This window comes from Xanthomonas sp. D-99 (genome assembly GCF_017746145.1).
Lineage (GTDB): Bacteria > Pseudomonadota > Gammaproteobacteria > Xanthomonadales > Xanthomonadaceae > Xanthomonas > Xanthomonas cissicola.
In genome coordinates this window covers 1-49,569 of sequence record NZ_JAGHWU010000034.1, presented here as the reverse complement: position 1 = coordinate 49,569, position 49,569 = coordinate 1, and the positions used below count along the sequence as shown (strand labels likewise).

Below are 49,569 nucleotides of genomic sequence, written 5' to 3'. Positions count from 1 at the left end.
CGTTGTTCAGACCTTCCTTAGACGTGACACCTCGTCCGTTAAGTTGTTTGGTGCACGGCGCGCCGTGCTAGACCTCGTTGCCACCGCTTGGGACGGCGGCCTGGTCGCTTCCGCTCAGCGCTTTTCCAACGTGGCGCGATAGCGCAGCAAGGCTTCCGGCGCATCGGTCTGGATGATCGACACACCGTCGCGGTACATCCGGCCCCAGACCTTGTCGGGATCGCGCTCGGCGTCCGCATCGCCGCCATAGCCGGCAATGAAGCCGTCCCACAACGAATTGACCATCAGCCGCACGTTATGCGCCTTGCTCACCGCTGCCAGTGCCGGCAATTGCGCGGCGGTCATCTTCGGCAACTCGAATGCCATCGGGCGTGCATTGCGCGTCTGTGCCGTTGCAATGGCGGCAAGATCGGCCTTGCCATGCGCGTTGATCAGGATCGGGAAGAAGTACACCGTATCGAACGGCGGCATCGCAGCCAGTGGTGCGGTGAAGATGCCGGCTTCGGCCTTGACGATCACCTGATGCTGCATGCCGGCGCGTGCGACTGCGTCGATCACCTGCACGTAGATCGCGTCCTTGACATCCAGGTTGAGCAGGATGTGCCCCTTGGCCTTGGCCAGCATCTGCTCGAGCGTGACCACGCGCTGGTCGGTCAGCGGTGCCTGTGCACCGCCTTCGTCGCTGCGCAGGCGCAGTGTCTGCAGATCGGCCAGGGTCAACTCGGACAGCTTGCCGGTGCCATCGGTGGTGCGGTCCACGGTGGCGTCATGCAGCATCACCAGACTGCCATCGGCGGCACGCCGCACATCGGTTTCCATCACATCGGCGCCGATGGCGATGCAGCGCTCCAACGCCGCCAGCGAGTTTTCCGGCGCGGTCTCGATGAAGCCGTGCTGTGGCGCGGCAGCATGACACCCGCGGTGCGCCACCACCACGATGCCGCCCTGCGGATTGGTCAGGCGCGCCTGGATCGCGGCCACGCCTGTCGGTGCGGCGCTCGCCGCAGTGGCCACAACCGCGCGCAGCACGACGGCGAGGACGGCAATAGGGCGTGATGTCATCGAACGGCTCCAATCAGATGTGTGCAATACGGTAGCGCGGCAGACGGGCGTTGCCGCGCTTCACACGCGCTGGTGAAATCAAGCGGGTAAACGGCAGGCATCGATCTCAGGCTGGTACGCATTGCCCACCCGTTGCCCGGGCCGCGCTCACAGCGTCGGCGTGAACCGCAGACCCACCCAATAGGTGGTGGGCACCGAATAACTGTCCTTGAGCAGATTCTGCCCGGGGCCGGTCACGCTGGTGATGCGGCTATGGGTGATATTGCTGACCTGGCCGATCACGCTCAACTGCTTGCTCACCGCATAGGTGGCGGTGAAATCCAGTTGCGAACGCGGCGACCAATACAGGTCCTGCCAATCGATGTTGCTGACGATGGAACGCAGCGCCTTGCCTTGCCGGTTGTAGGCCGCACGCAGTTCCAGCCCGCCGGCGTTGTAGAACAGCGTTGCGTTGGCGGTGTAATCGGGCTGACCCACCAGATTGTCGAGCTTGCGCTCGCGCTGGGTCAGGCTGCTGCCGCTGCCGACGCTGTAAGGCACGTCCAGACTGCCATCCAGCAATGCGAGGTTTGCGCTGAAACCGACGCCACTCAACCACGGCGCGATCGGCCCCAATGTGTTGACGATGCCGTTGAACTCCACGCCGCGGATACGCGCCTTGGCGGCATTGGCCGGTGTGCTGATTAACGCATTCGCATACGTGGTGCCGTCGAAGGTGAAGCTGTCGGTGCGCGAGAGCGTAAAAATCTCGTCCTGGATATGTTTGTCGAAGACGGCAGCCGACGCAAACGCATCGAAATCGCCGGGAAGGCGCCATTCCAGCGATAGATCCAGGTTGTTGGACACACGCGGCTTGATGTCGGGGTTGCCGATGGTGACGGTGACGCCCTGCGCGTTCGGGTTGCCGGCGTCTGTCGTATTGACGAAGCCGATGGAGGTACGCGCCGCATAGGCATCGTACGGCGGGCGGCCCAACGTGCGGCTTGCACCGGCACGCAGATCCAGCGCATCGGTCAGGTGATAGGTCATCACCGCCGACGGCAGCAGATAGTCGTAGTCCGCACTGGTCGGGTTATCGACGTACACGTAATGATTGGTTGCCGCATCCAGCTGCCGCTGGCGGCCCACCGTGTCGAGCTTGGTGCTGTCGAAATGCACACCGGCCTGCACATTCAAACGATCGCTGCGATAGCTGATCAAGCCATAGCTGCCGAAGGTCTTTTCGGTATGCGTGAAATTATCCTGATTGCTGAAGGCTTGCTGGTCGGTGCTGTTGAACGCGCTCAATGGCGTGGCCGCCAGCACGTGATTGGCCTTGTCCGGATCGATGCTCAGCAGGTTCAAACCGGCATAGCGCATCGGCGCCCTACCGGTGCCCACCACGTCGGCCAGGCCGAACGCCGGCGCCGTCGTATTGGGCTGATACTCGACGCGATAGATCTCGTAGGACGGCTTGTCGGTGGTATACGACACGCCTGCCGCAAAACCGATGCCCTGATCGCTTTCGCCTTGGTTGAAACCGTAATCGAGCCGACCGGTCAGGATGCGATCGGACGCGGTGCGCTTATAGTCTGGGCGCCAGTACGACAGGCTGTAATTGTCGAGATTGTTGTATGCCTGCGGCGACACGCCGAACCGTTGATCGAAGCCGGAGGTGTCGTAATTGAACGCATAGTTGGGCGTGGCATTGACGGTCACGCCACTGCCGGTCTGGCCCACCGGCACCGGTGCCGGGCGCGTGATGCCGGTGGCGTACTTGATCATGCGAATCGGCTCGTCGTAGGTCGCATCCGACCACGCACCGCGCGCGGAAAACTGTTGGCGATCGGTGGGCCGCCAGATCGTTCCCAGCTGCGCAACCTTGGTACGCGTGGTGACGATCTGGTTTGAATAGCCCACCTCGATGTCGCCGCCGGGATAACTGCCGGACGTTGCGGTCTGATTGAAGACCCGACCACGGTTGCGCGGATCGATGATGACCTCGTTGCGCTCCATGTCGTCCTTGAAATAGTAGTAGCCGGCCATCGCGTAGGCTTCGAGCGCCGCGCTGGGCCGCATCTCGAACTTGCCGGTGAGGCCATAACGGTCGCGCTGATCCTGCACGTACCAGTATTTATCCTGCTGCGGTACCGCCCAGCCATTGCCGAGACTGTCGCCGGTCTGCAAGACACCGCTGTTGTCGTAGAACCCGTAGTGCACCGTGTCGGTGGTCATATGGGTTTCGGTGTAGCTGCTCAGCGTTTGATAGTTGGCAGACACGGTGACACCGTACTGCTGCTCGCTACCGAAGGTGCGGCTACCGGTGGCGTTGACGCGATAGCCCGGATCGTCCTGATCGCGCGGCTTGCCGACATCGTTGGCGTGGCCGAGTGCGGCTTCGGCGCTGAAGAACGGTTTACCGCCATTTTCGAACGCGCTGCGGGTTTTCAGGTTGATCGCACCGCCGGTGGCGTTGGGATCCAGGTCGGGGGTGAAGGTCTTGACCACCTGCAATTCGCTGACCATCGAGGCCGGCAACAGGTCCAGGCGCACGCCGCGCGTGATCGAACCGAGCGTGCCGTTCGGTGTGCCGGGCGAGGCGATGGTGAGCCCGTCGATGGTGACGTTGTTGTACGAGGGCCCCAGGCCACGCAATACCGGCGTGGCTGCTTCATCGCGCGGATGCTCGTTATCGGTGGCAGGCAAGACGGACAAGCCAGGCACGCGCCGCAATGCCTCGACGATGGTGCTGTCGGGCAAGGCACGCACGTCGGTGGCGCTGATCACATCGGTGATATTGGTCGCCGCACGCTTGCTTTCCACCGCAGCCGCGTTGGCGCGGCGCACGCCGGTGACCTGCATGGCATCAAGGGTCTTGACGCCGCTTTCAGGCCCGGCCGCGGCGGGCGCCTCGCGGCCGGCTGCATCGTTGCGCGAGGTTGTGGAGGCGGTGTCCGAGGGATGCTCTGCCACCGACGCCGTCTCTGTGGGACGCTGCCCCTCATTGGATGACGCCGTGTCCGGGCGTATTGGTGACGCAAGACCCACGGCGTCGGATGACACGCCGACGGTTTGCGCCTGCACTGCAGGCGAGCATGCGGCAATGGCCACGGCAAGAACGGACAGGTGCATACGGTACGGATCGAAGCGCTGCATGGAATCCCGTGAGTTGCGCAGCACTGACGCCGCGCCGATGAGAAAGCACGCCACCGTAGAGCGTAAAAATGACCTTCGCGTGTCGCCTGCGTCGCAGCGAAAAGACAATGCGCAGCGATGGCGCGGCATACGAAGCTGGGACGGCGCAGGAGCGCGCTTGCGCGCGACGGGACTCCTCCCGTAACGCCTCATCGCGCGCAAGCGCGCGCGCTCCTGCATTGATCTCCTAAGGCTGCACCACCGTCATCGTGGCTGGCGTGCTGCGGCCCACTCCGCGCAGCTCGGGGCGGTACATGTCTTCCACCAGGGATGGCGGCACCGTGTAGGTCCCCGGGGTGACGGCACGCACCAGGTAATACACCTGCGCCTTGCTGCCAGACGACAGCGCCAGCGCGGCCACATAGCGGTCGTCGCGGAACTCTTCGTGCTTGACGTCGGCGGCGCTGGACCGCTCGCTGATGCCGATGCCGTCCACCACTACATCGGCCCATTGCTTGGCATCGCCGAGATTGAAATTCTCGATCTCCAGGCCGGCCGGCAACAGGTCGGTGAGCAAGGCGTCGGGCATGCTGCTGTTGGCAGTGATGCTGACGCGCACGATCAACGCTTCGCCTTCCTTGAGTGGGCGCGGGGTCCACGGCTTGCCGTCGGTGGTGTACCAGCTGCGCTCCACGCTGAGATTGCGCGTGTCCGGTTCCGGTGCGCTGCGCGGAATGCCGGCCACTTCCAGGCTGGCGTACATCGGCGCCTCGCCTTGTGGTGCGAACTGCACACCGCGCGCCAGGGCGGCACTGTCGAAGCTACGCCCGAACACACGTGCGGGTGCGATCTGCTGCACCTGGTCGCCCACCGTCAAGGTACCGGACACCTGCTTGCCCTGCCCGACCATCAAGGCCTTGCCCAACCGCGCAAGCGCCACTTGCTCCTGCGTGCTCAGCCATAGCCAGCCGGTAGCGCGACGCGCATCCAGGGCGCGGCCCAGGGCCACCGCGCGGGTGTCGTACTCGGGCTTGGACAAACCGCGTTCGTGCAGCAACGCCATCATCAAGGCATCGTCCCGGATCGCGCTGCCGTAATCGCCGAAGTACGGCGGACGCTCGCTGCTGTCCTTGGCAAACCCGGCCTTGATCGCCGCTTCGCCACGCTTGGTATCGCCCTGCAGCGACAAGGCGATGCCCAGATGGACCAACGACAGGCCCGTCAGTGCCTTGTCGCGCTGATTGTCGTACAGCGCGCGCAGCGTGCCCAGCGGCGCACGGTTGACGCGTGCCAGTACGTACCCGGACCAGGCCTGATTGGCGAACTTCAGGTTGTCGCGACGGTCCTGCCCGTAGAACTCGTTGCCACCGGACAACAGATCTTCGCTCAGGCGGTTGAGCGCCTTTTGCAACACGTTGTCGGGCACCGCAAAACCGGCGTCCTTGGCATCGAGCAGGAACTCGGCGATATAAGGCGTGAGCCCTGGGTTGACGTAGCCATCGTCGCCCCACATCGAAAAATGCCCGCTGGCGATCTGCATCGACGCCAGACGCCCGAACGCACCTTCCATGCGCTCGCGGCGCTTGGCCGGCTCCAGCCCCTTGGTGCCGAGCGCCCTGGCGGTGGCATCGTCGAGCAGCAGCGCTGCATAACCCTTGCTGGTGGTCTGCTCGGCGCAACCATACGGATACTCCAACGCGCCCTGCAATGCGCTGGCGAACGGAATGGGCGGCAACGCGCTGACCACCATGCGTGCGGTCACCGAGCCGGCCATCAGGCCATCGGCAAATCCGCTGTCCAGGGTGATCGGCGCCAGCGGATCGAGCACGCGGGTCTGCGCACGCAACACCTGCGGCCAGCCGGCGCGCACCGGCAACTCGTAGCTGCGGTCGGCCTTGAATCCGTTGCCGTCCACGCGCACGCGCACCTTGGCCACGCTATAGCCTTCGGTGGCGCTCAGCGGGAAGCTCAGCGTCTGCTTGGCGTCCACGCCGAGCTTGACGCTGCGCGACGCTTCGCCGAGGGCGAGCGGGCCAATGCCCTCCACACGCACGTTGAACTCGCCCGGCTTGCCGGTGAAATTCTGCACGTCCAGCGTCACCGTACTGCGGTCGCCCGGGGCCATCACGCGTGGCATGCTGGCTTCGGCCAGGATCGGCGCACGCACGACGGTTTCCATGTCGCGATTGCCGTAACGCGTGTCCGAGTACACCAGCGCCGACACCCGCAAGGTGCCGTTGAAATCCGGCACCGGCAGTTGCACGCGCGCGTTGCCGCGGGCGTCGAGTTTCACCGAGCCGGAAAACAGGTCAACGGTCTGCACGCGCGCGGTCGGGCGCTTGGCCTGCGGCAGGGCTTCCAGCGCCATGTCGCCACCGAACTTGAGCTTGCCGCTGGCGCCTTCGAAACTCTCGATCACCCGCCCATAGATGTCGTACGCATCGGTCCCCAGACGACGCTGCGCGAAGAACTGCGCGTTGGCATCGGGCACCGGGAAACGGGTGATGTTGAGGATGCCCACATCCACTGCCGAAATGGTCACGTGCGCGGCCTTGCCTGCCAACTCGGGCACGCTCACCGTCACCGGCAGGGGCTGCTCGGGGCGCATCTGCTTGGGTGCGGACAAGCCCACCGCCACCCGCCGCGCCTTGCGGTCCATCGGCACATAGGCCACGCCCACCGCACGTGCCGGAGTGATCTTGCTGGGCGCACTGCCGCCGCGGAAGACCAGTGCGGTGACATACACATCGTGGCGCTCCCACGCCTCGGTCACCGGAATCTCGAAGCTGCTGCCCGGCTTGACGTCGATGTCCTGCACGTACAGCAGCTTGTCGCTTTCCACCAGCAGCACCCCCTTGCCGGCATGCGGCGGGGTCAGCGTGACCTTGAGCGTATCGCCGGCGCGGTAGCCGGTCTTGTCCAGCGCCAGCTTGACCTTGTCCGGGCGCGCATCCAGGCCACGGTTTTCATCGTTCCAGCTCCAGCCGGCGCGGAACGGGTAACGCGTGGTCAGCCCGCTCGCCGGGTCGAAGACGTCCAGGCGGTACTCGCCCCATTCCACCGGAAAATCGATCTTGGCATTGACGCTGCCCACATCGAGCGTGCGCGTGTCCTTGTTTTCGAAGCGACGGGTGAAGTCGTAATCCCAGTGGTTGTCGGTGTAGTTCCAGTGGTAGTCGCGCAGCTCGCGCACCAACGTGACCTTCAGGCCCTTGGCCGGCTGCGGCTTGCCATCGGCATCCACGCGGGTCACTTCGAAGCGCGCCGTCCCATTGGCATCGGCGCCGTCTTCGTCGTCGAACAATGGCCGCACGCCGACCAGGGCCTTGGCCGGCCACAGCACGCGCTTGAGGGTGCGGGTGACCGTGCGCCCGCCAGTTTCGTACACGCTGCCGGAGACGACCGCGGCAATCGTGCTGATCGGCTTGGCCTCGTCCGGCAATGCGATGTCTTCGCGCAGGATGCCGTCGTCACCGAACTCGGTGTCGATCACGTCCTTGGCTTCGCGCGGCAGCTCCAGCGTGGGGTCGCCGAAGAACCAGCCGGGCAGCGCTTCGAGCGGATGCTGCTCGACGCTGACTGCCAGCTTGGCGGTGAAACGGTTGCCAGCGGCCGGCGCGCCGTACAGATACGCGGCATTGGCCACCAGCTTGAACGGCTGGCCGGCGCTCAAGATCTGTTGCGTGCTGTCCAGGTCCAGCTTCATGCGCTCGGGCAGGAACTCTTCCACGCGCACGGTCATGCCCTGCACGGCGTCCTTGCTGGCCGGATCGGTGCGGAATTCCACCTGCCAGCGGCCGGTCGGCGCATCGGCCGGAATCTGCTGGGCAAATTCGAAATAGCCCTGCTCGCCCGGCAACAGCTTGGTCTCGCGGAAGGTCTTGCCGTCCGGCTGCTTCAGGCGCAAAAACACCGGCTGCGGCTTGGTGGGCTTGCCGTCGTTGTCGCGCAGGATCGCCGAGACCCGCATGGTTTCGCCGGGGCGGTACAGATCGCGACCGGCCCAGGCGAACACATCGAACCACGCGCCCTGGCGGCCGGCCACGGCGAACTCGCTCAGATCCAATGCCGGCTGGTTGAACGGCAGCAGCGAAATGTCGGTCTTGCTGCGTGCGGTCAGCACATGGCCGGCGTCGAGCGTGTAGTTGAGCAGCGCATTGCCGTTGCCATCGGTTGCACCTCTCAGGAACAACTCGCCCTTGGCGTCGAGGATGCGTAGCTCCACGTTCTTGATCGGCTCGCCGCTCTGCAACGAGGCGGTGTGGACGAACAACTTGTCCTTGTAGGCGCGCGTATGCAGGCCAATGTCGCTGACGGTAAAGAACGCTGTGTCGAATTCGTTTTCGAAACTGCCGGCGCGCTTCATCACCGCGAAATACAGACCCGGTTCCTGCAGCTCCTTGATGTCCTGCGTCGGCAGGTAGGTCAGCACGCGTTCGTTCTGCTTGCCGCCAAGAATGAAGCGATTGACGTACACCGGGTCGGCCAGTTGGGACAACGGCTGGTTACCGCTGTATTCGCTCTCCAGATCCCAACTGCCACGGCGCCCGCCACGCTGGAACTGCTGGAAGAATGCCGGCAGCGATTTTTCGCGCACGCGCAGGAACTCGACATCCACCTCCGGCACGTTCACCGACACCACCGGCAGACCACGGCTCTCACGCGCCGGCAGCACGCTGCCCTGCGAAGCGAACCCGGCCACCGGCTTGAGTTCGCCGGTGTAGACCTTTTGCTTGAGCGGCTTGCCCAGGCGGCTGCCGTCGGCGGCCAGCAGGTTGGCGTCGACCAGCACGGTGTAGTCCTTGGCCGCTTCGACGTACGGGTAGCGCAGCGTCTTGCCGTCCTCGGACAGCGTCCAGCTGCTGTCGCCCGTGCCGACCTTTTCTTCGAAGCGCACCAGCGCATCGAAATCCTGCGTGCCGACCAGCGGCCGCGAGAATTCCAGTGCCAGCGACAGGCCGTCGCTGGTCTGGTCGGGATAGGCACGCGCCAGCGCGAAACCGGTGATGGCCTGCTTGTCGGCCTTGATCGCCTCGCCGCTTGCCGCGGGCAGCTGACCGCTTTCGTTGCGCTTGCACGCCACCGCGCCGATCGCCACGGCCAGCAACACCGCCCACAGCAACATCCGCGGTGTGCCCGACCGCATCATCCGTGATCCCTGGCTGTCCATTCGTGCTACTCGCGATGTGAGAACGCAAGTATAGCGACGGCGCGCATCTGGCTGCTGGCGCCAAAGCGACGACGTGGCTGCTTGCCGATGGGCGGCAAGCGTGCGCTGCTGGCGAGCGTTGCGATGGCAAACTGGCGGTGAGCGCATGGTTTGGTAACCGCGCCTGGAGCGAGTGCCGGACCACGTCATGCCGCCTAGCGCAGGCAGCTGGGCTATGACTTGGCTGCAGGGCCCTTGCCCGCCCGCCATCGCAGGACATGCAGCGAGTACCTCCCTGTAAGCTCCGTGGCGGCATCCAGGCCGCCCAGGGTCCCGCGACGGCGAGCGGGCAAGGACCAATTACGATTGGCCGGTGTCTCTGAGAGCAGTGCTCAAAGCGCCTTTTTGATCGCCCCTCGCTCGTTCTGTCGTCGCGTCCATCGAATGCCAAACAATCGATCCGCGACAGCACGCCAACCGAGTCGAAATGAGCCGCTTTCAGTTGGTCGCCAGCCAACTGTCTGGGCGCGCCGCCCTCGCCGCTTGCGGGACCGTTGGCGGCATGGATGCCGCCATCGAGCCTCCAAGGATGGATTCACGGCGTGTCCCGCGAGCGGTGAGGGCACTGCGCTGTCGACCAACCAGGCTCTTGACTAGCTCACAAAGAGCTGCAAAAAAGCACTCGCCGCGGGGCACGGGCATTGACGACATTTGTTCCCCGCTATCAGGGCAACTCCAGCAACGAACGCATGTACAGTTCGATCAGCGCCGGCTTGTCCACGCGCAGACAGGCCTGCACATTGGGCGCACCAGCACCTTCGCGGGTATAGCCTTGCGCATCCACGTCCAGATGCAGCGGCGTGGTCGGGCATAGCGCCGGGCGTAGCAGCCAGGCCACCGGTACTACATCAAACAACGTGGGCGTGGCACTGGCCCAGGGCTGGTCGGTGTTGCGCCACTGGTAGTACAGCTGCGTCAGCGCATCGGTCAGTCCGTCACCGTGCGCGAACAGGGCCACGCGCTCGGGCTCTTCCAGCGTGACCTGCGTGGCATCCAGCGGCAACAACACGATTGGCACACCAGATGAGAACACGCGCTGCGCTGCCGGCACGTCGGCCAGGATGTTGTACTCCGGCGCCGGCGCACTGGCCGGACGATACGCAGACTTGCCATAGCCCACCCGCACCGATCCGCCCATCGCCACCACACGCTTGAGCTTGGCAAAGCCGGCCGGGTCGCGTTGTTGCGCCAGCGCCGCATCGGTCATCGGCCCCAGCACCAGCAAGGTGACCTCGCCCGGATGCTGGCGCGCCTGCTGCAGGATCATCGCGGCCGCATCAGGCAGTGCCGCCGGCACCTGTCCCTTGGCCGCCCAGCGTGCCTGGCTAAACGCAATGCTGCTGGTGGTACGTGCGCCCACCGCCAGCGGGATCTCGCTGCGCCCGGCCTGCTGCAACAACCGCTGCAGTAACTGCACACGCAACGTCGTGTCGCCCCATGCCGATGCGATGCCCAGTACCCGCAACTGCGGGCGACGCAGCAGCAACCCCAACGCGAACGCATCGTCGATATCGTCGCCGATGTCGGTGGAGACCACCACTTTCTCGCTCTGCACAGATGCCGGTGTGGATTGCACAGCTGCGGCGGACTGCTGCGCCCACGCGGCTGTCGACACGCACCACATCGCCACCAATCCCCACGCGCGTTGCCAGGTCCGCTGCATCTGCCCACTCCTGCTGCCATAAAAAAAACCGCCGGCATGATAGCCGGCGGTTTGATAGTGCTACACCAAAGCGCCGATCAGAAGTTGGCGCGGAACTGCGCACCCACGATGCGCGGGTCGTTGATGAAGCCGGTGAGGTTGTTGAAGTCGATCGCGCCGGTCACGCGGATCTGGTTGGTGCAATTGCGGCAGAACACCGACAACTCGTACGCACCCGCGCCCCAGTTGTAGCCGATCTTGGCGCCACCTTCGACCAGCGGCTGGCCGGTGAATTCCTTGGAGTCGTACAGGAAGAAGTTCACCTCGCTGCGGTACGACCAGTCCGTGTAGAAGAACAGCTCGCCGTCGTTGCCCATCGGAATGCCGTAACGCAGGGTGGCATTGGCCATCCACTTCGCCGCCTGCGGCAAATCGTTGCCGTCGATCACTGCGCGGCCGGCCGCATTGATCGGGTCGGTGACGGTGCAGGTGCGGCAGATGCCCACCGACAGGTTCGGGTCGTCGATGCGGGTCCAGTTGTAGGCGCCGCCGGCGGTAACGCGCAGGTTCTGGGTCAGCAAGGCTTCGAAATCGAACTCCGCACCGCGGGCCTTGGTCTTGTCGGCGTTGAGCAGACGCACGTCGTTGGACGCACCACCCACCGCCGTGAGCTGCTGGTTCTTCACCCGGAAATCGTAGATATCGAAGCTCAGGCGCGCGCGGTTGTCGAACAAGTCCGACTTGATGCCGAGCTCGAACGAATCCACCGTCTCCGGCTCGGCCACGGTCAGCGGCGCAGTGCCCGACGGCACGCCGAAGCTGGCGCCACGAAAACCGCGTGCCGCACGTGCGTACACATTGACGTCGTCATTGATGGAGAAGGTGGCCGCCAGATCGCCGGTGACCTTGGAGTTGTCGGTCTCGCCGCTGGACGGTTCGACCAGGGTGACGCGATCCAGCGCCAGTACGTCGAAGGTCTTCTTGTCGTAGGTGTAGCGGATGCCGGCGCGCAGGTTCAAACGGTCGGTGGCCGCGTAGTTCAACGAGCCGAACGCCGCCCAGGAGGTATTGCGCTGGCGGGTCAGCTGATAGCTGGCCAGATCACCGCCGCTGAGGGTGTTGTAGGTGTAGTTTTCGCCTTCCACATCGTCGTGGAAGTAGTACAGGCCGGCCTGCCAGTTGAGCGGGCCGTCATACTGCGATTCGGCGCGCACTTCCTGGCTGTACTGATCCAGGCTCTTGATGCCGCCGGCGGTTTCCACCGGGAACGGAATCACGCCCGGGCCCGACGGCGGTGCGAACACCGCACCGAAGCCACCGTCGATGTCGCCACGGCTGTAGTACTTGCCGATGCCTTCGTATGCGGTGATCGAGTGCAGCGCGATGTCGCCCAGATCCCAGGTCAGGCTGGCGCTGCCGCCGTAGGTCTGCAGTTCCTGGCGGTTGGCACCGTCGATGAAGGATTTTTCCGCATCGAAGCCATCCACCAGCTGATTGGTACCGGGCTGGATGATGTTGGCGCGGAACAGGCGCGCGGTGCCGTCCAGATGGCGCGCATGCGCATTGAACAACGCGCTGAAGTCGTCGCTGGCCTGGTACAGCAGCTGCAGGCGCACGGCCGAATCGGTATAGCCTTCCAGATCGCGGCCGTCGCGGTTTTCCACCCAGTCGTCGCGGCGCTGGCCCAGCGTGGACAGACGCGCCGCCCAATGGTCGCCCATCGCGATGCTCAGGCCGCTTTCCAGGGTCGTGGTGCCGTAGGTGCCGTAGGACAGGCTGGCGTAGCCGTCATTGGCGCCGATGGTCGGCTTGACCGAATTGAACTTGACCACGCCTGCCGGCGTGTTGCGGCCGAACAGCGTGCCTTGCGGGCCGCGCAGCACTTCCAGGCCTTCCAGATCGAAGATCGGGAAGCCCTTCAGGAACGCGTTTTCCTGCACCACGTCGTCATAGATCAACGACACCGGCTGCGAGGCGTAGGTGTTGAAGTCGGTATTGCCGTAGCCGCGGATGTACACGCGCGGGAACACACGGCCGTTGGACGATTCGATGTTCAGGCTGGGCGCCTTACCCGCCAGCACGCGGATGTCCGAACCGCTGGTGGAGATGGCATCCAGGAATTCCGGGCGCAACACCGATGCGGAAACCGGCACGTCCTTGGAGTCTTCCGAACGCCGCTCGACCGTGACCTTGACCGCATCCAGACGCACGACGCCGTCGTCGCTGGGCGTCTGCTGGGCAACGGCATGAAGCGGAAGAAGGGAAACGACGGCAACGGCAAGCGCGCTGATCTTGAGCGACCGGCTGGCGGACATGGGAGGAACTCCGGATTCTGGTGGCGGGGCGGCCCGGCCTGCGTGCCGCGGTGCAACAGAATTAACACGATTTACACAAATATGGCAGAGCGCGTGCGAAAAAGTTTTCGGAATTTGAAAACTTGTTCGAATTAATGCAACGCAGCCTTGCCATTTATACGACAGCGTGTGGGAAGCGCGGTTAGTGGCGCTGGCCATTGCTCCTGTACTTGATTACCCAACCTCGGCAACAGGCGCCGGCACCCTGACCCACCCCTCCATCAGCACCCGCGCACTGCGGCTCATCAGCGCCTTGGTCACCTGCCACTGGCCGTCGACCAGCTGCGCCTGCGCACCGACCCGCAAGATGCCGGACGGATGCCCGAATCGCACCGCCGAGCGCGCCGCGCCGCCGGCAGCCAGATTGACCAGCGTGCCCGGCACGGCCGCAGCGGTGCCGATCGCAACTGCTGCAGTGCCCATCATCGCGTGATGCAATTTGCCCATCGACATCGCACGCACTAGCAGATCGATTTCTGCCGCGTGCACCGGCTTGCCGCTGGACGCGGTGTAGTCGGCCGGCGGTGCCACGAAGGCGACCTTGGGCGTGTGTTGCCGCGTCGCGGCGTCTTCCACCTTCGCAATCAGACCCATCCGCACCGCAGCGTGCGCGCGCAACGTCTCGAACATGGTCAAGGCGCGCGGGTCACCATTGATGGCGTCCTGCAGCTCGGTCCCGGTGTAACCCAGGTCGCGCGCGTTGACGAAGATGGTGGGAATGCCCGCGTTGATCAGCGTGGCATCGAGCGTGCCCAGCCCGGGAATCTCCAGTTGATCGATGACGTGGCCGGTGGGAAACATTGCCCCGCCGTCGCCTTCGGCGTCGTCGGCCGGGTCGAGAAATTCCAGCTGCACTTCCGCCGCCGGAAAGGTCACCCCATCCAGTTCAAAGTCGCCGGTTTCCTGCACCAATCCATCGGTCATCGGCACATGCGCCACGATGGTCTTGCCGATATTGGCCTGCCAGATCCGCACCGTGGCCGCACCATCGCGTGGCACGCGTGCCGGATCGATCAAGCCGCTGGCGATGGCGAATGGCCCCACCGCCGCCGACAGATTGCCGCAGTTGCCGCTCCAATCCACGAACGCGCTATCGATGGACACCTGCCCGAACAGATAGTCCACATCGTGCCCATCGCGCGTGCTGGCCGACACGATCACGCTCTTGCTGGTGCTCGATGTGGCCCCGCCCATGCCGTCGATCTGCTTGGCATACGGATCCGGGCTGCCGATCACCCGCAACAACAACGCATCGCGTGCAGCCCCCGGTTGCTGCGCGGCGGTCGGCAGATCCTGCAGACGGAAAAACACGCCTTTGCTGGTGCCCCCGCGCATGTAGGTGGCGGGGATGCGGAGTTGGGGAGCGAATGCCATGAACGTTCCTTTGAAACGACGTGCAGAAGTGATGCAAAAAATTTTGCGTAACGCGTCGGTAAGACCATGCGAGGCATCACCATGAGGATCTCAAGCACGCCCTCCTACTCAGGTCATAGCGGCAGTTGCGCCTGCTCCGGCAGGAGGCCCTCGGGTCGCAATGGCCAAGATCCGAGGGTTACATAGCGATACGGTCGCCCACCGCCTTCGACCAATAGCACCTCAGTGGCGTGCCAAGTGATGGGCACGATGGGATGGTTGAGCTTACCGGGCGCTGCATAGCTAATCGTTACGTGCGGCGTATGTCCACCCGCAACGCGTAGGCCTTCCGCACGCAGCGCTGCTGCGATGGCAGCCTGCAATGCAATGAAGGCAAATGGGTTTCCCTCTGCCCGGAATGCCCAATGTACCGGGTCTGTTCCGCGACTGGTAATCCGGTTCAAGCAGAACGTAATCGCCTGAGCATCGAGGCGATCGCCCGCGCGCAGCATTGCGGCACGCGCAACAGACCCTTCGAACCGATCCGATACCGACTGGTGCCAGTTGCCTGGATAGAAGTAGGCGTCACCAAGCATTGCATCGAGGCCGTGTACGGCCACAGCACCGACCATGACTTCAAGCACCTGCGGTGGCGGCTTGAGCATGAAGATCAATCGCGAAGAATCGACCACGATGCTGCCCTATGCGGCCTTGTTTGCATCAAGAAAATCCTGCGCAAACCGCTGCAACACGCCGCCTGCTTCGTAAATCGACACTTCCTCCGCGGTATCCAGACGGCAGGTCACCGGCACCTGCAGCTGTTCGCCATCACGCCGGTGGATCGACAACGTCAGCGTGGCGCCAGGCGTGCGCTCACCCACCACGTCGAAGGTTTCGCTGCCGTCGATGCCCAAGGTCTTGCGGTCGGTGCCAGGCTTGAACTCCAGCGGCAGCACGCCCATGCCGATCAAATTGGTACGGTGAATGCGCTCGAAGCCTTCGGCGACAATCACTTCCACACCGGCAAGCCGCACGCCCTTGGCTGCCCAGTCGCGCGACGAGCCCTGCCCGTAATCGGCGCCGGCAATGATGATCAGCGGCTGCATGCGCGTCATATAGGTTTCGATCGCCTCCCACATGCGCAGCACCTGGCCCTCCGGCTCCAGCCGGGCCAGCGAGCCAGCCTTGACCTGCCCATCGACCACCGCCATTTCGTTGATCAATTTGGGGTTGGCGAACGTGGCGCGCTGTGCGGTGAGATGGTCGCCGCGATGGGTGGCGTAGGAATTGAAGTCTTCCTCCGGCACGCCCATGTGCGCCAGATATTGCCCGGCCGCACTGCCGGCCATGATCGCGTTCGACGGCGACAAATGGTCGGTGGTGATGTTGTCGCCCAGCACGGCCAACGGGCGCATACCGCGCAGCGTGCGCGCGCCGGCCAACGCGCCTTCCCAATACGGCGGGCGCCGAATATACGTGCTGGCCGGGCGCCACTCGTACAACGGGTTCACGCTGATCCCCCGCCCCGCGCTGCGCTTGAACATCGGGTCGTAGACGCTGCGGAAGTGTTCGGGCTTGACGCTGCGCGCCACCACCGCGTCGATCTCGGCATCGCTCGGCCACAGGTCCTTGAGCGTGACCGGCACGCCGGCGGCATCGATGCCCAACACATCCTTCTCGATATCGAAGCGCACGGTGCCGGCAATGGCATAGGCAATCACCAGCGGCGGCGAAGCGAGAAACGCCTGCTTGGCATATGGATGGATACGCCCGTCGAAATTGCGGTTACCCGACAACACCGCCGTGGCATACAGGTCGCGATCGATGACTTCCTGCTGGATCGCAGGATCCAGCGCCCCGCTCATGCCGTTGCAGGTGGTGCACGCAAACGCCACGATGCCGAAGCCCAATTGTTCCAGCTCGCTCAGTAACCCGGCTTCTTCCAGATACAGTTGCACCGCCTTGGATCCCGGCGCCAGCGAGCTTTTCACCCAGGGCTTGCGGGTCAATCCACGCGCATTGGCATTGCGCGCCAGCAAACCGGCAGCGATGACATTGCGCGGGTTTGAGGTATTGGTACACGAGGTGATCGCGGCGATGATCACGGCGCCATCGGGCATCTGGCCCGGTACGTCTTCCCATGTACCGGCAATCCCACGATCCGCCAGTTCGGTGGTGGCCACGCGTTTGTGCGGATTGGACGGCCCGGCCATGTTGCGCACCACGCTCGCCAGATCGAAGTGCAGCACGCGCTCGTACTGTGCGGTGGCCAGATCGTCTGCCCATAGGCCGGTATGCCGCGCATAGGTCTCCACCAATGCGACCTGCGCATCGTCGCGACCAGTGAGCCGCAGGTAGTCGATGGTCTGCTGGTCGATATAGAACATCGCCGCCGTCGCACCGAATTCCGGCGTCATGTTGGAAATGGTCGCGCGGTCGCCGATGGTCAGCGCCCGCGCACCATCCCCGTAAAACTCGAGATACGCCCCAACCACGCGTTGCGCGCGCAGGAATTCGGTCAATGCCAGCACGATGTCGGTGGCGGTGATGCCAGGCGCAGGCCGGCCGGTCAATTCCACACCGATGATGTCCGGCAGGCGCATCCACGAGGCGCGCCCCAGCATCACGTTCTCCGCTTCCAACCCGCCGACGCCCACCGCGATCACGCCCAGCGCATCCACATGCGGCGTGTGGCTGTCGGTGCCCACACAGGTATCCGGGAACGCCACGCCATCGAGCGTGTAGATCACCGGCGACATCTTCTCCAGATTGATCTGATGCATGATCCCGTTGCCTGGCGGAATCACTTCCATGTTCTCGAACGCACGCTTGGTCCATTCGATGAAGTGGAAGCGATCGGCGTTGCGGCGATCTTCCACGCTGCGATTCTTGGCAAACGCCTGCTTGTCGAAGCCGGCGTATTCCACTGCCAGCGAGTGGTCCACGATCAACTGCACCGGCACCACCGGATTGACCTGCGCCGGGTCGCCGCCCTGCTCGGCAATGGCATCGCGCAGGCCGGCAAGATCGACCAATGCGGTCTGGCCCAGGATGTCGTGACACACCACACGTGCCGGGAACCACGGAAAATCCAGCTCGCGCTTGCGCTCGATCAACTGCCGCAGGTACGCCTCCAGCAGTTGCGGCTCTGCGCGCCGCACCAGGTTCTCGGCATGCACGCGTGCGGTGTACGGCAAGGTCGCATACGCACCGGGCTGCAGCGCATCGACGGCGGCGCGTGCATCGAAGTAATCCAATGAGGTGCCCGGCAAGGGCTTGCGGTACTGGCTATTCATGGCGGGCGATATCGGAGCGGGCGGGGGAATCGGGAATCGGGAATCAGGAATCAGGAATCAGGAATCAGGAATCGAACTTAGCGTTTCAGAGGTCTGCAGGTCTTGCTGCCGCTGATCTGGCTTGCGAGATCCAATCGCCTTCGTTGAAGAAGGCGACCGAGACGCACAAGTCAGCGACTGTGCACAGCGTCCTCAGCTGCGCTGATCCAGCGGCACGAACACCTGATCTTCCGGCCCGGTGTAATTGGCCGAGGGGCGAATGATCTTGCCGTCCATGCGCTGCTCGATGATGTGCGCGCTCCAGCCGGCTGTGCGCGCCAGCACGAACAAGGGGGTGAACATCGCTGTCGGCACGCCCATCATGTGGTAGCTCACCGCACTGAACCAATCCAGGTTCGGGAACATCTTCTTGATGTCCCACATCACGCTCTCCAGACGCTCGGCGATGTCGTACATCTTGCGGCTGCCCTGTTCATCGGACAGCTCGCGCGCCACGTCCTTGATCACCTTGTTGCGCGGATCCGATACCGTGTACACCGGGTGCCCGAAGCCGATCACCACTTCCTTGCGTTCCACACGCGCCTTGATATCGGCTTCTGCCTCATCCGGCGTGTCGTAGCGCTTCTGCACCTCGAATGCCACTTCGTTGGCACCGCCATGCTTGGGCCCACGCAACGCACCGATGCCACCGGCGATGGCGCTGTACATATCGCTGCCGGTCCCGGCGATCACGCGGCTGGCAAAGGTGGACGCATTGAATTCGTGCTCGGCATACAGGATCAGGCTGGTGTGCATCGCGCGTACCCACGAGTCTTTGGGCGCAAAGCCATGCAGCAGGTGCAGGAAGTGCCCGCCGATGGAATCGTCCTCGGTCTCCACCTCGATGCGCTTGCCGTTGTGGCTGTAGTGATACCAGTACAGCAGCATCGAACCGAGCGAGGCCATCAGCTTGTCGGCGATGTCGCGCGCACCCGGGTGGTTATGGTCGTCTTTTTCCGGCTGCAGGCAGCCCAGCACCGACACGCCGGTGCGCATCACATCCATCGGATGCGCCGACGGAGGCAACTGTTCCAGCGCGGTTTTGACCGCAGCCGGAACGCCGCGCAGCGAGCGCAGCTTGGCCTTGTAACCGCGCAGCTCGCCGCGGTTGGGCAGCTTGCCGTGCACCAGCAGATACGCAATCTCTTCGAACTCGCTGGTGGTGGCCAGATCGAGAATGTCGTAACCGCGGTAATGCAGATCGTTGCCGCTGCGCCCCACCGTGCACAGGGCCGTGTTACCGGCGGCAGTGCCGGACAAGGCGACGGACTTTTTCGGCTTGAAGCCAGGAGTGGCAGTGTCGTTCATGCGATGAGCTCCCAAACTGTGTGGTGTCGCGGTGTGGCGTGCGAGATGGCAATGAAGATGATCAGCAACGCGTCATCATGCGCCTTTGCGCGCAAACAACGTATCCAGCCGCTGCTCGTACTCGTGATAGCCGATGCGTTCGTACAGCTCTTCGCGCGTCTGCATGCTGTCCAGCACGCCCTGCTGATGACCGTCGCGCCGAATCGCCGTGTAAACCGCCTCAGCCGCCTTGTTGGCGGCGCGAAACGCCGACAGCGGAAACAGCTGGATCGCCACGCCGGCCTGCGCCAGCTGGTCGCGCGTCAACAGCGGGGTCTTGCCGAACTCGGTGATGTTGGCCAGCACCGGCACACGCACTGCATCGACAAAACGCCTGTAGGTATCCAGGTCGTAGGCGGCTTCGGCGAAGATGCCGTCCGCACCCGCCTCCACGCAGGCAATGGCGCGTTCGATCGCCGCCTCCACGCCTTCCATCTGGATCGCGTCGGTACGCGCAATCAGGAAGAACGCCGCATCGGTCTTGGCATCGGCTGCGGCCTTGACCCGGTCCACCATCTCGCCCTGGCTCACGATCTCCTTGCCCGGCCGGTGGCCGCAGCGCTTGGCACCAACCTGGTCTTCGATATGGCAGCCGCCCGCACCCGCCTTGATCAGCGATTTGATGGTGCGCTCGATGTTGAACGCGCTCGGTCCGAAACCGGTGTCCACATCCACCAACAGCGGCAGCTCGCACACATCGGTGATACGGCGCACGTCGATCAGCACGTCTTCCAGCGTGTTGATGCCCAGGTCCGGCAACCCCAGCGACCCGGCCGCCACGCCGGCGCCTGACAGATAAATCGCCTGATAGCCTGCGCGCTGCGCCAGCAGCGCATGGTTGGCATTGATCGCGCCGATTACCTGCAACGGCGATTCGGCAGCCAGTGCGGCGCGAAACCGCGCGCCGGCGGAGGGAGTGGACGAGAACGTCATGGCGGTTCCTTGGATGGGATGACCAATGCAGGCGCAAACACCATGCCAAGTGCAACCGGTTGATTTTCATACCACCGAGCGCGTCGATTGTTGTATAATTGCAACAATTGATTCACCCTGAAACACCTTGAAACGCGACAACGTCATGCGCAGCCCTGCCCTTTCGGAAACCGCGGACGCTTCCTTGCCCATCATCTGGACCGTCAGCGTCTCGCGCCTGACCGGCCTGCTGGCCGACGTCATCCCCGAGTTTGACCAGCGCGCGCGCATCGAGCAGATCAACCTCGGCTTTGCCGAAGCGGTCGAGGTCATCGGCCAGCGCCTGCGCCGCGAGCGCTGCGACGCGCTGGTGGCCGGCGGATCCAATGCGGCCTACCTGCGCAGCCGGCTCGCGCTGCCCTTGGCGCCCATCCAGGCCACCGGGTTCGATCTGATGGAAGCGCTGGCGCGGGCGCGCCGCATCGCGCCGCGCATCGGCGTGGTCACCCATGCCACCGATGTGCCGTCGTTTCACGCCTTCCAGCACAGCTTCGATCTGGAGATCGAACACCGCCGTTTCGTCACCGCCGAAGACGCGCGCGACTGCATCGCCGATCTGCGCGCCAGCGGCATCCAGGTCATTGTCGGCACCGGCATGGCGATCGACTTCGCCGAGCAGGCCGGGCTGCCTGGCGTGCTGCTGTATTCGGCCGACTCGGTGCGTCATGCGCTGGAACAGGCCATTACGCTGGGCACCGCTCCAGGCACCGACCGCGTCGCCGCTCGCACCACCACGCGCCGCATCCGCCGGGCCGACGCCCTGCTGGGCGACGACAGCGCAATGCTGCACGTGCGCGAGTTGGTGCAGCTGTACGCACCGCATGCCGGCACCGTGTTGATCAGCGGCGAAACCGGCACTGGCAAGGAACTGGTCGCACGACAACTGCATGCCGGCAGCCGCCGCCGCGGCCGTTTCGTGGCGATCAATTGTGGCGCCATCAGCGAATCGTTGCTGGAGGCGGAACTGTTTGGCTACAGCGACGGCGCCTTCACCGGAGCCCGCCGCGGCGGTCACACCGGCCTGATCGAAACCGCGCAGGACGGCACGCTATTCCTCGACGAAATCGGCGAGTTACCGATGCCGTTGCAAACGCGGCTATTGCGCGTATTGGAAGAGCGCGAAGTGCTGCGTGTCGGCGCAACCGTGCCCGTTGCGATCGACGTGCGCGTGGTCGCCGCCAGCCTGCAGGAACTGCAACAGTCGGTCGAACAAGGCCGCTTCCGCCGCGACCTGTTCTATCGCCTTGCCGCGCTGCGCATTGCACTACCGCCGTTGCGACACCGCCACTACGACATCGCCCTATTGCTTGCGCATTATTTCCAGCAACTCGGCAGCATTCCATCGCCGTTGTCGCCAGCTGCATTGCAACGCCTCCAGCAACATCCCTGGCCCGGCAACGTGCGCGAACTGCGCAACCTGGTCGAACGCCTGTGCATTCACTGGAAAGCCCAACCGCACGATAGCCTGAGCCTGGAGCAACTCGAACGCTGGGCGCCGGAATTATTCGATACGCCTGCCGACAACAACGGCGCACCACGTGAGCATGCCGATTTAGCGACCTCTCGCCTGCAGCTCACTGCTAGTGCAGTCCGCGTCGCGCTCGACCGCGCCAACGGCAACCGCGCCCTTGCCGCGCAAGCGCTCGGCGTCTCGCGCACCACGCTATGGCGCTGGATGCAGGCGCAGAAGGCGGCGTCGCGTGCATAGGGCAGCGCGAACTTGCACGACTGGTCAGGCGACGCATGCATGCATGACTTCCACACTCAGGCGGTAAGTGGAGGCATGGCATGCGCACTCAGCGCATGAATGCGCGGCCCACGCTCATCGCCGTATGGCGCCGCAATCCAAACGACATGAGGCAGTTATCTGGTGAAACGATCATCTCGCCTACCGCAACGCCGCGCCTCCATCGCATGTCGTTGACCAAGCATCTCGCCGTCACTTCACACGCGTGTATTCGGTATCGCCCGTGCTCAGCTTGCCGGTCGCCTCATCGATTGCGTAGTTGACCGTGCCGACCCCGTTGGACACCTGCAGCACACCCTTGGTCAGCAGCGCCGGATGATTGCGCGTCTTGACGCCATTGCCGAACAGCTCCGGCTGGGTGTCGCGAATGATGAAACTTTCGCCATTGTGCTCGATGCTCAGCACGTGCTTTTCCGACTTCACATCGATCCACTTGCCCACGTACTGCTCGCCCACATCGCGGGCACAGCCAGCCAGCAACGCCATCGCAACCAGAGCACTTCCAAGCGGCGCCTTCATCGCTACACCTTCTTCAACGCGGGGCATCGAAGGATGGCAAGTCCTTGCTGAGCCCGCAACAAGCAGACACAAGCGATTGACCAAGCTACCGGCGGCTTGAACATACCCGTTGCCCCCAGCAATGACGAACACCGGAACGTCTATAAAGCCAACGATGCATCGCGCTGATCGCCCAACTGCGTGATCACGACGCATAGCGTCGGCAATTGCGGTCAGCCAGGTTCGCCCATGCAACGCCATGCATGCAACATGGTTGGTTGCGTCTGCGGCCTACCACCTGATGAGGTGGTCGATAGAGAAGGCTTTGCAGGATGGCGGAAGACAACAAAAAACCGGCGCATGGCCGGCTTTTTCTTCGCGTCGAAACCCATGGAATGCCTGGATTTCAATGGTGGGCGGTACAGGGTTCGAACCTGTGACCCTTGCCGTGTGAAGGCAATGCTCTACCGCTGAGCTAACCGCCCGGTGACGCGAGCCGCACATTATAGGGCAGCGGCGGCGGTCGTCAACAATTGTTTACTTGCCCTCTTTCACGCCAGCGAGATGGCACGTCCATCGCACCGGTCTGCCGCGATGACCTAGCAGCTCCACCGCGAGCCTCGCTGCCGCCTTGCCGCGCCTCTGCCGCTTACATCGTATGCGTCGGCTTGTCCGAGGTGGTCAATCCGGCCAGCAGCGTCTCGATCTTGTTGCGCACCGCCTCGCCTTCCGGGCCGTCGGGGAACTGTACGCCGATGCCGGCGGCGCGGTTGCCCTGTGCGCCGGCAGGCGTGGTCCAGATGACCTTGCCGGCGACCGGCAGACGCTCGCTGGAGTCCGGCAGGGTCAGCAGCAGGAAGACTTCATCGCCCAGCATGTAGCGCTTGGGCGTGGGCACGAAGATGCCGCCGCCTTTCACGAACGGCATGTAGGCGCTGTAGAGCGCTGGCTTGTCTTTCAACGCCAGCGACAAAATGCCTTGGCGTGCATTCATTGCACTCATCGAGTTCCCCTAGAACGTGGCTGGCGCTCTCCCTCGCGCCAGGACAGCAACAATTCCGTCACCGCCAGGTCGGCGCGGACGGTGGTGCGCAGCAGATCGCGGGTGCGGTTGGCAGCGTCGAACCAGGTCGCAAGCTTGTGCAACCGCGATGGATCGGTCAAGCCGGCCGATGCCTGTGCCAACGCCAGATCGGCGGCATGGCGCAGGCGCTGGTCGGCCTGGCCATCGTTGGTCCAACGCTGCGCGACATCGACCGCACCGGCGCGTCCATTGGCGATCTGCTCCAGATCCTGCGCAACCGCACGCCGGACGGCCAGGCCATCTTCGCGCAACCACTGCGCGGCCAGACCGGGGTGGCCGCGCGCGGCGTCCAGTGCTTCCTGTGCGGCGCGCTCGCTCACCCCTTGCGAGAGCAACCAGGCCAGCGCCTCGTGCGCAGGCGGCAGCTTGAATTCCAGGCGCTGGCAGCGGCTGCGGATGGTCGCCGGCAGACGCGCTGGCTGCGCGCTGATCAACCACAGGTAGCGCCCCGGCGACGGCTCTTCCAGGGTCTTGAGCAAGGCATTGCAGGCCGAGCGATTGATCGCATCGGCCGGGTCGACGATCACGACCTGGGCAATGCCGTACTGCGGGGTCAGCGCGAGCTTCTGCGAAATCTCGCGCACCTGCTCGATGACGATCTCGGTACGCAGCTTGTCGCCGGTGCGATTGGGAATGAACGAGACCAGTTGCAGGTCCGGATGGGTACCGGCGGCAATCAGCTGGCGCGTGCGCTGCGCCAGTGCCGGGTCTGGCGAGCTGGCCAGGACGTGCTCGGCAAGGGCCAGGGCGACGGCACACTTGCCCAGACCTTCCGGGCCGCAGATCAGCAACCCATGTCCAAGGCGCCCCGCATCCAGTGCAGCCACGGTTTGGTCGAAGGCGCGCTGCTGCCAGGGCGAAAATGCGGCGGTCATGGCGTGGGCTCCGTCTGCGGCGTGCTCGGCAGCCGGCGGCGCTGCAGATAGCGCGCCACCGCTGCGTTATGTTCGGCCAATGTGGCCGAGAACGCGTGCGCCCCGGTGCCATCGCCCACCGCCACGAAATACAGCGCCTCGCCGGGCGCCGGCCGCACCGCCGCCAGCAGCGCCTCGCGGCCCGGCATGGCGATCGGCGTCGGCGTCAGGCCGGTACGGGTATAGGTGTTGTACGGCGTATCGGTGGTCAGGTCGCGGCGACGGATATTGCCGTCGTAGCTGCTGCCGATACCGTAGATCACGGTGGGGTCGGTCTGCAGCTTCATGCCCAGCTGCAAGCGGCGCAGGAACACCCCGGCGATGAGCGGGCGCTCGGAGGCCAGGGCCGTTTCCTTTTCGATGATCGAGGCCAGGATCAATGCCTGCTCCGGCGAGGCGAGTGGCAGGTTCGGGGCGCGCTGCTCCCAGGCCTGCGCCAATGCCTTGTCCATGGCCGCATGCGCGCGCTTGAGTACATCGATATCGCTGTCGCCACGCTGGTACACATAGGTTTCCGGCAGGAAGCGCCCTTCCGGATGCTGCTTGGCAACCCCCAGCCGGGCCATCAGTGCCGCATCATCCAGCGCATCGATGGAATGTTGCAGCGGCGTGGCGGTCGCCAGTGCGGCGCGCAGCTGACGGAAATTCCAGCCTTCCACGATCGTGAAGCGGTACTGGATCACCCGCCCCTGGCGCATGCGCGTCAGCAGTTCACGCGGCGACAGCGCTGGCGACAGCGCGTACTCGCCCACCTTGAGCTTGCCGGCCGCATCGACCTGGCGCGCCAGCAGTTGCCATTCCAGCTCGGTGCCCTGCGCCAGGCCGGCAGCGCGCAGTTTGCGCAATGTGGCCTTGAGCGAATCGCCGGGCGCAATCACCACGCTGGGCGCACTCGCAGGCACGGGAGTATCGGCGAAGTGCAGGTAATGCCGCCACGCCACCACGGCGGCAATCGCCAGCAGCGCTGCGAGCAGCACTCCCGTGCCCAGCACGGCCAGACATCCGCGTTTGCCAGTCACCGCCACACCCACCTCGTCATTGCCGCTGCGCCGCGAAGGATACCGCGCGCCGGTGATGTCCCGTTGAAGCGCTCATGTCTGCTCGATCGCACGCAACACGCCACGCGCCTTGGCGCGGGTTTCGTCCAGCTCGCGCTGCGGATCCGAATCCACCACGATCCCGGCACCGGTGCGGAAATGCACCTGGTGACCGGCCACCTCGGCGGTGCGGATCAGGATATTCAGATCCATGTCGCCATCGCGATTGAGCCAGCCGAACGCGCCGGTATAGGCCCCGCGCGCCGTCTGTTCGAGCTCGGCGATGACCTGCATGCAGCGTACCTTCGGGCAACCGGTAATGGTGCCACCGGGAAACACCGCGGCAATCACCTCACCGGGCGTTACCCCGGCGCGCAGACGCCCGCGCACGTTGCTGACGATGTGATGCACATGCGCATAGCTCTCCACGCACATCAACTCGTCTACCTCCACGGTACCCGGCGCGCAGATGCGGCCCAGGTCGTTGCGCTCCAGATCGATCAGCATCACGTGCTCGGCGCGTTCCTTCGGATGCCCCACCAGCTCCCGGATACGTGCGGCATCGTCGTCCCCGGCAAACCGCGCGCGGGTGCCGGCGATCGGGCGCGTCTGCACCACATCGCCCTGTACCGAGACCAGGCGCTCGGGCGAGGAACTGGCCACTGCACGCCCGGCGGCAACGAACAGGCCGGCAAACGGCGCCGGATTGGCCGCACGCAGGCGCGCATGCAACGCGGCCGGATCGACCGCCGCAGCGAATGCCGCCTGCCAGGCGCGCGAGATATTGGCCTGGAAGACATCGCCGGCACGCAGGTAATCGAGCACGCGCTCCACTGCCGCGGTAAAGCGCTCGGGGGCCTCTTCGTCCACCGCAAGCGGCCCGGCCCAGGCAGGCAGCGGCGGCAATGCAGCGCAGGCAGCAAGGTCGTCGCCGATCTGCTGCAACAACTCCTCGCGACCCGGCTCTGCCAGCGCCACGCAGCGCCCGTGCAGGCGATCGCGCAGCACCGCTGCCGGCGCGCGCAGGGCCAGCGCGGTGGGCACGCCATCGCGGCGCATGGGCAGTTGCAGAATCGGCTCGACCTGCGCGGCAAGTTCGTAATCCAGCAGCACCGCCCAACCGCCGCGAAACGGCCATGGGCTCGCCGCATCGTGCGGCACGCGCTCGGCCTGCCAGGCGGCATCCAGCGCCGCCAGAAAGCCGCCCTCCAGCACCTGCCCAGCGCCATCGCGCGTACATCCGTCCGGATCCAGCCGCAGGCATGGCCCATCTGCCAGCAGCAGCACATCCCAGCGACCGTGCTCGGTGCCCGAAGCGCTGGACTCGAGCAGGGCCGGATAGCGTTGCGGTGACAGCCGATGCAGCGCCAGCAGGTCGATGTCCGCGTGCAGTGATCGGGTAAGCGTCATCGGTCCGGCATGGCGTGAGGTACGGACGCGCCGCTGCCGTACGCAGCGCGCGAGGAGTGGATCAATGATTGATCGCAGGATTGAATACCAACCCGCCAGCCGGCAGGGCATGCGGCAGCCAGGCAGGTCGCGCGCCGATGACGGCCACGCGACCGATGTGGGGTCAAACGCGCTTGAACACCAGCGTACCGTTGGTGCCGCCAAAGCCGAAGCCATTGGACATGACCGCATCCACCTGCACCTCGCGCGCCACGTTCGGCACATAGTCCAGGTCGCAGCCTTCGCTTGGCTCTTCCAGGTTGATGGTCGGCGGGATGATGCCGGTGTGCAGCGCCATCACCGAGAAGATCGCTTCCACACCGCCGGCCGCGCCGAGCAGATGCCCGGTCATCGACTTGGTCGAACTCACCATGGTCTTGTAGGCGTGATCGCCCAGCGCGCGCTTCATCGCCATGGTTTCGGCCAGATCGCCCAGCGGCGTGGAGGTGCCGTGCGCGTTGAGGTATCCGATCTGCTCGGGGTTGAGCTTGGCGTCGCGCATCGCCGCCACCATGCTGCGCGCCGCGCCCTCGCCGTCTTCGCTCGGGGCGGTCATGTGGTACGCATCGGAACTGGCGCCGAAGCCGACCAGCTCGGCATAGATGCGTGCGCCACGCGCCTTGGCGTGTTCGTACTCTTCCAGCACCAGCACACCGGCGCCGTCGCCCAGCACGAAGCCATCGCGCTGCTTGTCCCACGGCCGCGAGGCGCCGGCCGGGTCGTCGTTACGCGTGGACATCGCTTTCATCGCGCAAAAGCCGCCCACCGAACTCGGCGACGAACCGCGCTCGGCACCGCCAGCCAGCATCACATCGGCATCGCCGTGCTGGATCATGCGCATCGCGGTGCCGATCGAATGGTTGGACGTGGCGCAGGCCGATACCGCCGAGAACGTCGGGCCTTTCAGGCCTTTGATCAGGCTCACCTGGCCGGGCAGCATGTTGATGATGGTGCTGGGCACATAGAACGGCGAAATCTTGCGCGCGCCACCCTCATGGAATTTGATGGTCTGCTCTTCGATGCCGAGCAGCCCGCCGATGCCGGAGCCGAGAATGGCGCCCACGCGTTCGGCATTGCTTTCGTCGATTTCCAGTCCGGAATCGTCCAGCGCCATGAACGAGGCGCCGACACCGTAGTGGATGAACGAATCCATCTTCTTGACGTCCTTGGCGGACACAAAAAGCGTGGGGTCGAAATTCTTGATTTCACCGGCGATCTTGGTGGTGAACTGCGAGGTATCGATCTGCGTGATCGGGCCAATGCCCGAGCGGCCGTGGACGATTCCGTCCCAGCTGGTGGCCAGATCATTGCCCAGCGGCGACACCATGCCCATGCCGGTAACGACAACACGACGACTCATTGCAGATCTCCTCACCACGGAACGGACGGTGCTTGGGGTTTGCGGGTGACACTTGAAAAACACAGGGCCGCATCAGCGGCCCCATGGAATGTCTGATGCGGCAGCGGCTCGATGCACGCCGCCACGATCAGGAACAACGCATCAGCTCTTGACGTGAGCCTTGACGTAGTCGATCGCCTGCTGCACCGAGGTGATCTTCTCGGCCTCTTCGTCCGGGATCTCGCACTCGAACTCTTCTTCCAGCGCCATCACCAGCTCGACGGTGTCCAGCGAGTCGGCACCCAGATCATCGACGAACGATGCGCTGGTGGTGACTTCCTCTTCCTTGACGCCGAGTTGTTCGACGACGATTTTCTTGACGCGTTCTTCGATGGTGCTCATTGGGGATATCGCTCCAGCTGGAGTAGTGGTGGTTCGAGTTTTAGGATCCCCGCACACGGATGTGCGGTGCTCCTGTGAGGGACTCACAAAACGCCATCGGCGCTGCGATGGCCGCGTTGGATAGTGTAGTGGAAGCGACCGGGCCTTGCATTGCATCACAACTCCCGGCCGATCAGCCACTTAGCGCCTCCCGGCGCCACACGCTTACGGCATGTACATGCCACCGTTGACGTGCAGGGTCTCACCGGTGATGTAGCGGGCCGTCGGGCCGGCCAGAAACGCCACCGCATTGGCGATGTCTTCCGGCTCGCCCAGATGACCCAGCGCAATCTGCTCCAGCAAGGCGGTCCTGGCCTCGTCCGGCAGCGCCTTGGTCATGTCGGTATCGATGAAACCGGGCGCCACCACATTCACGGTCACCCCGCGCGAGCCGATTTCCTTGGCCAGCGATTTGGAGAACGCGATGATGCCGGCCTTGGCGGCGGCATAGTTGGTCTGCCCAGGATTACCGGTCACACCCACGACCGAGGCGATATTGATGATGCGGCCCTTGCGCGCCTTCATCATGCCGCGCATGACCGCCTTGGAAGTGCGGAACACGCTGGTCAGGTTGGTGTCGATGATCGCCTGCCAGTCGTCGTCCTTCATCCGCATCAACAGGTTGTCGCGGGTGATGCCGGCGTTGTTGACCAGGATCGAGATGGCGCCGAACTCCTTGCCGATGGCATCGATCAGGCCATCGACCGCAGCCGCGTCGGTGACGTTCAGTTCACGACCGTGTCCGCCGTGGGCGGCCAGACGCTCGCCGATCGCCGCAGCGCCGGAAGCCGAGGTGGCGGTGCCGATGACCGTGGCGCCGTGGGCGGCCAGGGTATCGGCAATGGCCGCACCGATGCCGCGACTGGCGCCGGTGACGAGGGCGATTTCGCCCTGCAGGGGCTTGCTCATGATTGCTGTTCCTCGATGGGGGACGCCGCAACCGTGGCCGCGAACGTCGAGGGATGCCGGCACGACCAGCAGCGGCGTTGGATCAGTGCGCCCACGCGTCGAGCGCGCCGGCATAGTCGGCGGGCGTTGCCAGCGGCCGCGCATCCAGGCGCTTGTCGATGCGCTTGATCAGCCCGCTCAGCACCTTGCCCGGGCCGCATTCGGCAATGCGGGTGATGCCCTGGCTGGCGAACGCCTGCACGCAGCCGGTCCATTGCACCGGCAGGTAGAGCTGTTCCACCAGGGCCTGGCGGATGGCGGTGTTGCCCTCATGTACGCGCGCGTCCACGTTCTGCACCACCGGAATCTGCGGGGCGTGCCAGGTCAGCCCGGCCATCGCCTCGCCGAGCTGATTGGCGGCTTCGCGCATCAGCGGGGTGTGCGAGGGCACGCTCACTGCCAGCTTGACCGCCTTGCGCACGCCGCGCTCGGCCAGCAGCCCCAGCGCGCGCTCCACCGCCGCAGCGTGGCCGCCGATCACGATCTGACCGGGCGAATTGAAATTGGCCGGCACCACGACCTCGCTGCCGGACGCCTGGGCACAGACCTCCTGCACTACCGCGTCTTCGGCGCCCAGCACTGCAGCCATCGCGCCAACGCCCGCCGGTGCCGCAGCCTGCATGAACTGGCCGCGCAACCGCACCAGATGCGCGCCGTCGTGCAGCGACAAGGCGCCGGCCGCGACCAGCGCGGTGTATTCGCCCAAGCTGTGTCCCGCCAGCAGCGCCGGACGCTGTCCGCGCTGGGCAGTCCACAGCCGCCACACCGCCACGCCCGCAGCCAGCAAAGCGGGCTGGGTGTATTCGGTGCGATTGAGCATTTCTTCCGGGCCGCCCTGGGACAGCGCCCACAAATCGACGCCAGCGCCCTCGGAGGCTTCGGCGAACGTTTCGCGAATCTGCGGGTGCAGTTCGGACAGTTCCGCCAGCATGCCTAAGGACTGCGAGCCCTGGCCGGGAAACACGAAAGCGAGAGTGGATTCGGTCACGCGTTGCTGCCTACAAAAATCGAGCCGGGATCATACGTGCGAAATCGCCCCGGCGTCTGTACTGCCGCGTATGCAGAAGGCCACGCGAATGTGTCGCGACGTCGAAAAACCGCACACCGGGCTTGGTCGGGCCGGGCGCACAACGGCAGCAGTTACGCTGACGCGCCGCCGTTCCGGTTCGATAGTGAAAGCGCTGCCTGCCAAGACGGCGCACCAGCGCCGGCAAGCCAGCAAGGAAGTGAAGGGTCGGGCGCACCCGGTGCTGCCACCTGCGCTTCGTCTAGCCTGGCAGCGGGAATGCCGCCGCTTGTCCATGCAGCACCCCGTCCTCATCGACGAGTTGCCAGACCACACCTTCGGCGATCTGGAAGCGCGAACCATCTTTCGCGATCCGCACACCCGCGTAGTCCCTGACGACGCCATCGCGGGTGACCGCATCGAGTAAACGCTGACGTTCCGCTCGTTCCGGCAATTCTGCCGATAGCCGCGAAGGCATGCCAACGAACTCGCCCCACCTGTAGCCGAAAACGCGCTGTGCCGCCTGGTTCGCATAGACAAACCGCGGGTCTGCAGCGGTATCGTGCGCAAGAAGCGCAAACGGCGCATCGTGATACAGCCAATCGGGCTCGATCTGCCGATCTGCGACCAGCAGGCGGCCTGCAAACCGCTGGTAACTGCCGGTGAGCAAGGCGACGAAGACAGGATCGTGGGCGGGGTGCATGCGCTGAATTTACTTGCCGGCCGGCTTGTCCGAGGCGCTAGCCCGCAAACTGGTCGCATTGAGCGAATCACGCGACCTAAAAGCGGGCGCTGACCTTGGCGGAATTCAAGCGCCCCGAAAACGCACACAGGGCCCCAGGAGGCAAGGTTGCCCCCACAGCAAGGGAAGACGAGTGTCACCGCCATGCACGAATCCGCCTGAGTGGACGTGCACGTCCACTTTGGCGCAAGAAGCAGAAACGTCAGTAGCGCAGCAGCGCCGAGCCCCAGGTAAACCCGCCGCCGAAGGCTTCCAGCAACAACAACTGGCCGCGCTGCACGCGACCGGAGCGCACCGCTTCGTCCAGCGCCAGCGGCACCGAGGCAGACGACGTGTTGCCATGGCGATCTACGGTGACGACCACCTGCTCCATCGGCAACTCCAGCCGCTTGGCAGTGGCTTCGATGATGCGCAGGTTGGCCTGATGCGGAATCAGCCAATCCAGGTCGTGCTTGTCATAGCCACTGGCCGCCAGGGTCTCATCGACCACCGAGTCCAGCGCCTTGACCGCATACTTGAAGACGTCGTTGCCCTTCATCAGCAATGCACCGCCGCCATTCTTGCCTTCGCCGAATCCCACCGAGACCCCCACCGGGTCCCACAGCAGTTCTTTCTTGCTGCCATCGGCGTGCAAATGGGTGCTGAGGATGCCGGTCTCTTCGTCGGCCTTGAGGACCACCGCGCCGGCGCCGTCGCCGAACAGCACGCAGGTGGTGCGATCGGTCCAGTCGACGATACGGGTCAGGGTTTCTGAGCCAACCACCAGCACGGTCTTGGCGTCGCCACTGCGCACGAACTTGTCGGCCACGCTAAGCGCGTAGACAAAACCCGAGCAGGCAGCGTTGACGTCCATCGCACCGCAACCGATGTTACCCAGTCGGGCCTGCAACAAGCAGGCGGTCGACGGAAAGATCAGGTCCGGGGTGGTGGTGCCGATGACGATCAGATCGATCTCATCGGCGGTCACACCGGCCGCCTCCATCGCCTTCAGCGAGGCGAAATACGCCAGATCGCTGGTGGTCTGGTCGTCGGCGACGATGTGACGTTCACGGATGCCAGTGCGCGAGAAGATCCATTCATCGCTGGTGTCGACGATCTTCGACATGTCGTCGTTGGTCAACACCTTTTCGGGCAAATAACTACCCGTGCCCGCGATTCTGGAATAGATCCGCTTGCTCATACTGTTCCCTGTTGCAAGAGCCGCGGTGACCGGCGGCTCCGGAAGAAGCGAGGGTCACCCGGCCGCATCGAAGGCGGCGGGCGCCACGGATCAATCTTCTTGGACGGCCGACGACTTGGTCGTGATCACTTTCTTGCCGCGGTAGTAACCGTCAGCGGTGATGTGGTGGCGCAGATGGATCTCGCCGCTGGTCGGGTCGGTCGACAGCTGCTTGGCGGTCAGGGCATCGTGCGAACGACGCTGGCCGCGGCGGGACGGGGTGACACGGGATTTCTGCACAGCCATGGGATTGCTCCAAACCTTAGTTCGATAACTTGTCTGTTGAGTCGAACAGCACGCTCTACGCCCGCGTCGACCTGTCTTACCGCCCTTAACAGCGGCGGTTACTGTTTCTTCAACGCTGCCAGCGCCGCGAACGGACTGGCCTTGTCTTGCTCTTCCTGGGTCGGAACCCATTCGGCATCGATCGCTTCGCTACCCGGCGCCACCGGCACCACTGGCACAGAGAGCACCAGCTCGTCCTCGATCATGTCGACGGCCCGCAGCATGCCATCTTCCGGCACCAGCAACGCTTCGTACTCGGCCGGCAATGCAGCTTCGTCGGCCTCGTCACGGATCAAACCAAGACGCTGTCTGATTTGCACCGGATACAGGAAGCGTTGCAGGCTGCGCTGGCAGGCCAGCGGAAGCTCCACATCGATACTGAGTTCGACATAGGCGACCTTGAGCAGAGGGTCTTGATCGAATTGAAGCGAATAGACACATTCGCCGTCGGTATCGACAAGGCTTCCCTGCAGACGGGTCATCGCAGATAGCGGGATGCGGCCATCGAAGCGCCTGCTCGCTGCGACCATCCGCCAAGCATCCAGCATTTCGGGCACGTTCGCGGACATAAGCCGCAGAATGTTAAAGACCCGCGGCAGCCCTGTCAAATGACCCAATTCATGCGATTGCCGCACGGCCCGCAGGACGGCAGACTCCCCCTGCCCCCTCGCAGCGGCCCCCATGATGCCACGCCTGATCCTTGCTTCCACGTCTGTCTATCGGCGCGCGCTGCTCGGCCGCCTGCAGCTCGACTTCGACACCGTCCGGCCGGAGGTCGATGAGCAGGCACAGCCGGGCGAATCCCCGAGCGCACTGGCCAGCCGCCTGGCCGTGGAAAAAGCCGCCGCGGTGGCAGCCCGCTTCCCTGCTGCCTGGGTGATCGGCTCGGATCAGGTCGCCGACCTGGACGGCCAGGCGCTGGGCAAACCCGGCACGCGCGAGCGGGCCCGGATGCAGCTGACTGCCATGTCTGGCCAGACCGTGCGCTTCCATACCGCCGTCAGCCTGGTCGGCCCGGAGCGCCAGCTGCACGCGCTGGACCTGACCGAGGTGCAACTTCGCGCGCTGACGGTCGTCGAGATCGAACGCTACCTGGACGCCGAACCAGCCCTGGATTGCGCCGGCAGCTTCAAATGCGAAGGCCTCGGCATCAGCCTGTTCGACGCGATCCGCTCGGAAGATCCCACCGCCCTGGTGGGCCTGCCGATGATCGCGCTGGCAAGATTGCTGCGGCAGGCGGGATTCCAGATTCCCTGAGGCAAGCCACGGATCAGCACTGCGTGTTTGGCGAACCAATTTGTAGGGCCGCGCGTGGCCTGCTGGAACACGCGCGCTCTCGAATTCCAGCCACAACTGCGTGTCCCCGCAAACGCGCGCAGGCTGCCGGCTCGCACCTAACTTTCGGAGCGACGAACAACACGTAGCGTGCGGTCGCCATGTGGGTGTAGGCGGCGAGCAGGAACAGCAGTGCACGCGTGGCACATGCAACACCGAGCGGCGGACGCGTCCGCCTGGCGGTGAGCGCAGGCACTTTGTTGGCTGCTCTTAATTCGGTAGCGCCAGCTGACAGAACTGATACGGATAGACGGCCTGCCCCACCTGCGAGGACAGCGTGCGGCAACGCGCGGGATCCAATGTCAGCCCGTACGCTGCCAGACGCTGTTGCGCAGCCTCGCGCACGGCCTGATCTGCGGCTGCGATATCCAGCGCCTTGCCTTTGGGAATAGCCAGTACGCAGCGATCAGGCTGTGAGGTATCCAGTTCGGCACGCAGACCGCGTGCGACCAACCAGCGCAGCCGCGTGCAGCCCGGCTGACGCTCCCAGCCGAACTGCTGCGCCAGGTGATTCATGCGATCGATGCGCAATTGCTGCTTGTCACGCGCCGCCCCCAACATCGCGTAAAGCTGCGGTCGCTCGGCAATCAATGCACGCACGCGCTGTCGGTAGTGGTCGGTCTCGGAGATATTGGTGGCAACCCCGATGTAGCGCGCCTGCGACGGCAACAACGGCACGCGCCAGGATTGCGGTTCGTCGCCGACCAGCAACACACTGGACGCAGCGGGATCCCCGAGCACCGGCTGCTCCACCTGGAAGCTGTCGCGCGCCCAGGACTCATGCCCCCAGTCCTTCCAGCCGACCACCGCAACCAACGCGCATGCGCCGATCAACCAGGCGGCCTTGCGATTTGCGCGCGCGGCAAATGCATGCCGGCACACGATCCACAGCACCAGCGGCGCCAGCAGCTCCAGTACCACCAGATAGCGGTGGATGCTGAAAATCGCCTGCCATAGCGCATACGCCACGCCAAAGAACACCAGCAGCACGATGGCAGCGCGATCGACCGCGGCAGCACGCACCGGACGACGCACCAACGCACGCCCTGCAGCAATCGCCACCACCCCATACAGCACTGCCCAGCCCGCCTGCACCAGACCGAGATCGCCGATGCGCTGCGGCTTGAGCGTAAACAGCAGCGGCCAGATGAGCTGCTCGCCGATGGTGCGCGGCAACCAGCGCACATCAGCGATCGAGACAGGCTGGGCCAGCGGCGATTTGAACACGCCGTTGAACTGCGGAAACAGCGGGTTCCCCAGGTGCTGCCAGACCTGCCAATACCAAGGGCCAGCCACCAGCAACAGCACCAGCAGCGCAACGCCCGCCAGCACACTCAACGCGAGCACGCGCGAGCGCAGGTGGCCACCGTCGCACAGCACTGCCGGCACCAATGCCAATGCATACAACGCATTGGTGAGCTTGAGCGCCACCGCCAGGCCGATCAACGCACCGGCAACGGCCCACAGATGCACGACGTGCAAGCCATTGCGCGCCCTGAACTGCGCCAACAACACGACCGCCAATGCAGCCAGCACCGGAATTGCACTGGCTGTGTCCCCCATGGTGTTGCCGAGTTCGGACAGGAACACCGCACTGCACATTCCAGCCAACGCGAACAGCGGCACCCACTGCGCGCGGCGGGATTCATTCGACAATACCCGCCAGGCCAGCGCCGCCAGCGGGATGAAGACCAGCGCATGCAAACCACCGAGCAACGCACCGGCCACCGGCCCGGGCAGCTGCAGCATCAACCAGGCGTGCATCGCATCGAGCAGCGGGCTGAAATAGCTCTGCATCTGCGCTGGGGCCAGATCCGTGCCCAGCCGGTCGGTTGCCCAGGCATCGCCGATATAAAGATGGTAGTTGCGCAAATCCCAATTGGCGTCCTGCCCCAGGCCAAGCGACAGCAATGCCCCCAACAGCAGGACCGCGACCACTGCCGATGCGACCTGGCGCGGCGAATGAAACCCGAACCAGCGATCTGCCCAGCGCAACACACGCTGCCGCCGCGCAACAGGTGCAGAGCGCGCAATCGATGCCATCAGCGACGTTCCTTGTTGTCTTCTACCGCGACCAGCCTGCCGACGCCCGGCTCGGACAAATATGCCAGATGCTTGGCCTCCACCCGTCCACGCGTGACGGTATCCAGAATCAGACCGCAGGCCAGCAGCAGGAAGCCGAGCAGCATCAGCGCCACGCACAGAATTGCGGTGGGGAAGCGCGGCACCAGCCCGGTCTGGAAATAGGTCTCGAACAAGGGGATCGCCAGCACCACCGACAATGTGGCGCTGAGTACGAAGCCGATCGAAAAGAACAGTAACGGCCGCTCGGCCTTGAACAATTTGGCGATCGTGACGAGGATGCGCCAGCCATCGCGCCAGGTGTTCAACTTGCTTTGCGAGCCTTCCGGACGCACGCCATAGGCGGTTTCGACCTCGGCCACCGGCATGCGCAGCTGCAAGGCATGCACGGCCAGTTCGGTTTCGGTCTCGAAGCCCTGCGCGTGGGCGGCGAACGATTTGACGTAGCGCCGCGAGAACACCCGGTAGCCGGACAGCATGTCCTGGAAGCTGCGGCCGAACAGCAGCCCCGCGCAGCGCGTCAGCAACACGTTGCCCAACCGATGCCCCGGCCGATACGCGGCCTGCTGCTGATCGCGCAGCGCACCGACCACCATGTCCAGGCGCTCGTCGATCAGCTTGCGCACCAGCGCCGGCGCGGCGGCGGCATCGTAGGTGGCGTCGCCGTCGACCAACACGTAGATGTCGGCCTCGACATCGGCAAATCCACGCCGCACCACGTTGCCCTTGCCCTGCAATGCGACACGACAGACCCGCGCGCCTGCCGCTGCGGCGATCGCTGCGGTGGTATCGCTGGAATTGTTGTCCAGCACATGGATCACCGCACCCGGCAAAGCGGCAGAAAAATTGCCGACGACCGCAGCGACCGTCGCCGCTTCGTTGTGGCACGGCACCAGCACGGCAATTCGAATCCCGGGCACCGGCGCGGGATGGGCAACAGGCATGGCATCGGTCATCGCGTGATCTAAGGTGCTGAAACGGTGAGGGGCTGCTCCCACCAATCCTCGACGCTGCCGTCGTGGCCATGCAGGCGCAGGCCCAACCAGTGCGTGCCGGGCGGCAAGGCGTGGGTGTCGAGCGTTGCAGTGAAGCCGACGTTGGGATGCTGCGGGTCGGTGGAGATTTTCCAGTACGGGCGCACATCCAGCGGCGTGCCGTACCTAGCTTGCGCGACCGGGCGACCATCCAGCAGCAGCTCGACATTCGCGAGCCCAACGCCATCCTTGAAGGCCCAGCCATGCACTTGAAGCGTGCCGGACACGGCGACATCCGGCAGCGGCGCATCGATCCACGCCATCGCCGGGGTCACGCACGGCCCGGGCTGGCGTTGCGCCGGCAGCGCGAACAGCAGAAAGCGCTGATAGCCGTGATCGGTGGAGACCACAGTCGGCGGCGGCAGCGGGCCGATCATGTCGCAGATGGCGTGGTAACGCGCGAGCAGCTCGCGATAACGCTGATCGCTGGGCGAGAGCACCAGCAGCCGCGGCCCGCCACGCGTACCGTCGCTGAGCAACCCCCACTGCTGCAACTGCGCGCTGCGCCCGTGCTTGTCGTTCAACGCGGCACGCAGCACCTCGATCTTGGCATCGTGCAACTGGAAGCCGAGCTCGGCGCCAACCTTGAAGTTCTCCGCCAGCACGCGCGTGCCCGGCGGCATCTGCGCCAGCCGCGATTTGACCGCAGCCGCCAGATCGTTCCAGCCGGCGAAGTTGCGCGGGTAGTATTTTTCGCCAGCGGCTCGCGCGCGGATCGACGGCACCGACACCGCCAGGTAGTAGCCGTATGCGCCGAGCATGCCCAGCAGTGCGATCAACCACGCCGTGCGGCGTAGCCGATGCGGCCAGCGCATCAGGATCACCGGCACCGCCACCAGCAGCGCCAGATAGCCGGGCAACGGCCAGTGGAAGCTGATCCGCTCGGCATCGCTTAAGAAGCCCAGCACGAAGATTGCCACGGTCGAAATGCCGCCGAGCAAACCGAAATAGCGCCATTGCGCACGTGAGCCGCCGCCGCTGCGGGTGCCGGCCAGACCGACCTTGACCATCGCCCAGGCCAACAGCGGCGTCACCGCCACTGCCTGGATCAGCACAAACCACAGCCCGCCGATCTGGAACCGCCACGGATGCCGGTCGACCAATTGAAAGCGCAACCCGGCATCGTCGTGGTCGGTATTCCAGAACAGCAGCGGCAGCCAGCTCACCGCGCCGACGGTCAGCGCCATCCAGATCCGCGGGTCGCGCATCACCGCACGCCCCTGCGGGATGCACAGCAATGCGATGCAGCCCACCCCGATCACCCCGACAAAGCGGTAGTGACTGAGCGCACCGATGACCAGGCCGATGGCGAGCTCCAGCGCGCTGGTGGCATCGACCTCGCGCAACAAGCGCGCGCCGGCATCCATGCACAGCACCGCCGCCAATGCCATCGGCACATCCGGCACGGCCAGAATGCCCAGCGTGGCCGACAGCGGCATCAGCAAGGTCAGGCTGCCGGCCTGCCAGCCCAGCGTGGAGCCGAACCAGCGCGTGGCGATATGCGCGATCAACCAGGGAATCAGCGCGGAAATGGCCAGAAACGGCAGCCGCAACGCCAGCAGATGATGTCCGCCCAGCTCCACGCCTAGCCGCGCCAGCCAGGCGGTCATGCCCGGCAGATCCGAATACGCCGCAGCCAGATGCTGGCCTTCCTGCCAGTAGAAGGCCTCGTCAACGAATAGCGGCAAGCGTGCGGCGATCAAGAGCTTGACGGCTGTCGCCAGTGTCCACAGGATCACGAAGGTGCGATGTGCGCGTTGGTCCCCCTGCATTGCCCTGTGCACTCTTCTTTTCACCTACGGAATTGTGATGTCGACACCGCTGCGTTCCACGGAAATGCTAACCGATGCGCTGCGCCAATCGCTGCGGCGCGCGCAAGACCAGGTCAATTCGCTGCTGCTGGGCAAGGCGCAGGAAGTGCGGCTGGCGTTCGTGGCACTGCTGTCCGGAGGACATTTATTGATCGAGGACCTGCCCGGCCTGGGCAAGACCACCCTCGCCCATGCGATGGCCTCCAGCCTGGGGCTTGGCTTCCAGCGCGTGCAGTTCACCTCCGACCTGCTGCCGGCCGATGTGCTGGGCGTGTCCGTCTACGACGCCGCCTCGCGGCAGTTCCAGTTCCATCCCGGCCCGGTGTTCACCAACGTGCTGCTGGCCGACGAAATCAACCGGGCTCCGCCGCGCACGCAGAGCTCGCTGCTGGAAGCGATGGCCGAGCAGCAGGTGACGCTGGATGGCGTGACGCATGCATTGCCGGAGCCGTTCTTCGTGATTGCCACGCAGAACCCGGTCGATCTGTCGGGCACCTTCCCGCTGCCCGACTCGCAGCTGGACCGCTTTCTGCTGCGGCTGAGCCTGGGCTACCCCAGCGCCGATGCCGAGCGTGCGCTGCTGTCGGGCACGGATCGGCGCGAGCTGATCGCCCAGGCCGCCCCGCAATTGAGCGACGCCGACGTGGTCGCGCTGCGCGGGGTGGTCAACCAAGTCCATACCAGCGATGCGCTGATCAGCTATGTGCAGGCCTTGTTGCTGCGTAGCCGCCAGCATGCCGGGGTGCGCGTGGGCCTGTCGCCACGCGCCGGGATCGCCTTGCTGCGCGCGGCCAAGGCCTACGCATTGCTGCTCGGGCGCGAGCACGTGCTGCCCGAAGACGTGCAGGCGCTGTTTGTGGCTGTGGCCGGGCACCGGCTGGTGCCGGAAGCCGAATCTTCGTCCGGGCCGGCGCTGGCCAAGGCGCTGCTGCACAGCGTGCCGGTGGACTGACTCAGGTGCATGCGCACATGCGCGGCATCGTCCGCCGACTCAGCCTGCTGGTGCGGCCGCGGGGCGCGGAAGGCGTGCCGATCGTGCTGGATCGGCGGCGCATCTATGTGCTGCCGACTCGCTTCGGTCTGTTCGTCACGGCATTGCTGCTGGCGATGCTGCTGGGCGCACTGAACTACAACAACAATCCGGCGCTGCTGCTCGCACTGCTGCTGGCCACGGCCGGGATCGCCAGCAGCATCATGGCGCACCTGCAGCTATCGGCGCTGCGTATCGAAGCGGTATCGGCCGAACCGGTGGTCGCCGGCGAACCGCTGCGCATGCGGGTGTCGTTGGCGCGTCGCGATACCCGCGCACGCCGCGGGCTGCGCCTGGATCACCTGGACCGCAGTGGCTTCTGTGCGTTGATCGAGCACGATATGGCCGAGGTCGATCTGCTGGTGCCGACCGAGCGCCGCGGCTGGCAGGATATCGAGCGCATTCGTCTGTCCAGCACCCAGCCGCTGGGCTTGGTGCGCGCCTGGTCATGGGTCTGGCCGGAAACGCCGTTGCTGGCCTATCCCAGGCCCGAAGAACAAGGTCCGGCGCTGCCCGATGGTGCGGGCTCGCCCAACAAGACGCGCCTGCATGCACAAGGCGAAGAGCTGCACCAGCTGCGTCCGTATCGCGCTGGCGACGCCCCGCGCACGATCTCCTGGAAACACTCGGCACGGCGCGACACGCTCTTGGTGCGCGAATACGAACAGCCACTGGGAATCGACGTCACACTGGACTGGCGTGCACTCAACGCGCTGCCGTATGAGCGCCGCATTGCGCGCCTTGCCCGCTGGGTCAACCTGGCCGAACGCGACGGGCGCCGTTATCGCCTGCTGCTGCCGGGCCAGCCACCGTTAGGTCCCGCGCAAGGACCTTCGCACCACCACCTGTGCCAACGCGCCCTGGCCCTGCTTCCGCATGACTGAGCCCGCCCTCCCGATCAGCCAGGCCAGCCGCGCCTGGGTGCTGGCCACCAGTTGGCTGGCATTGACGCCGTTGCTGTTGCAGTTGCCGGGCCTGCTTGCGGCCACTGTCGCGGTGGCCGCGGTGCTGGTCGGCGTGCTGAGCTGGCGCGGCACCTTGATGGCGCCGGTGCGGCTGTTGTTGGTGATCGCAATGCTGGCGGCGGTGTACTGGCAGATCGGCATGCGCTTCGGCCGCGACACCGGCTGCGCGGTGCTGGCATCGATGCTGGCGATCAAGGCCTCCGAGCTGCGCACCCTGCGCGATGCACGCAGCCTGTTGGGTTTTGCGTTGTTCGCACCGTTTGCCGCCTTTCTGCTCGATCAGGGCCCGGCGACGATGGGCCTGGCGCTGCTGGCGGTGGTCAGCGCCTTGCTGAGCATGCAGCGGCTGGCCGACGAAGAACACCACACCGCCACGCCGGCCCTGCGCCTGCAATTGCGCGGTATCGGCAAGCTGGTCGCCATCGGCGTGCCGCTGGCCCTGGCCACGTTCTGGTTGCTGCCGCGCCTGAGTGCGCCGCTGTGGGGCGTGCCCGAACGTGCGCTATCCCGGCCTGGCCTGTCGGACAACATGTCGCCGGGCGAATGGATCGACCTGATGGCCGACGACAGCCCGGCCTTGCGCGTGCAATTCGCCGGCAAGGCGCCGCCGCCGCAACAGCGCTACTGGCGCGGCCCGGTGATGTGGGACTTCGACGGCCGCACCTGGCAGCGCGCGCGCTGGACCGGCCGCGCCCAGCCCGCTTCGGTCACCGCAGGCCCGCAAACCTACCGTTACCGCCTGGATTACGAGCCCACCGATCGCCGCCAGCTGGTGTCGCTGGATCTGCCTACCCGAGGCGTGCCCAACGCCGAGTTATCCCCGGACTACGAACTGTTCGCGCAACGGCCGTTGAGTGCACTAACCCGCTGGGACCTGCAATCGGCGCCGCCAACGCGCTTCGATACCGACCTGCCCGATCAGTTGCGCAAGCGTGCACTTGCCCTGCCGTCGGGTTTCAATCCGCGCACGCTGACGCTGGCACGGCAATGGCGTCGCGAGGCCGGCAACAACGACGATGCAGTGGTGCAGCGCGCGCTGCAGTGGATCACCCGCGAATTCGCCTACACGCTGGACACGCCGCTGCTCGGCCGCAACAGCGTCGACGAATTCCTGTTCCAGCAAAAGGCCGGTTTCTGCGAACACTTCAGCTCCTCGTTCGTGGTGCTGATGCGCGCGGCCGGCATCCCGGCGCGCGTGGTGACCGGGTACGCCGGCGGCACTTACAACCGGCTGGGCAATTACTGGGTGGTACGGCGCATGGACGCGCATGCCTGGACCGAAGTCTGGCTGGCCGGGCGTGGCTGGGTGCGCGTGGACCCCACCGCCGCAGTGGCGCCGGAACGCATCTACGACACGCTCGAAGATCGCCTGCAAGCCGGCGGCGGCAACGACTTCGCCGACCTTGGCGCATGGGCCAGCCTGGGCCAGGTCAGCGACTGGCTGCGGCGAGGCTGGAACGAGCTGGTGCTGTCCTTCGATGCCGATCGCCAGCAACGGCTGCTGCAACCCTTCGGCATCGATCGCCTGGACACCTCGCAACTGGCCGCCATCTTCGGCGTGTTCGCGGTGAGCGCGCTGGCGTGGATGGGCTGGCTGCTGGCACGTGGCGAACGTGAGCGCGACCCGTTGCTGCGCGCCTGGCACCGACTGAGCCACCGCTACCGCAAGCTCGGCCTTGCCCGTGAACCGCACGAACCGGCCAATGTGTGGGCGCAACGTGTCGCCCGCTCACACCCGAATACGCCACTGTTGGCACTCAGCCAACGTTTCGCTGCCGCGCGATACGCTGGCGCTGATTCGGACAGCGCCCCTCTCTTGAAAGACTTGCTGCAGCATCGCCCGCGAACCGGAGCTCCCTCATGAGTACCCGTTTTCTTGTTCCTCTTATCGCTGTGCTCGGGCTCGCAGCCTGCGCCACCGCACCCAAGCCGCTGCAGGGCCAGTTCCCCGCGGTCAGTCCGAGCGATTCCACCGCCAGCGCCCAGGTCGGCACGTCCGTGCGCTGGGGTGGCAAGATCATCAAGACCACGCCCGGCCAGGGCCAGACCTGCTTCGAGCTGATCTCGCGCCCGCTCAATGCCAGCGGTCGCCCGGACCGTAATGCCGTGGATGCCAGCGACGGCCGTTTCCTGGCCTGCCGCTCGGGCTTCTACGATCCGGCGGTGTTCGAGCCGGGGCGCGAAGTGACCTTCATCGGCAAGATCGAAGGCTACGAAACCACCAAGATCGGCGAGTACGACTACAAGCTGCCCAAGGTCAATGCCGACGTGGTCTACCTGTGGCCGGTCGTGCGCGACGTGGAAGTCGTGCCGGCTTACCCGTATGGGCCGTGGGGCGACCCGTGGGGTCCGCGCTGGGGCGGCGGTTGGGGTTGGGGCCGCGGCTGGTGGTGATGCGCCGCTGACCCAAGCGTGACTCGCAAGAACGCCGCTCGCAGGGAGCGGCGTTCTTGTCTGTGCGCGATGATCGCTGCGTTACGCGACTTGCCTGCGACGCATGACCCAACGACCCATCACGGCGTACCGAAACGGCCCAGCGGCGCACCGGCCAGCAGATGCAGATGGATATGGAAGACCGTCTGGCCGGCATGCTCGCGGCAATTCATCACGATGCGGTAGCCGTCTTGCGCCAGCCCTTGCGCGCGCGCGTAGGCCGCCGCCGCGATTGCCAGCTTGCCAACCAGCAGCGCCTGCTCCGGCGGCACATCGTCCAGGGTCGGAAAAGCGTGCTGCTTGGGAATGAAGAGCACATGCACCGGCGCCTGCGGCGCGATGTCTTCGAAGCCCAGCACCTCGTCGTCTTCATAGACGATGGTGGCCGGAATTTCGCGACGAATGATTTTGCCGAAGATGGTGTCAGTCATGGTTTGGGATTCGGGATTCGGAATTGGTAACAGCTTACCGCGCACGCCAGCCCGCCTTTGCGAATCCCGAATCCCGCCTCCCCAATCCCGCCCTCAAAGCACCTCACTGCGGGTGCCGAAGGCGTGCGACAGGGTGCCGCGGTCCACGTACTCCAGCTCGCCACCCAGCGGCATGCCCTGGGCAAGCCGGCTCGGGCGCACCGCGTGCTGGCGGGCGAGCTGCGCCAGGTAATGGGCGGTTGCCTCGCCTTCCACGGTGGCATTGGTGGCGATGATCATTTCGGTCACTTCGCCAGCAGCCAGACGTTCACTGAGCCGATCCAGCCCCAGTTCGCGCGGGCCGATGCCATCCAGCGGCGACAGACGCCCCTGCAGGATGAAATACAGCCCGCGGTAGCCGGTGGCGTGCTCGATCGCCAGACGGTCGGCCGGCGACTCCACCACGCACAGCTGCTGCCGGTCGCGGCTGCTGCTGGCGCAGATAGTGCAAATTTCCGATTCGGTAAAGTCGCGGCACTGCACGCAATGCCCGACCTTTTCCACCGCGCTGCCCAACGCAGCGGCAAGCCGACGCCCACCCTCACGCTCGCGCTCGAGCACGTGATAGGCCATGCGTTGCGCCGATTTCTGGCCCACACCGGGCAATACCCGGAAGGCCTCGATCAGTTGTTCGAGCAGAGTGGACATTGGGTGGCCGGGATTGGAAATTCGGGATTTGGGATTCGTAACGGCAAAGGCCTTTGCGCTTAGCTAATCCCGAATCCCCACTCCCGAATCCCCTCGCTTAGAACGGCAGCTTCATGCCCGGCGGCAACTGCATGCCGGCGGTCGCCGAGCCCATGCGGTCCTTGGATTCGGCGTCGATCTTGTTGGAGGCGTCGTTGAAGGCGGCGGCGATCAGATCCTCGGCCATCTCCTGGTCGGAGAGGATGCTCGGGTCGATGCGCACCTTGCGGCACTCCTTGGCGCCGGTCAGCGTCACGCTGACCATGCCACCGCCAGCGGTGCCGGTGACTTCCAGCTTGGCCAGTTCTTCCTGGGCGCGCTGCAGGTTTTCCTGCATCTTCTGCGCCTGCTGCATCAGTTGGGCAATATTTCCACGCATGGGTCGTTACTCGTCGTAAGGGCGGATGGAATCGGGCACGATCCGCGCGCCTTGCTGCTGGATCAGCAACTGCACCGTCGGGTCGTTCATGAAGGCTGTTTCGGCCGCGCTCTGGCGCTCGCCTTTCTGGCGGTTGGCACGCTCGTGCAAGGTTTCGACATCGGCATTACCGGTTTCGATGACGATGCGCGGCGGATTTCCCAGCACCGGTGCCAGCGCCTGCGCAAGGTTGGCGATGGAGCGCTCGGAGTGGAGATATTCGAAGCCTGGCGCCAGCGCCAGCCGCAGCACGCCATCGCGATGGCCGATAAAGGCGGCGTTGGCGGCCAACTGGCGCGACGGGCCATTCAAGCCACTGCGCGTGACCAGTTCCAGCCATTGCTCGGCATCGGCGATGCGGCCGTCATCGAGCAGGGCCGTCGCGTCGGTTGCCGAGTCCGATGCGGGCGCTGCCGTTGCGGGTGGCGCAACCAGCGCTGGCTCTTCAAACGATGAGGGATCGACCAGCGCGACCGGCAATGACACGACAAGCGAAGCCGGAGCTTCCACCGCAGCGTCAGACGCAATCGCATCGGGTTGCGCGAGCTTGGCGGGCGCAGACGGCGGAGCCATCGCCGCTTCGGGCGCAAGCACGGCCATGGTGTCGTGCGCCGGCGCGGCCTGCGCCCGCACCGGTGCATCGTCCACGGCCCACGGCGGCGTGTCGTCATTACGCGCATTGGCTGCCGACGTGCGGCCGGCCGGAGGAGGCGCTTGAGAGGGAAGCACGACGACGGGAGCCGCAGCCGGAGTCGGGGTTGCCTGGGTCGCTGATGCCGGCAAGGACGCCTCCACTGCCGCAGCGGGCATCGTGGCGGTCACCGCAGCAGGCGCGGACACTACGGCGGGCGCAGCCGTCACCGGCGCTACCGCTGCCGGCGCAGCAGCCTGGCCGCCGGCAGCGGTCGAACGCGCGCCACCGCCTGCGCTGGCTCCGCGCCCGTCATCCGAGCCGCCAGCGGGCACCGCCGCTGCGGGGCGGAAGGCAAGCATGCGCAGCACTGCCATTTCGAAACCGACGCGTGGACTGGGCGCCAGATACAGGTCGCGCCGCCCGTTGAGCGCCATCTGATACCACAGCTGCACCACTTCCGGTCGCAGCTGCGCCGCAAACGGCGTCGGGTCGATGCCGTCGCCGACAAAGGCCACCGACGGCACCAGCTGCTGCACCTGCACCCGGTGCAACGCCTCGGCCAGGGCCTCCAGCACGCCGCTCCAATCGGGCGAAAATTCGGCCAGCGCGGCCACCACCTGCAACAGGCGCGCGCCATCGCCATCGGCCAGCGACTGCAGCATCGCGCCGACCTGGGTGCGGTCCACCGTGCCGAGCATCGTGCGCACCACATCCTCGCGCAGCGCACCGCCGGCGTAGGCAATCGCCTGATCCAGCAGCGACAGGCCATCGCGCAGCGAGCCGTCGGCCGCCTTGGACAGCTGCACGATCGCCGACGGGTCCGATTCGATCTGCTCGGCGGCCAGGATGCGGGTCATCTGGCCCTGGATCTGGTCTTCGTCCAGGCGCTTGAGGTTGAACTGCAGGCAGCGCGACAGCACCGTCACCGGCAATTTTTGCGGGTCGGTGGTGGCCAGCAGGAACTTCACGTGCTCGGGCGGCTCTTCCAACGTCTTCAGCAGCGCATTGAACGCCGCCTTGGACAGCATGTGCACTTCGTCGATCAGGTAGACCTTGAACTTGCCGCGCGAGGGCATGTACTGCGCGTTCTCGATCACCTCGCGCACATCGTCCACGCCGGTGTTGGACGCGGCATCGATCTCCAACAGGTCGATGTAGCGCCCGGCGTCGATGTCCAGGCAGGCCGGGCACGTCCCGCACGGATCGGCACTGGTGCCGGTCTCGCAATTGAGCGATTTGGCGAAAATGCGCGCAATGGTGGTCTTGCCCACGCCACGGGTGCCGGTGAACAGGAACGCGTGATGCACACGCCCACTGTCGAGCGCGTTACTGAGCGCGCGGACCACGTGTTCCTGGCCTACGAGTTCGGCAAAACGCTTCGGGCGCCACTTGCGGGCGAGAACGAGATAAGACATCGGGCAACCGGCTTTGTTTGAGCCGATATTGTGCCACGCCCGGTCTCAACGACTGCGGCTGGAAGATTCAGCTTGTGATACGGGCCGGCGACCGCTAGAATTTGCGGCCCTGTTCGACCACAGTCGTGCAGGCACGGAGAGGTGTCCGAGTGGTTGAAGGAGCACGCCTGGAAAGTGTGTAAGCGTCTAAACCGCGCTTCGGGGGTTCGAATCCCCCTCTCTCCGCCAGAATACGCAAACCCCTGAGAAATCAGGGGTTTTTTGTTAGCGTAAAAACTGGCTACAGCTGCGCAAGTCGGAACACGCGACGCCCATGCGCATTCCTCATCATCTCGTTCGAGCCCCCTCCGGCCTCTGGTCCTACCGCCAGCGTGTCCCGGTCGATTTGCAGCCCATCGTGGGTCGCCAGACCTTCAAACGCACCCTGCACACTTACGACATGCGCGAGGCAAGGCTGCGCGCGCTGACGCTGGCCGCCCGCTATGCTCAGGTCTTCATTGTGTTGAGGGACCGACGCATGCAAAGCCAAGACGACGACCTGGACGCGCTTCTGGCGCGCCTGACTGGCACTCAACGCCCGCAGGAGCTGACCTTGAATCGGACGCGCTCGGCGGATGGGTCGATCACCGAGCAATGGCAGATCGACACCCCGGAGGACGTGACACTCTTCCAGCAACTGATGGCGCTCACAGCCCCGCAGCCCAGCGCGCTGGGGGAGCTGATTCGACAGCAAGTGCCGCCCCTCCCCACGCCAAGGCGGGTAACCAAATCCGCTCTCGCTCTCGAATCAATCACGCTGGGCAAGGCCCGAGACGCTTGGTTGAACAGCCTCAAAGCCAGCACTTTGCCCAAGACCTGGACCATCAAGCGGACCGCTGTCGAACTGCTGACCAGCTTCCTAGGTGAGAAGACCAAGCTGCACACGGTCACCCGCTCAGACCTGGCCCGGTGGTATCAGGACATGCGCGACAAAGGTGCCTCCACTCCGACGCTAACCAACAAGCAGAGCTACATCGGCGGCAAGGGCGGGTTCTTCGAGTGGGCCCAAGCGTCCGGCCACTACCCCCGGGGCGACAACCCCGCGTCCGGGCACGTGAGCTACTCCACCCGCGAGAAGCGGGCCCGGCGGAAGTTCGGGTTTAAAGCTTACGACGCCCACCAGGTCCAGGCCTTGTTCGCGCCGGCCGCCTTCGAAGCATTGCCCTTGGCAGCGCGATGGGCCTCCCTCCTAGGGCTGTTTACCGGCGCCCGCGCCTCGGAGGTCGGCCAACTTCTGACCGCCGACGTGGTCGAGGACGGCGGCATCCCTTGCATCCAGATTTCGGATGAGGGCGAGTATCAAAAGGTGAAGACAGACGTAAGCTTGAGGACGGTGCCTATCCATCCCGACCTGCTGGCCCTTGGTTTCCTGGACTGGGTCCAGCAGGCGCGAGACCAAGGTCAGGAGCGCTTGTTCCCGGCGGCCAAAGCCGATGCCAAGAACGGCCAGGGGAACTGGATCTCCAAAGCCTTCAGCCGGCACCTGACCGAGGTGGGCAAGAACTGGCCCACGGCCAAGCGCGGCTTCCACTCGCTCCGCAAAACCCTGATCCAAGAGCTGCAGGGCGCGGGCGTGGTGTCCGAGCTCCGGGCTCAGTTAGTCGGCCACGAGTTGGACGACGAGCACCACGTGACCTACAGCCGAGCCTTTACCCCCAAGGAGAAGCTGGACGGACTCCGGGGTGTGTCGCCGGGGCTAGCCGTGCTTGCTTATGGGCTAAATATATCGGCCCTTCGCGCTCTGATGGCCCCGCAGTCCAGCTCCTCAAAGCAACGAAAGGCTGGTTGATGAGCATTGCTCCGCACGAGGCACGTGTGGCCATTCTTCTGGACTGCAATATCGTCAACCCGAAGATCATGGGGCGCACCCTTCTCATGGGCGCATAGATCGGCCGCATGGTCGTATAAACTCAGGCCAACTTAGAGACTATCCGAGCTCGAGCTGGGGTAATCCCCCCACAGGTTAGCAGACGCCAGAAGTGGAATTTTCTCGTCCCCTTTCCCGAGGAGGTTCCATGAAGAAGTCCCGCTTTACCGACAGCCAGATCATCGCCGTGCTCAAGCAGGCCCAGGCCGGTGCGCCCGTGCCGGAGCTGTGCCGCGAGCACGGCATCAGCTC

The 49,569-nt window shown here is 65.0% G+C and carries 38 protein-coding genes, 2 tRNA genes and 1 other RNA gene; 9 read left to right on the top strand and 32 right to left on the bottom strand.

Annotated features, from left to right (window positions below; translation table 11 throughout):
* Window positions 1-114: 114 nt before the first annotated feature.
* The 10 genes from J7360_RS13580 to prpB form a co-directional block, all read right to left on the bottom strand.
* Window positions 115-1,062, bottom strand: a complete 948-nt coding sequence (locus J7360_RS13580) for a glycerophosphodiester phosphodiesterase family protein (RefSeq protein WP_209034063.1) — start codon at window positions 1,060-1,062, stop codon at window positions 115-117.
* Window positions 1,063-1,209: 147 nt separating this feature from the next.
* The gene (locus J7360_RS13575; RefSeq protein WP_209034061.1) at window positions 1,210-4,197 is read right to left on the bottom strand and encodes a TonB-dependent receptor; all 2,988 of its coding nucleotides are present in this window, start codon (window positions 4,195-4,197) and stop codon (window positions 1,210-1,212) included.
* 226 nt (window positions 4,198-4,423) lie between these two features.
* Window positions 4,424-9,325: an alpha-2-macroglobulin gene (locus J7360_RS13570; protein WP_209034059.1), complete on the bottom strand. Its 4,902-nt coding sequence runs from the start codon at window positions 9,323-9,325 to the stop codon at window positions 4,424-4,426.
* 724 nt (window positions 9,326-10,049) lie between these two features.
* Window positions 10,050-11,048, bottom strand: coding sequence for a nucleoside hydrolase (locus tag J7360_RS13565; RefSeq protein WP_042676284.1), 999 nt, complete (start codon window positions 11,046-11,048; stop codon window positions 10,050-10,052).
* 77 nt (window positions 11,049-11,125) lie between these two features.
* Window positions 11,126-13,342, bottom strand: coding sequence for a TonB-dependent receptor (locus J7360_RS13560; RefSeq protein ID WP_057661342.1), 2,217 nt, complete (start codon window positions 13,340-13,342; stop codon window positions 11,126-11,128).
* Window positions 13,343-13,555: 213 nt separating this feature from the next.
* A complete protein-coding gene (prpF, locus tag J7360_RS13555; RefSeq protein ID WP_057661340.1) occupies window positions 13,556-14,755 on the bottom strand; it encodes a 2-methylaconitate cis-trans isomerase PrpF in 1,200 nt (399 codons plus the stop codon).
* Between the two features lie 113 nt (window positions 14,756-14,868).
* Window positions 14,869-15,426, bottom strand: coding sequence for a hypothetical protein (locus tag J7360_RS13550; protein WP_057661338.1), 558 nt, complete (start codon window positions 15,424-15,426; stop codon window positions 14,869-14,871).
* A gap of 9 nt (window positions 15,427-15,435) precedes the next feature.
* Window positions 15,436-18,030 carry a Fe/S-dependent 2-methylisocitrate dehydratase AcnD gene (acnD, locus tag J7360_RS13545; protein ID WP_057661336.1) on the bottom strand — a complete coding sequence of 865 codons (2,595 nt, stop codon included), beginning with the start codon at window positions 18,028-18,030 and terminating at the stop codon, window positions 15,436-15,438.
* A 192-nt stretch (window positions 18,031-18,222) separates the two neighbouring features.
* Window positions 18,223-19,377, bottom strand: a complete 1,155-nt coding sequence (gene prpC, locus J7360_RS13540) for a 2-methylcitrate synthase (RefSeq protein ID WP_007969021.1) — start codon at window positions 19,375-19,377, stop codon at window positions 18,223-18,225.
* 75 nt (window positions 19,378-19,452) lie between these two features.
* The gene (prpB, locus tag J7360_RS13535; RefSeq protein ID WP_209034057.1) at window positions 19,453-20,349 is read right to left on the bottom strand and encodes a methylisocitrate lyase; all 897 of its coding nucleotides are present in this window, start codon (window positions 20,347-20,349) and stop codon (window positions 19,453-19,455) included.
* A gap of 127 nt (window positions 20,350-20,476) precedes the next feature.
* Between prpB and prpR the strand changes: the two genes are divergently transcribed.
* A complete protein-coding gene (gene prpR, locus J7360_RS13530) occupies window positions 20,477-22,096 on the top strand; it encodes a propionate catabolism operon regulatory protein PrpR (RefSeq protein WP_176215028.1) in 1,620 nt (539 codons plus the stop codon).
* A 231-nt stretch (window positions 22,097-22,327) separates the two neighbouring features.
* On the opposite strand, the gene J7360_RS13525 is transcribed toward prpR, so the two are convergent.
* The 14 genes from J7360_RS13525 to J7360_RS13460 form a co-directional block, all read right to left on the bottom strand.
* Window positions 22,328-22,654: a hypothetical protein gene (locus J7360_RS13525; RefSeq protein WP_039732060.1), complete on the bottom strand. Its 327-nt coding sequence runs from the start codon at window positions 22,652-22,654 to the stop codon at window positions 22,328-22,330.
* A 389-nt stretch (window positions 22,655-23,043) separates the two neighbouring features.
* Window positions 23,044-23,118, bottom strand: a tRNA-Val gene (locus J7360_RS13520).
* Between the two features lie 164 nt (window positions 23,119-23,282).
* Window positions 23,283-23,636, bottom strand: a complete 354-nt coding sequence (locus J7360_RS13515) for a PilZ domain-containing protein (protein ID WP_003483889.1) — start codon at window positions 23,634-23,636, stop codon at window positions 23,283-23,285.
* Window positions 23,633-24,592: a DNA polymerase III subunit delta' gene (locus tag J7360_RS13510; protein ID WP_209034055.1), complete on the bottom strand. Its 960-nt coding sequence runs from the start codon at window positions 24,590-24,592 to the stop codon at window positions 23,633-23,635. Before J7360_RS13510 ends, J7360_RS13515 begins: the two co-directional genes overlap by 4 nt.
* Window positions 24,589-25,662, bottom strand: a complete 1,074-nt coding sequence (gene mltG, locus J7360_RS13505) for an endolytic transglycosylase MltG (RefSeq protein ID WP_007969011.1) — start codon at window positions 25,660-25,662, stop codon at window positions 24,589-24,591. The genes J7360_RS13510 and mltG overlap by 4 nt, the downstream gene beginning before the upstream one ends.
* A 60-nt stretch (window positions 25,663-25,722) precedes the next feature.
* The gene (locus tag J7360_RS13500) at window positions 25,723-27,078 is read right to left on the bottom strand and encodes an aminodeoxychorismate synthase component I (protein WP_022558474.1); all 1,356 of its coding nucleotides are present in this window, start codon (window positions 27,076-27,078) and stop codon (window positions 25,723-25,725) included.
* Between the two features lie 163 nt (window positions 27,079-27,241).
* Complete coding sequence (gene fabF, locus J7360_RS13495) at window positions 27,242-28,477, bottom strand: beta-ketoacyl-ACP synthase II (protein WP_209034053.1); 1,236 nt, start codon at window positions 28,475-28,477, stop codon at window positions 27,242-27,244.
* 141 nt (window positions 28,478-28,618) lie between these two features.
* Window positions 28,619-28,858: an acyl carrier protein gene (gene acpP, locus J7360_RS13490; RefSeq protein ID WP_002814322.1), complete on the bottom strand. Its 240-nt coding sequence runs from the start codon at window positions 28,856-28,858 to the stop codon at window positions 28,619-28,621.
* Between the two features lie 204 nt (window positions 28,859-29,062).
* The gene (gene fabG / locus J7360_RS13485) at window positions 29,063-29,806 is read right to left on the bottom strand and encodes a 3-oxoacyl-ACP reductase FabG (RefSeq protein ID WP_057663079.1); all 744 of its coding nucleotides are present in this window, start codon (window positions 29,804-29,806) and stop codon (window positions 29,063-29,065) included.
* 82 nt (window positions 29,807-29,888) lie between these two features.
* The gene (fabD, locus tag J7360_RS13480) at window positions 29,889-30,833 is read right to left on the bottom strand and encodes an ACP S-malonyltransferase (protein WP_057663076.1); all 945 of its coding nucleotides are present in this window, start codon (window positions 30,831-30,833) and stop codon (window positions 29,889-29,891) included.
* Window positions 30,834-31,113: 280 nt separating this feature from the next.
* On the bottom strand, window positions 31,114-31,554 hold the full coding sequence (locus tag J7360_RS13475; RefSeq protein WP_209034051.1) for an MEKHLA domain-containing protein: 441 nt from the start codon (window positions 31,552-31,554) through the stop codon (window positions 31,114-31,116).
* A gap of 241 nt (window positions 31,555-31,795) precedes the next feature.
* Complete coding sequence (locus J7360_RS13470) at window positions 31,796-32,773, bottom strand: beta-ketoacyl-ACP synthase III (RefSeq protein WP_209034049.1); 978 nt, start codon at window positions 32,771-32,773, stop codon at window positions 31,796-31,798.
* Between the two features lie 90 nt (window positions 32,774-32,863).
* Window positions 32,864-33,058: a 50S ribosomal protein L32 gene (rpmF, locus tag J7360_RS13465; RefSeq protein ID WP_010368401.1), complete on the bottom strand. Its 195-nt coding sequence runs from the start codon at window positions 33,056-33,058 to the stop codon at window positions 32,864-32,866.
* 98 nt (window positions 33,059-33,156) lie between these two features.
* A complete protein-coding gene (locus J7360_RS13460) occupies window positions 33,157-33,666 on the bottom strand; it encodes a YceD family protein (RefSeq protein ID WP_209034065.1) in 510 nt (169 codons plus the stop codon).
* Between the two features lie 112 nt (window positions 33,667-33,778).
* Between J7360_RS13460 and J7360_RS13455 the strand changes: the two genes are divergently transcribed.
* A complete protein-coding gene (locus J7360_RS13455) occupies window positions 33,779-34,354 on the top strand; it encodes a Maf family nucleotide pyrophosphatase (protein ID WP_042805908.1) in 576 nt (191 codons plus the stop codon).
* A 151-nt stretch (window positions 34,355-34,505) separates the two neighbouring features.
* Here J7360_RS13455 and J7360_RS13450 read toward each other — a convergent pair.
* The 4 genes from J7360_RS13450 to J7360_RS13435 all read right to left on the bottom strand — a co-directional run bounded on the left by J7360_RS13450 (window position 34,506) and on the right by J7360_RS13435 (window position 39,320).
* Window positions 34,506-34,581: non-coding RNA, sX9 sRNA (locus J7360_RS13450), on the bottom strand.
* Window positions 34,582-34,642: 61 nt separating this feature from the next.
* Window positions 34,643-36,475: a hypothetical protein gene (locus tag J7360_RS13445; RefSeq protein ID WP_081027948.1), complete on the bottom strand. Its 1,833-nt coding sequence runs from the start codon at window positions 36,473-36,475 to the stop codon at window positions 34,643-34,645.
* Window positions 36,475-37,470 (bottom strand): glycosyltransferase, encoded by a 996-nt coding sequence (locus J7360_RS13440; RefSeq protein ID WP_209034047.1) that lies wholly within the window; start codon window positions 37,468-37,470, stop codon window positions 36,475-36,477. The genes J7360_RS13445 and J7360_RS13440 overlap by 1 nt, the downstream gene beginning before the upstream one ends.
* Window positions 37,471-37,478: 8 nt before the next feature.
* Window positions 37,479-39,320, bottom strand: coding sequence for a glycosyltransferase family 39 protein (locus J7360_RS13435; RefSeq protein WP_209034044.1), 1,842 nt, complete (start codon window positions 39,318-39,320; stop codon window positions 37,479-37,481).
* Between the two features lie 37 nt (window positions 39,321-39,357).
* Here J7360_RS13435 and J7360_RS13430 point away from each other — a divergent pair, with 37 nt between their 5' ends.
* From J7360_RS13430 to J7360_RS13415, 4 genes are read left to right on the top strand one after another with little or no spacing between them, the layout of a single operon-like run.
* Window positions 39,358-40,311 carry a MoxR family ATPase gene (locus tag J7360_RS13430; RefSeq protein ID WP_007968997.1) on the top strand — a complete coding sequence of 318 codons (954 nt, stop codon included), beginning with the start codon at window positions 39,358-39,360 and terminating at the stop codon, window positions 40,309-40,311.
* Between the two features lie 5 nt (window positions 40,312-40,316).
* Entirely contained in the window at window positions 40,317-41,273 is a 957-nt protein-coding gene (locus J7360_RS13425) for a DUF58 domain-containing protein (protein ID WP_007968996.1), read from the top strand.
* Window positions 41,266-43,218: a DUF3488 and transglutaminase-like domain-containing protein gene (locus tag J7360_RS13420; RefSeq protein WP_209034042.1), complete on the top strand. Its 1,953-nt coding sequence runs from the start codon at window positions 41,266-41,268 to the stop codon at window positions 43,216-43,218. Before J7360_RS13425 ends, J7360_RS13420 begins: the two co-directional genes overlap by 8 nt.
* Window positions 43,215-43,748, top strand: coding sequence for a Slp family lipoprotein (locus J7360_RS13415; protein ID WP_007968994.1), 534 nt, complete (start codon window positions 43,215-43,217; stop codon window positions 43,746-43,748). The genes J7360_RS13420 and J7360_RS13415 overlap by 4 nt, the downstream gene beginning before the upstream one ends.
* Window positions 43,749-43,867: 119 nt before the next feature.
* Here the strand turns inward: J7360_RS13415 and J7360_RS13410 are convergent, their stop codons facing one another.
* From J7360_RS13410 to dnaX, 4 genes are all read right to left on the bottom strand, one after another.
* The gene (locus tag J7360_RS13410) at window positions 43,868-44,218 is read right to left on the bottom strand and encodes a histidine triad nucleotide-binding protein (RefSeq protein WP_057662820.1); all 351 of its coding nucleotides are present in this window, start codon (window positions 44,216-44,218) and stop codon (window positions 43,868-43,870) included.
* Window positions 44,219-44,311: 93 nt separating this feature from the next.
* A complete protein-coding gene (gene recR / locus J7360_RS13405; RefSeq protein ID WP_003483843.1) occupies window positions 44,312-44,905 on the bottom strand; it encodes a recombination mediator RecR in 594 nt (197 codons plus the stop codon).
* Between the two features lie 97 nt (window positions 44,906-45,002).
* Window positions 45,003-45,323, bottom strand: coding sequence for a YbaB/EbfC family nucleoid-associated protein (locus J7360_RS13400; protein ID WP_005913896.1), 321 nt, complete (start codon window positions 45,321-45,323; stop codon window positions 45,003-45,005).
* A 6-nt stretch (window positions 45,324-45,329) separates the two neighbouring features.
* Window positions 45,330-47,411 (bottom strand): DNA polymerase III subunit gamma/tau, encoded by a 2,082-nt coding sequence (dnaX, locus tag J7360_RS13395; RefSeq protein ID WP_209034040.1) that lies wholly within the window; start codon window positions 47,409-47,411, stop codon window positions 45,330-45,332.
* A gap of 135 nt (window positions 47,412-47,546) precedes the next feature.
* Between dnaX and J7360_RS13390 the strand changes: the two genes are divergently transcribed.
* The 3 genes from J7360_RS13390 to J7360_RS13380 form a co-directional block, all read left to right on the top strand.
* Window positions 47,547-47,639 (top strand) — tRNA-Ser (locus J7360_RS13390).
* 85 nt (window positions 47,640-47,724) lie between these two features.
* Window positions 47,725-49,239 (top strand): DUF6538 domain-containing protein, encoded by a 1,515-nt coding sequence (locus J7360_RS13385; protein ID WP_057662741.1) that lies wholly within the window; start codon window positions 47,725-47,727, stop codon window positions 49,237-49,239.
* Between the two features lie 226 nt (window positions 49,240-49,465).
* Window positions 49,466-49,569: transposase (locus tag J7360_RS13380; RefSeq protein WP_134813579.1), on the top strand; the 104-nt coding region annotated here is incomplete at its 3' end.

Coding starts and splice junctions, on each gene's coding strand:
- J7360_RS13580 (WP_209034063.1), bottom strand. CDS start 1,062: ATGACATCACGCCCTATTGCCGTCCTCGCCGTCGTGCTGCGCGCGGTT.
- J7360_RS13575 (WP_209034061.1), bottom strand. CDS start 4,197: ATGCAGCGCTTCGATCCGTACCGTATGCACCTGTCCGTTCTTGCCGTG.
- J7360_RS13570 (WP_209034059.1), bottom strand. CDS start 9,325: ATGATGCGGTCGGGCACACCGCGGATGTTGCTGTGGGCGGTGTTGCTG.
- J7360_RS13565 (WP_042676284.1), bottom strand. CDS start 11,048: ATGCAGCGGACCTGGCAACGCGCGTGGGGATTGGTGGCGATGTGGTGC.
- J7360_RS13560 (WP_057661342.1), bottom strand. CDS start 13,342: ATGTCCGCCAGCCGGTCGCTCAAGATCAGCGCGCTTGCCGTTGCCGTC.
- prpF (WP_057661340.1), bottom strand. CDS start 14,755: ATGGCATTCGCTCCCCAACTCCGCATCCCCGCCACCTACATGCGCGGG.
- acnD (WP_057661336.1), bottom strand. CDS start 18,030: ATGAATAGCCAGTACCGCAAGCCCTTGCCGGGCACCTCATTGGATTAC.
- prpC (WP_007969021.1), bottom strand. CDS start 19,377: ATGAACGACACTGCCACTCCTGGCTTCAAGCCGAAAAAGTCCGTCGCC.
- prpB (WP_209034057.1), bottom strand. CDS start 20,349: ATGACGTTCTCGTCCACTCCCTCCGCCGGCGCGCGGTTTCGCGCCGCA.
- J7360_RS13525 (WP_039732060.1), bottom strand. CDS start 22,654: ATGAAGGCGCCGCTTGGAAGTGCTCTGGTTGCGATGGCGTTGCTGGCT.
- J7360_RS13515 (WP_003483889.1), bottom strand. CDS start 23,636: ATGAGTGCAATGAATGCACGCCAAGGCATTTTGTCGCTGGCGTTGAAA.
- J7360_RS13510 (WP_209034055.1), bottom strand. CDS start 24,592: ATGACCGCCGCATTTTCGCCCTGGCAGCAGCGCGCCTTCGACCAAACC.
- J7360_RS13500 (WP_022558474.1), bottom strand. CDS start 27,078: ATGACGCTTACCCGATCACTGCACGCGGACATCGACCTGCTGGCGCTG.
- fabF (WP_209034053.1), bottom strand. CDS start 28,477: ATGAGTCGTCGTGTTGTCGTTACCGGCATGGGCATGGTGTCGCCGCTG.
- acpP (WP_002814322.1), bottom strand. CDS start 28,858: ATGAGCACCATCGAAGAACGCGTCAAGAAAATCGTCGTCGAACAACTC.
- fabG (WP_057663079.1), bottom strand. CDS start 29,806: ATGAGCAAGCCCCTGCAGGGCGAAATCGCCCTCGTCACCGGCGCCAGT.
- J7360_RS13475 (WP_209034051.1), bottom strand. CDS start 31,554: ATGCACCCCGCCCACGATCCTGTCTTCGTCGCCTTGCTCACCGGCAGT.
- J7360_RS13470 (WP_209034049.1), bottom strand. CDS start 32,773: ATGAGCAAGCGGATCTATTCCAGAATCGCGGGCACGGGTAGTTATTTG.
- rpmF (WP_010368401.1), bottom strand. CDS start 33,058: ATGGCTGTGCAGAAATCCCGTGTCACCCCGTCCCGCCGCGGCCAGCGT.
- J7360_RS13460 (WP_209034065.1), bottom strand. CDS start 33,666: ATGTCCGCGAACGTGCCCGAAATGCTGGATGCTTGGCGGATGGTCGCA.
- J7360_RS13455 (WP_042805908.1), top strand. CDS start 33,779: ATGATGCCACGCCTGATCCTTGCTTCCACGTCTGTCTATCGGCGCGCG.
- J7360_RS13445 (WP_081027948.1), bottom strand. CDS start 36,475: ATGGCATCGATTGCGCGCTCTGCACCTGTTGCGCGGCGGCAGCGTGTG.
- J7360_RS13440 (WP_209034047.1), bottom strand. CDS start 37,470: ATGACCGATGCCATGCCTGTTGCCCATCCCGCGCCGGTGCCCGGGATT.
- J7360_RS13435 (WP_209034044.1), bottom strand. CDS start 39,320: ATGCAGGGGGACCAACGCGCACATCGCACCTTCGTGATCCTGTGGACA.
- J7360_RS13430 (WP_007968997.1), top strand. CDS start 39,358: ATGTCGACACCGCTGCGTTCCACGGAAATGCTAACCGATGCGCTGCGC.
- J7360_RS13420 (WP_209034042.1), top strand. CDS start 41,266: ATGACTGAGCCCGCCCTCCCGATCAGCCAGGCCAGCCGCGCCTGGGTG.
- J7360_RS13415 (WP_007968994.1), top strand. CDS start 43,215: ATGAGTACCCGTTTTCTTGTTCCTCTTATCGCTGTGCTCGGGCTCGCA.
- J7360_RS13410 (WP_057662820.1), bottom strand. CDS start 44,218: ATGACTGACACCATCTTCGGCAAAATCATTCGTCGCGAAATTCCGGCC.
- recR (WP_003483843.1), bottom strand. CDS start 44,905: ATGTCCACTCTGCTCGAACAACTGATCGAGGCCTTCCGGGTATTGCCC.
- J7360_RS13400 (WP_005913896.1), bottom strand. CDS start 45,323: ATGCGTGGAAATATTGCCCAACTGATGCAGCAGGCGCAGAAGATGCAG.
- dnaX (WP_209034040.1), bottom strand. CDS start 47,411: ATGTCTTATCTCGTTCTCGCCCGCAAGTGGCGCCCGAAGCGTTTTGCC.
- J7360_RS13385 (WP_057662741.1), top strand. CDS start 47,725: ATGCGCATTCCTCATCATCTCGTTCGAGCCCCCTCCGGCCTCTGGTCC.